Genomic DNA, 54,879 nt, shown 5'->3' with positions numbered 1-54,879 from the left:
TTGAAACTTCGTCCTAACTGTAAGTAACCCCAGTCTTCTTGACGGTTGGTGTGTAGAGAAAAAGAGATCTGATGATAACGGTTCCCCTGTTGATCTTTGATGATTTGCCATTGATTGATAACGGGAAATGAAGCATCTTCTGGAGGCATTCCCACAAAAGCTATTAAACATCCTTTCATATCCAATAAACGTAAATAGTAATTTCCTTGCCCAACAACGCTTAATATGTGACGATTTGGTGAGGCTGTTATATACATAGCAACTGGACAGTTTTTATCAGATTTTAAGAAAGAAGTGACATTCCTAAAACAAGGATTTCCTCTAGTACAAAGATCGGGTAAAAAATCGTAAATAATTGGTTCTATATGTCCGATGTTTTGTAGTTTAAGCTCTAGACTATCATGTATGGTTCCTGCAACTGAGGCGATTTCTCGATCGAGTGCCACCATGTGAGCATGAGCGATCGCTCGATACATCCCAAATCCTGATAGACTTAAAATGATACCCATAACGCTGGCATACCAGAACGCCAGACGAGATCGAGTTTTATTGAATAAGCTGTTTTGTTGCATAGGCATTTAGACGATAGCCAACTCCATGTAAAGTTTCAATTAAATCACCACAGTTGAGTGATTCTAATTTACGTCGTAACAAGCGAATTTGAGCCGCTACAACGTTACTGACGGGTTCTGCTCCAATTTCCCAAATTTGATTCCGAATCTGTTCGCTGGTTAAGATTTGATTGGGATGTTCCATCAGATATTCTAATATTTGAAACTCTTTCGTTGTCAAAGGAATAACTTGTTGTCCCCGAACAGCTTGAACACAGACAGTACGAGTGCTATAGTCGAGAATTAGTCCACCAAGTTGCAATTTTTGGGCTTGGAGTTGAGGCGATCGTCTTTGCAAAGCTCTAATTCTTGCCAGTAGTTCGGCTCTACGGAAAGGTTTAACTAAATAGTCGTCCGCACCTGCATCTAATCCTTCTACTTTATCCTCTAGTTGATCTTTTGCCGTCAGCATTAAAATTAATAGTGAACTATTTTGCTGCCTCAGTCGTCTACAAAGTTCAATCCCTGATAATCCAGGTAGCAACCAATCAAAAATAGCTAAGGTATAGTTAGTCCATTTATTCTGTAAATAAGACCAAGCTTCGTCACCATTTTGTACCCAGTCAACGATATACTTTTCCTGAATTAAAATTCGTTTAATTGCCTCACCTAAATCTGATTCATCTTCTACTAATAAAACCCTCATAAAATTTACCCATTTTGTAATTTATGGAATTATCTACACAGACTTGCTAGGAAAGTTCCCTCCTAGGAGTATACACAAGTTTAAAATATTTATTAGTTACCGTAAGTTTGAATTCTGGCTAATCCGAGAGGAATTTCTGGCTCGCTCCCAACAAACTTACCATAAAGTTTATATTGCCATGTCTTAGGGTAACCAGGGGTTAAAATACCTCTCATCTTAACTAATATTGTTGTGTTAGGAGGAACAGGCTGCGCGAAAACGATCAGAGCTTGTTCTCCATCAATAGAAACTTTAGCATCTAGCGTTTTACCTGTTTGATCTTGAATATTAATTCCTCGACTAATTTTAAGTTGCTCGGGCATCTGGATCAAAAGTTCAGACAAAGAATTTTTTTGAACTAAATATTCAAAATGGTGATTTGCACCTTGTACCCGCGCTGAGGGCTGATGAGCATCACTATGAGGATTCCTTGCTTGAACAAAAGGAGCAAAAGATGCTAGAGCTAAGGTCATTGCTAAACTGGTCAAAAATAGCTTTTTCATAATTGTTCACTTACCTAATTTGATGATTGTTTTTATTTCTTTATCTATTAATTACTTTGACAGAATAAAATTAAATTAAGATGAAATTATAATTTATTTTTTGTCTTTTTTATAAACGAGTACGGACTTCTGCTACCCCAATTGATAATTCAATATTACTATCCTCTAATTTGGCATAAACTCGATAACGCCAAATTGGATAAAACCTTGGAAGAATGACCTTATTTAGCTCAATCTCTAAAATTTCTTGAGGTACAAACCCTTCAGGAAAATCAAGGGTAACTCTTGTCTCATTTATTGAACTGTTAACTTCAAACTTTTGTCCCGATTTATTGTGTACGGTGATATCATTTTTTATAATTACGCCTGCAGGAATTTCAATTGACAATTCAGAAATACCTCTACTTTCTGGAGGGATATGAATCCGAATCGTATGTCTGGCAAACCTAGCTTTTCTTGACGGAAACTGGTTGGCATTTATAACAGAGGGAATCACCTTAGAACGACCAATACTATCGGCATAAACAGCAGATATTGATATCGTAGTGAAAATAGTTAAGACGGCGGCAATAAGTGTTTTATTCATTTTGAGTTTTTTAAAGCACAATCAAAAACTCGACTAAAATTAGGTTTTTGATGAAAGTCCTCCTATTACTAGATTGGCTAATAATTATGAAATAAAGATGAAATTTAACATCGTTATTAAATTTAATAATCTATAACTAACTTATGGATAAAATCCCACTATCTTTCCTTGTTTTGTAAAGACAGTAGGTTTTAGTTAAGTGATATTGTTGTGTTCCTCAATGCTCAATAGTACACAGGCTAAATGAAATTTTGCGGCTCTAACTTTTAATTTTTGTCTAAAATTAATTTTGCCTAATTTATAAATTTAAGAGACTCAAAAATTATCATCGCTCTCAGACTTAGAGAGATTATTTTTAAGCATAAAAAATGATTAACTTTAAATAATTTAGGATAGTTGACTATACCAAGATTGTCGCCATTGTTTCATCTTGACAATAGCATTCAGCATGATTTATCCATTTCAGCCACTATAATTCAATTTCACAGATAAAAATGAAATTAGGATGAAATTAAAACAGTTCCCATCATGCCCAAACCTTTATTGTCGAGAAGATAACAGTGACAGACGGTTTGAGAAGAAAAATCACGAAAGACATTTCAATTCGCCTTACCATTTTAGGTTCTGGCAAAACTTCAACAGAAAGCAGTTTTTGAGATAATGGCAATTGTGAAACTGAGCCTTTGTATGAGAGAGTTGCTAATACTTGTTGTTTGGTCTGAATGGGTTTCATCATAGAATTGTTGCCCATCATACATTCTCTCTTGAATTGTTCTGTGAAGCTTCAACTACAACTACTTTCAAACTAGCTTAAAGTACAGCCGACAAAGAAAGTGTCTCTAATGCCACAATAGAAAAGGTCTGAATCTATTTAAACTATTATTTTTGACAAATGACATCAACTGCATTATTAGGTAAATCTGTCAATGAATTAACTGAGTGGGTACAAGAACAAGGACAACCCGCATATCGAGGAAAACAGTTACATCAATGGCTATACGAAAAAGGAGCGCGATCGCTGTCTGATATCTCGGTATTTCCGAAGTCGTGGCGTGAAATAGTCGCAGATTATCCCATTGGTCGATCGACTATTGCTCATCGTAGCATAGCACCCGATAAAACACGAAAATATCTCCTAAAGTTAGCCGATGGAAAAGTAGTCGAAACCGTTGGTATCCCTAGTGATAAGCGTCTGACGGTGTGTGTTTCCTCTCAGGTAGGTTGTGCGATGGCGTGTGATTTTTGCGCGACGGGGAAAGATGGTTTTACTCGTAATCTTAAATCTTATGAAATTGTCGATCAAGTTCTCACGGTACAAGAAGATTTTCAACAACGAGTGAGTAATGTTGTTTATATGGGAATGGGTGAACCTTTACTCAATCTTCCTGATGTTGTTGCTTCGGTTAAGTCATTAAATCAAGATGTGGGGATCGGACAACGTAACCTGACTATTTCTACGGTAGGATTACCTGAGAAGATCTTACAATTAGCGGATTATGAGTTACAAGTGACTTTTGCAGTTAGTTTACACGCATCTAATCAAAAATTACGCGAACAACTCATACCCAGTGCAAAACACTATCCGTTAGAAAAGCTGTTAAACGACTGTCGAGAATATGTAAAAATCACGGGCAGACGGGTGACATTTGAATATATTTTACTCGCCCAAGTCAATGATTTACCCGAACAGGCTTTAGAACTGACACAAAAAATTAGAGGATTTCAGTCTCATGTAAACCTAATCCCCTATAATCCCATTCAAGAGGCAGATTATCAAAGACCGAATGAACAACGTATCCAAGCTTTTAAAAACGTTTTACAAAATCAAAATATTACCGTTAGTGTTCGTTATTCTCGCGGTTTAGAAGCCGATGCGGCCTGCGGACAATTGCGGGCCACAAAATTAGATTTGATCTAACGGCAAGCTGCACTACGTCCTGCGGATGCGTAAAATTCGATCACACGTCCTGTTTTAGAACAATTTGTCATGAAGTAATCACATACTGGACAAGCAGTCTGAGTAATTTCGTGATGGGGAAAATGTTCTCTTTCCGCAAAACTGCCACAGTTAGGACAACGTATTTTTTGTATCTTAGACATTTTTTCACCTCTATTTTTAATTTATCGTTTTTAAGTTAGGTACTAAATTGAATTAATGTATTTTTACTATTTTTTCTTTGATCCCCATTATGAATCAATCAATAGGAATCAAACATTAATTTTTTATTAAATAATATTTTTTAACATTGGCTCCTCTTGTAATAAATTTCAGATAGTCTTAACTCTTAATTCAGTTTCGCTATGTAATGTAGTCTAACAAACCTAAATTGAGTTACCCTCATCCTTAAGAATTATTGATCCCCATGCCGAAGCCCTTCAAATGAATAGGTAAACGCTAGGAGAGAAATTCAATTTTTGCAACATAAAACTACATAAAGCGAATAAGAATAAATACCTATCTAATTATAGCCTTCTCTAGAAAACATTTGCTATAGCTTGTCTATAAATATCGTAGATTTTCTCGTTAAAACAGACAAAAACAATTGTAGAGAGTGAAGAATTCTTTTCTAAAAATTTTCTGACTTCTGTGACAGCAATTTTGGCCGCATCAAGCATCGGATAATTATAAACTCCTGTACTAATAGCGGGAAAAGCGAGGGATTTTAAGTTTTTTTCGGCAGAAATTGCTAAACAACTGCGATAACAACTCGCTAATAACTCAGCCTCACCGTAATTTCCTCCATTCCAGACAGGGCCTACCGTATGAATTACCCATTTTGCGGGTAAATTGTATCCTTTAGTAATTTTCGCTTCACCCGTTTTACAACCCCCTAAACGGCAACATTCTGCTAATAATTCTGGCCCTGCTGCACGATGAATCGCCCCATCAACACCGCTACCACCGAGTAAACTAGAATTAGCCGCATTAACGATCGCATCAACATTTTGTTTAGTGATATCTCCGAGTACAATTGAAATTTTATTTTTATCCATTTTGTTTTTTTTTCTAAAAATCTGTATCAAAATTTACTTTTTAGTGTAAAATTATGTAAAGAATAACTAAGTTTGAGCGTATAAAAAGTAGTTCACAATACGTTCAAAATATACAAATAGACTCAGCAAAAAATCATCCCTAAGATTGAGCGCAAAGTCAAGAGAATTTGATAATACAAAAAAATAACTAAAAAATTTTCTAAGAAAACAATTCCCTTTGATTCTCCTTGAAAGTTAAAAGGGATAATAACAACGCTTATCGCATTTCTGTGATGGCGTGTCGTTAAAGAAAAATATTGCAACGATCGCTCTTAGGGTGACAGAATAAGGGATAACCCGATACATCACAGTAGTCAATAATGAGCGAACAACCGTTAGGATCAGTTACGCAAGGCTCTTTAAGTGAAGGTTTAGAAGTCCGTTTACATCCCGATGTTTCTGTAGAAGAAATGCGAGTCGGTAAATTTTTAGTCGTTCAAGGAATGCGATCGCGTTTCTTTTGTCTCCTCACCGATGTTTCTTTAGGCACTTCTAGCCCCCGTATTCTAGCAAATCCCCCCAGTTTTGAAGATAGTTTCATGCGAGATGTCTTAGCGGGTAGTGGAACCTTTGGCACAGTTGAACTCTCACCGATGCTCATGTTTACGCCAACATCCGACAATCCTTTTAATGGTAATGGAAACGGTGAAAAAAATGGCAACGGAAAAAGCAATTTAGCCTCATTTGAAGCCCAAAGTAGCGAAGAAGTAGAATTACTCCCCGTTAAAACCATTCCTGCCCATTTTAGCCAAGTTTTTGAAGCAAGCGAACGGGATTTTCGGATGGTATTCGGATGGGAAGATGATCCAACTCGTAAGAATTTCGCTATCGGACAACCTTTAGATATGGATGTTCCCATCTGTATCAATTTAGATCGATTTGTCGAACGCAGTAACGGGGTTTTTGGAAAATCAGGTACAGGAAAATCCTTTCTAACTCGTCTGCTGATTTCTGGTATCATCCGTAAACAAGCCGCCGTTAATCTGATGTTTGATATGCACTCAGAATATGGCTGGGAAGCGATGCAAGAAGGAAAACAAGTCTCAACCGTCAAAGGTTTAAGACAACTGTTCCCAGGACAAGTCGAAATCTATACCCTCGATCCCGATTCTACCAAAAGACGAGGCGTAAGAGATGCTCAAGAACTATATTTAAGTCATAATCAAATCGAAATTGAAGATATTCGTCTGATTGGACATGAATTAGGGATATCGGAAGCGAGTTTAGATAATGCAAATATTTTGTATGCGGAATTTGGGCCATCGTGGATTACCCAACTTTTGACGATGAATAATGAAGATATTAAAGAATTCTGCCAAGAAAAACAAGGTCATGCAGGTTCTATTATGTCTTTGCAGCGTAAATTAATGCGTTTGGATAGTTTAAAATATCTAAAAACGGTTTGCGCTCATGATTATATCGATCAGCTTCTGAAGTCACTCGATGCAGGTAAGCACGTTGTTGTCGAATTTGGTTCACAAAGTAATATGTTGTCATATATGCTGGCAACGAATATGATTACACGTCGTATTCACGGGAATTATGTCAAAAAAGCCGAATATTTCCTACAAACCAAAAAAATAGAAGATCGTCCGCGTCAGTTAGTGATTACCATTGAAGAAGCTCATCGTTTCTTAGATTCTAAGATTGTGCATCAAACCATTTTTGGCACGATCGCAAGAGAAATGAGGAAATATTTTGTTACTCTCCTAATTGTCGATCAGCGTCCCTCTGGGATCGATAATGAGGTGATGTCCCAAGTGGGAACTCGTATCACCTGTTTACTCAACGATGAAAAAGATATCGAGGCTATTTTTACTGGGGTATCGGGTGCGGGTAGTTTAAGATCAGTTTTAGCTAAACTCGATTCTAAACAACAAGCCTTAGTTTTGGGTCATGCGGTGCCGATGCCGGTAGTTATTCGGACACGAGCTTATGATCAAAAATTCTATGCTGAAATTGGCGCGATCGATTGGTCAGAATTATCCGATGAAGAAGTCTTCGCCGCCGCGATCGCCGCTAAAGCTGATTTAGGTTTCTAAAAGCCCATCAGTTCCGCCACAACCGCTAAATCAGGTATAACGGATTTAACTGCATTATTAGAAACTCTGATGGCACTGTCTGGATCTTTTAAACCGTTTCCAGTCAATACACAAACGACTGTACCATGACTGGGGACTTCATCTTTTAATTTTAAAAGTCCTGCCACCGATGCCGCACTTGCTGGCTCACAAAATATTCCCTCATGAGCCGCTAAGATTTGATAAGCGTCTAGAATATCTTCATCAGTTACAGAATTAAATGCACCAAGACTAGCTTCTTTTACGGCGATCGCTTTTTCCCAGTTAGCAGGATTTCCGATGCGAATGGCTGTGGCGAGTGTTTCAGGATGGAGAATGGGTTTACCTGCTACTAAAGGCGCACTCCCGGCGGCTTGAAAACCCATCATTTTCGGTAGGCGATCGCAATATTTTTGTTGATGATACTCACAAAAACCCATCCAATACGCAGTAATATTACCAGCATTCCCTACTGGAACACATAACCAGTCGGGGGCATTTCCGAGGGCATCGACTACCTCAAAGGCTGCTGTTTTTTGTCCTTCAAGTCGATAGGGATTAACGGAATTGACTAGAGTTACGGGATAATTTTCGGATAATTGACGAACAATTCTTAATGCTTCGTCAAAATTACCATCAATGGCGATCACTTCTGCACCATATAATAAAGCTTGAGCTAACTTTCCTAAAGCCACATAACCATCGGGAATCATCACAAATGCTCGCATTCCAGCGCGTTTGGCATAGGCGGCGGCTGAGGCTGAGGTATTCCCCGTACTAGCACAGATTACCGCTTGTGCGCCCAATTCTTTCGCTTTAGAAATCGCCATCGTCATGCCTCGATCTTTAAAGCTACCGGTTGGATTTAAGCCATCGTATTTTACAAAAACTTTAACCCCTCTTCCCACTTGTTCTGAAATATAAGGCACTGGAATTAGAGGTGTATTTCCTTCTAGAAGTGTGACAACGGGTGTTGTGTCACTAACGGGTAAATAAGAGCGATAGGTTTCGATCAAACCTTTCCACTGCGCGGCTGATTTTTGAATAATTATTTCTGGGGAGGCGGATTGAGGAATAAATGGCGAAGTTCTCATAAAGACGATTTACTAACGATTGTTGATTGCATCATATATAGAAGCAAATCAAGGCTAAATTTCTATCTAATAAATTATCTGTTATTTTAAAACCCTAGTCAATCAACTAGGGTTTGTTCATACTACCTTACCGCTTTCCTCAGTTCTTGATACAGCAGCCGGGTTTCATAAAACAGCAGCCGACAAATTCCATCTTTCCCCAATGATTTAAACGATGGTGATTGTTCTCCAGTTTGAGGATCAACTCTTATATTTTGCCAAGCATTTTTAAGTTTTTGTTGTACGACCGATAAAGCCGGTTTTTTGTCAATACATATTGTCGCTAAAGCATGAGCATACAAATGACAACGAACAAGATCGCTACCTGCCCAACTTTTTTTAATTTTATTATTTTTCGCACTGCTATCACCTGACGATTCATAATGGAAACCAAGGCCTAAAAACGATTGGAACTTCCTTAAAGATCAATCATGTTTCCCTGTACGGTAGGGAACGCCATTTAACAAGAAACGGTCTAACGGATAACAATGAATAAGTAGCAATGACTTTAAAACAATGCCAAAGCCGAACTGATTAAAAACTGTCAGATATGGTTTAAATTCTGTGTGCTGCATGGTTTCTGTTAAGCTTAATTCGGCTGTAAAGATGCGTTGATAATGAACTAAATAATCATTAATCAAGAGACGAGTATAATCACTAACACCGATACCGCTAGTTGTTTTGGGGATTCTCGGATGTTTAATTTTACTGACGAGATGTCCAAGGGTTGGGTTGATGCCTTTAACCCCAATATAGTCAAAATCTTTTTGAGCAATTTCTGGGAACTCTAAGCATAAACGTTGTCTAATTTGATTGGCTAAACTTCCCTTTAATTTGTCTTGTTGCTCGCGTTCAAAAAATAAGCGCCGAACTTGGTCAATTAACTCATGATTGTAATGCTTCAAAAACGGTTTTTCTCCAAATTCATTGCGAGCGCTGGGGTCAAACCACACTAAAGCTAATGACAAAGCATCAGATAAATCGCTTTTATTTTTAAATTTATAGTGACCGCGTGATTTAGCTAATTCTTGATGAGAAATCCAGTTAAGTTTTATGCCTAATTTCTCGGCTGCGTGTACCCAGAAACCAGAATACCAATAACCTGTAGGTTCGAGAACGATTTCTGAAATATTTAAAGATGCGAGTAAATCGATTCCAGATTTATTGCATTCAAGGCGATACATACAATCATTAATCTGTCTTGAGCCTTTAATTTTGTTCCAGTCCTTTTCAGTATTTAATTGCTTAAAAAACTGTGTAGGCGATTGTTCGGGAAAAGACGATAAAATGCAGACAATAGCCCAGTTACGGGATACATCCAAGCCACAAATATTCATAGTAAAATAGGGAGAAATTGTGATTGAAGAATAGATAGCCTTATGAAACTCCCAGAAGGAAACCATTAAGGTTGCTTTTTTCTATCTAAAAGGCAGTCTATTTAAAGAGAAAGAAGCCTTACGAAATTCAGACAAGCAATAAGCTTGATTTCTATTGAAAAGGCACTCTTTCTCTATGGTTCCTTGTGGAGGGGAACCACTACACCCCATAGAGCTAGGGATGTTTCGCTAGATCCTCCGCTTCTAGCTCATCAGGCGGTCTAAATTTCGTCGTTATAAATTTCAGCTTCGATGGCTTTTGGCAATTGGGGTACTGTCCCTGGAAATTGTTGAAATTCTGAGGCTTGTTTTAATCCCTGTGCGATTAAAAATTCTTGTCCTGACTCATAGATTTTTTTAGCTTTTATGACTTCTTCTTGTAGTTTGTAATAAGCATTTTTTGCTCTTCTAATATTTTGTTGAAGCTCTGCGAAAGTTACTGTATCGGTAATTTGACTGTTTACCCAGTTTTTTACCTCTTCGAGTTCGAGTTCTGGATTTTCAGGATTTACGATTGTTACTTCGATAATTTCATCGTTGCTGTAATGAATTTGTCCTCGGCGGCTGTAAGTAATTTGAGTAATTTTCATTGTTTTCTTCCTTGTTTAAGCGTTCATTGATAGTTGAGTTTGACTTTCCTCTGAGCAGAGATGGAATAATTCTCCTATCAAAAGATTAGTCGATTCTTTTGTAAGGGTTATTTTTTGCTGAGAGTCGATAAAAGTAATCAAGGATGTTCCGTCCTCAAATCGAATAAGATTAGAGATAGAATTTATGTTGATCAGAAAATCGACTTGAACATCTTTTGTTTTCGGCAGATAGATGAAAGTTTTGTTCATATTTTACTCTCCGTTTTTTGGGAAATAGACACAGTAAAACACACTCAAGGGTTTAGGTGACTGAGTCATAGTACAAATTATTTAAAGAGCAAGTTTTTAGAGTTTAGTCATCGGGTAACTTCCTCAGATACCTCATCAAATCGTATCCTTGTGAAAGAGTTAACGCCCCGATATAAGTAGTCTGATAACGTTCTTGGAAAATTGACCCGATGACTAAACTTTTACCAATACAAAAATCAACGATGTCATCTGTCAACTCAATGGCCTCCGCAGCATCGGGATGATTTTCATCTTCTGGATGTAGAGTTATTTCACCATCATTATCAGGTTTGGTCTGTTTTTGTATGGGTTCAGGATGCCCACCGAAAAACTGCTCTAAGAACTTGTTAGGGGACATACCCGCCTCGGCTGCTTTAGCTCGGATATTATCCCAAGCTTCACGAGAAAGCCTCAAGTTTTTCCATTGAGGCTCGCCTGGTGTAGCCATGTGGGCTTTGACATTTTCTAAAGTAATTTCGTGATCCATGTAGCGATCGCATAAATCACCCCATGTATCCTCAAGATGCCCATTTGCTTCGATTTTCGAGAGTTCCATTGCCACTGCTGCTGACATCGGAAGCCGAGTATGACCTGCGGCTATGAGTTGGGAAACAACCCGGGCCGATCGTATCCAGTTGTTAATTGTTGCTGGTGTACGTCCTAACGAGCGCTCGCAAAACTCCTTAAATGATGTATATTTTTTCTCCCATGCTTTATATAATTTAACTTTCCAGGCTTTCAAGCCAATCTCGTACCAAGATAGTACACGTGTCTTAATCTCGTGTGCTATCTCCTCTAAGTTTGTTTGAAAGTCGGATTTTTGCCCAAAGTTATCGACTTCGCGGGCTAACAAGTAAAGATCATTGGGCAACCCGTCGGCGGGCTGGACACCTAATAACGGACGGAATGGATCTAAGCAATAGCCAGACTTGATGTCAAAGCCTTCTTGAGTAATAGTTTTAGTTGTCATAGAGGAAAGAGGGGACGCACCCCTCGTGTTACTTTGCTTTGGAAAACGTTCCGGGAGACTAAAAAAATGACCAACGATGTTTCATAGGCTTATTTTCTCTTATTAGATCACATAGTGCAGTGATTTCGATCACAACACACTATTCGATAATTACAGCAGTCCTGCTCCCTAACTATTGCAGACTTAAAGCACTCTAGGGGTAGGAATGTTGTTTCTAATTAAGTCCACATTAGTGGTTTATTACTGTTTTGTCAAGCCACAGTGGTGGACTTTTGATCTAAAATGAATGAAAGATTGATTCAGGATGAAAAGCCATTGAAAGTCCTCATAGAACAAGCTGGGTATACACAAAAAGACTTTGCGAGTCGAATGGGGATGGCTTATTCAGCTATTAAATATTATGTTGCTGGTCAACGAATGCCTAGCGCGTCAGTCCTTGCCGATATGTGTCGAGTATTAAACAAATCTCCTAAAACAGTCATGAAAGCATTAGGCATCGACATCACCGGAATACCCGACGATGAATAAATAACTTTAATCCCCTAACAATTTTACGCGTTGCTAGGGGATTACTAAAACTACAACTTTATATACAGATCATATGACATACCCCTTATCGCCTGGAAACCGCGTCGTTTGGTATAACGAATTTGAAGAAATTCGGGGCACGATCAAACGGCTTTATAAAAACAAAGCCTTGATCAAAACAACCGACTTTGAGGAAATTAAAGTACCACTTGACGAATTAGAGCTAGTGCCTGTTGTTACCCCGGTCCGTGCCGCGTGTCCAATGAAAGTAGGCGATCGCGTTTCTCATAGGTATTTTCTTCATTATGGAATCGGCACAATCAAGCAAATTTTTGATCTCCCGATATCAGGGTGGCGGCTGCTGATCTTCTGGGAAGGAATAAACGCAGAGTCCCAAGAGGACTTTGACCGAATCGAACTTGTTAGGGAGCAGAATACTTGCACCCTAACAACCTCTAAAAACGACTGCACCCTAAAAGATGATGAGTGCCGATGGAACCCCGATGACTTTGGAGAATGCGATCGTTTAACCGAACCGGATGGACAAAAATTAATATTCTTCGATACAAACGAACCGCCCGACCCCGATGACTTTATTTCGCTAGAAGAATATGAGAAAGCTTATCGGAACTGGAAGGAGGCACGATCACACGACTGCACCCTAACAACCGATACAGAAATAAATTTTAATCCTAAAGACTACCCAACTACTCAAGACTGGCTTGACGACTCGATCAATCAATTCTTTTATGAAGAAGGAGAATATGAGCTAATAGTCCCAACTTTTCCCGATGAACCTGTTAGGGAGCAAGAAAGTGTTAGGGAGCAGGAAAATAACTGCACCCTAACACCTGATGAAAACGACTGCACCCTAACAACTAAGCTGCACCCTAACAGATGGATTGAAGAAAAGATGATTAAACGATCTGGCAAATTACACGGTCCATATCGTTATGAGCGCTGGCGAGATGAGTCTGGGAAAATGAAAAGTAAATATTTAGGAAAAAAACCAGTTTAGTAGGACAACCATTAAAAAGAGGTTCACTCGCCGAACCTTTTTTTAATAGATGCTTCCCTCTCAATCATCTTAACGCGCAATCAGCGATCGCAATGGTGTCATTTAAGCCAACGAATAATAAAGCGATCGTTAACCCAACGCAGAAAAATAGCCAAAACCAGTAATCGTCATAAATCATTAAAAAATCCCCTCTAAAGCATTTAAAGTGCGTTCTGGATCAGTCTCTATATATCTAGCCAAGTTTGCTAGGCTGCTATGACCGCTAACGGCTTGAATCGTTTTAAGGTCAGTACCATGTCTTGCGAGTTCCGTTATGCAGCTTCGACGGCCGCTATGGGTCGTTATGCGTAAATGTCCTAAACCTGCTTCTTCTGATTTTCGTTTGAGGAAAAATAACACCGCCTCATAACTAATCGGCTTCATTGGATCGATGGGGCTTGGGAACATCCATTCAGATTCGCTCGCTTGAAAATATCCTCTTAACAAAAGCTTCAATTGAGCGCAAATTGGAACAACGTGGTGTTTATCTTTTCCCTTGCGGTTTTCTTTTCGATAAGTAATCGCATCGTAAATAAGGCGATTATCGTAATCGGCGTAAACATCCTTAACTTTGAGTAGAATTACCTCCCCAATTCTTGCCCCCGTATAACGAAGTAAAGACCAGATCATTTTGTGATAATCAACGTCACAAACTGATTCCAATTTGCTCCATTCTTTTTGACTTAAAACACTAGCTTGACCAAACTTTCTCATCTGTTTTTCAAGAAAATGTTAATTATTTATTTCTGCCAATTATAAATAATTAACATTAGCCCTCTAACCAATTATTCATACTCTGTAAAGATACTCTCCATAAGGGTTTTAGTCTTCCGTAGTAATACAGAAAATATCTATTTTCTGCACAACAATAAGGCAATCGATTGTTAGGCAGTTAGGAATAATCAGAGTAAAATCGGAATAATGTTATTGAAAAAGAAAAATGACTTTGATCAATTTGTCCACCGACTTACCTTCAGAATTAGTCACTCTTGAAAAACTCACATATCATAACTGTCTTGCCTTAAACCTTCTTTATTCTAATTTGCAAATTCCTTTAAACAAGGAAAATATGCAATTTCCTAAATCAGACGTTAAAACAGGTCGGGCTTTAGATGGAAAACTTTACTCTGTCATCACTTTAGCGTTTGAAGTTGACGAATCGATCGTCATCAGCAATCCATCAAACAAAAAACCTTGGATGGCTGCCTATGACTGGGGAAACGTTGCATATCCAACCGCTTTCAAACAAAATAGCCCAGCTTAATTAAAAATATGCTTGCATTTATTGGACCCAATTCGTTCGCACCGCCTGTAGCCCCACCTCTAGCCCCACCTCTAGCCCCCCCAATAGCACCGCCTAAACCTCCATTTGGGTTTAAACCAGGCTCTTTCGGTGGTTTGCTTGGGCCTTTATTATTTGATTTAGTTTTTCCTCCTCCTGTCGGTCCAACTGACGCTCAAGAGCAACAAGCGATCAAAAACAATCCTCAAAATCCTGGACAAGATAAAGGAATTGAGCCACCCATAGGACCTGACTTTTTAGGCGGTCAGGTCCCAGGTCAAGTTTATTTAATTAAATTTAGTTATGAATATGTATCTGATCTCGCATGGGGAACCATATATTATCAGACTGAAAAAAATGCCTCAATGTATGGAATTGGTCCTATAGTTGGGTTTGTCCATAAAGATACCAACGTTGGACATTGCTGGCATTTGAGGCATAAAGGCGGAGCAGAGGATCTAATGCTGCTTCAAGGAAGTCCCCAAATTGCCTGGTTCAATGCAAAAGAGTACAGAAGAAACCCCTTTCCTCAAGTAACGACGATCAATCTTTTAGAAGTCATTCCCTACAACCCCCCTCCAGGATTTAAAGACAAAGATAAAGATCCTAAAAATCCTGGAATCACGTCCCCTGGCAGCAACCCCCCCCTACCTGGGCTTACTCCCCTGGGTCCTGGACTGAACCCGCTAGGTCCTGGAATTAATCCCCCCTTACCAGGATTTACTCCATCAGGTCCAGGAACGAATACAAACCCTGGAACAAATCCAGGCACTAATACAAGTCCTGGGCAAAACCCTGGAACAAATAACAATCCTGGTTTTGATCCGTTAGGCAATACCAAGCCTAATCCTGGACCGGCTGGATTTGTAGGGCCAGGGACTAGCCCAAACCCTGGAACAAATCCAGGCACTAATACAAGTCCTGGAAAAAGCCCAAGTACAACCCCTGGCACTAACACGAGTCCTGGAACAAAGCAAAACCCAGGACCTATAACATTATTGCCGCCGCTATTTTTACCCCCTGGAATTGATCAAAAAACAGGAAAAAATACAGGTTTTTCGCCCGTGCCTGAACCTAATGCACCGAGCGTTAACACCCAACCTGGTCCTAAAGAATGCTGTATCCCTGTAATGGGGAAATTAGGCGATCAAGATAAAAAACTGGACAACATAGGGGACAAACTGGATAAGTTTAACGCGGGAGCCAACGCGGGTCAACTTGCCCAGTTACAAGAAATTTTGGAGCGATTAGGTCCCAAAGTAAACGGCGGTTTGTCAACTTTTTTAACGGATAAATTTACAAAGCTTTGGCAATCAAGTGCGGTGGATCGAGCGTTGTCTTTGATGAATTTAGCTGCATCAATCCACAATGCTGTAATGCTTTCAAGGAATATCGGAGAAACATTAGTCGCGGCTTTTACGAATATTCTTGCTCTAATTGGAATTAAAGATCCAGATGGTGTGTCAAAAAGTTTTTCTGAGGCAATTGGTAACACAATTGAAAGTTTTATCAAGGGAGTCATCGGAGCGGAAAATTACACAGAATTAGTCACTACATGGAAAAAAGCGAACCGCATTTATCAGGCGGCTATTAATACTTATCAGCTATTGACTGACTCACTTTTTGCTGTAGCGGAAGGGTTGGAACTGGTTGGAAAGTACACAGGTAAGATGGGAAATGCTTTGAAGAAATCTGGAACCATCTTAGAAAGTTCTTATGATTGGTTTGGAGAAACGTTTAACTTTAAATCTAAGCGAAATCGAGCAATACAAAAGGTAATCGAAGGATTACAGGGAGCGCAAGAGGTATCAAGCGATTTATTAGAAATTACCGAAAACTTTAGAGAAGCACAGGAAAACATTAACGAAATGGGAGAACAGATTAATACAATCAAAGCCGAAACCCAAGAACAAGTAACCGAGAAAACAACTAAGGAAACTACTGGAAAAACTAACTCACAAACTCCTGATATTCCTAAATCTTCAATGAATAAACCATCACTAGTATCATAACTTTAAATATTATGGCTTTACCTGCTGATTTTAATGAATGGGAACATTTACAATCAATAATTGTTAATACTTTCAGTAAAATTGTTAGAGAAGAATTTAAAGATTTAGGAGACAATTGGCAACCCGATATAAATACTCCTAGAAGTAGTCTTAGAACTGCTTGTACCCCTAAAGATAACGATACAGCTTCAATTTTAGTTTTAAGAATACTATTCTTTTATTTTATTATGCAAAGAATAGAAACTTTAATTGAGCCTTGGTATGGTATACCAGTTGATGATTATCAGCAAAAAGTCGAGTTTAAGCCTTTAGTTCATCTTTATTTTAGAGAAGATAATTCTGATGTAGATGTCAATTATAGACCGCTTAGAATGCAAATTTCTTTTCGTTTAATGAATGAAACGTCAACAACCATAACTAAAACTGAACTAACTACACTAGCCACAAAAATCAAGACTAATTTTTGTACTAATCATGGAAGAACTTTCAAAAAAGGAAAAGAACTTTATACTTATTTTGACCTTGAGAAAGGATACCAATTAAAAGTCTATGCTTTCTCAGAAACTGAAGCAAAAACTTTAATTGATCAAGTATTAGATCTTCAGTCTCATACTTTTGACGACAAAAAATTTACTTCTCATTTAGCTAAAAACGCATCTAGTAAGTATCCGACTATTCCACCATCAGCCTTGATTCTTGGTGAAACAAAAAGAGAGCCGCGTAAACGTCCTGTTGGTACAGTTAGATTTCAATACGCGATCGCTCAGATTTGGGGGCGTACAAAACCTGTTGTTTTGGTTGATCGATCCTTTAGATATCTTGATCCGCTTGTTGAAGTTATTCCATAAAAATTGAGCTTATACGCCAACATCTATAGATGTTGCTAGAGATTATTGTCCTCAAAAGCAGGCTAGAAAAGGGATACGACTACAAAAACATTTGACTATAACAAATTATGGCTAGAGATAGGTTTTCCGATTTAGAACGAGTTTACGACGCGCTGAAAGTAGCCAAAGTAGATATAGATTCATTACCGCAAAAACTGGACTTTGTAAAATACGGACAGTGGAAAGAGGGTAACGGTCCTGCCTTTAGTGTGACTATGCCAGATTTGAACGGGGAAAAAGAAGTCGGTATCATTGCCTTTGGGCTAGTTGCCACAAACGCTGCTGCTAAAAAATTAGTGACGATGAGCGGAAGATCTCACACTTTTTGGACGGGTTTAGCCCAGAAAGCTAAATTTGGTGTGGAGGAAACTGTAACAGACTATTTTAAAGATGGCAGTTTTGTTTCAGCTAAAGCACACGTTGGCGTTAAAGCAACTGGAGTTGAAAAAACCTCGCATATTACTGGGCGCAAATACAAAAAAACTGTTAATGCAGCTTATACAATTCCTGTTGGTCAAACAGCTTCTGACAAATATTTTCAAGAGTTGGTCAATAGTTTGTTAGAAGAGACTACCTTACAGCAATATGTAATCAGTATTTCGCCTGAGCAGTTTAGACGTGACTAATACTATTAGCAAAGGGGATTTAAGAGAATCTTTGATGCTATGGCTTCCGACAGGAAATGAAAAAATGGATGAGCAAACAATCAATAATTTTCTCATTTCCCGTCAAGCTTTAGAAGATTTTCTTGATTTAAAAATAACTCCTCAAGAATATATCGATACGCTTGATGGTTGTGACCTTAAAATTGATGATTATTTAGATGATGTTTCCTTTAATTTACAGAACTTGTAATGACTAATCTTAGTTACAACACGGGAAACTCTGATAATTGGGGGCAAGTTTGGCAAGGCACTTTTAATGCACCGCAAACCCCAGCCCCAATTAACGAAATTTATAAATATTATCCAATGCCACCGATTAATATTCCACTTCTTTTAGAAAGTGAATTAGTCGCTTTTTATGCCACCAGTAGTGATGCGAAAGAAACTTGGCATTATGCAGGGAGTGTTAATCAAAGAATTCAAACTGGCATTGTTACAGGTGGGGGATCGGATGCTGTTGTTAGCAAGAAAAGAATTTGGCTCAATCAAGTTTCTGTCCTTCGATATCCCATTAAATATCAGTCAACTTATGCGTTAACTGTAAATGTTCCCTATTGGATTAGGAATATTACTTTATATTTATGGGAATATATCGGACCTGTAAACGATGCTTACGAAGAAAAATTAGATTTAATTATTTCAGAAATTTAGGAGAATAATCAAATGGAAATTTTTTTTATCGCTTTAGTGGCTTTACTATTTGATTTTTTCATTGCTCAAGTTATTAAAGGATGGAAATAATCATGAGTAAATATGAATGGTATGGGCTATGCTTTACTCTGTTATTTCGAGCAATACGATTATCAATTGAGGTTTTTTCCCTAGAGAAAAGAGTGAGGGCTTTAGAGAATAGATGAATCAGAATGAACGCTTTAGCTTATCTTTAATTGTCGTTGGTTGCTTGTTTGGAATAGCTATCGTTTTTATTCCAGAAAATAAAGCCTCTCTTTTTGCTTCTATCCCATCTTCTTTGATTATGTCGGCAACTACCTATTTAGGAATTAAAAATGATCGCAACTCAAACGGCTCTAATTAATTTAGATAATTCGGCTTTAAAAGATATTCAACTCCTTCTATCTCGATTAGGTCTTTATCCTGAAAATGAAATAGATGGAATTTACGGACCGAAAACAAAACGAGCTTGGGCCTCATTTAAACAACATTATTATTTAAGTGACCCTGATTTAATTGGACCGGCTTCTTATCAAAAGCTTAAGGATGAATCTAGCAAATCTGATCTTTTAATCTCGCGGAAAAATTTTGATGAAGTTTTCCGTTACGCGAAAGATCGAGATCGAGATACTTATTTTCTTCCTATTAATCGCACTCTTAGAGAGTTTCAGATTAATACTCCAAAAAGGATCGCGGCTTTTTTAGCTCAAATTGGACATGAATCAGCGAGTCTGCGATATTCAGAGGAAATAGCATCGGGCTTCGCGTATGAAGGTCGAAAGGATTTAGGAAATATTTATAAAGGCGACGGCGTTCGTTATAAAGGGCGGGGGTTAATTCAATTAACTGGAAGGGCTAATTACAGAACCGTTGGAAAAGCTTTGGGCGTTGACCTTGAGTTTGAGCCGACATTGGTCAAGGTTCCTATCATCTCAGCTAGAGTCGCTGGCTACTTTTGGCAATCGAACGGCTTAAACGAATTAGCGGATCACAACGCTTTCCGACGAATCACAAAAAAGATTAACGGTGGCTACAACGGTATTGACGATCGCGTTAGACGCTGGGAACGGGCTAAGGAGATCTTAAAATGCTGAAATTTATTTTAGTTTTACTGCTGCTTTCAGGTTGTGGGCCTGATCGGCGCTCGCCACTAAACCATAAAGATTATTTTTCCCCGCCGCCAAAAACAGCCATAAAAATATCTGAAAAATCTTTCGGGCTTGAATTGTTTCTCGCTTCATTTATCGGAGCATTTATCTTAGGGAGAAAACATAATGATTGATGTAGCGATCGATAATGTTCAATTTTTGCTTAACCCTTCTGGGGAAAAATCAGAGATCAGCTTTGATCTTGACAATTTAGGAGATCTTCCAGTCAAAGGGATACAGACTCAGATTTATCAATCAAAGGATCTGAATATTGATGAGAGCGATCGTTTAATTCGTTCTAACAGAAACAATTTAGCGGCCGCAGAGACTAAGTCGATCTCAAAAATTTTTCGCTTAAATCCCAATGAGGGAAATTATCTTTTAATTCAAACGGACGCGTTTGACCAGTTCGACGAAATTGACGAGGGGAATAATTTCGCCTCAATTCCCTGTGGGCTTGATTTGTCGATTCAACCGATGAATTATACGTTAAGCCAAAATTATTTAACAGTTTCCTACAACGTCCACAATCAAGGAATGCGATCGGACCTGACGACGGCTCAAGTTTGGCTTGATGGGCAAAAAATTTCTACAGTTCCGATTGTCCAGATTGATGACGAGCGCTCTCATGGCGTACTACATATTTTCAAGCTGGGTACTCCGTTAGTTGGCCCGCATGAAATTAAAGTTATTGTTGACCCCGATAACTTAATCCATGAATCGAACGAGAATAACAATACTTGGCTTTTTCCGATTCAAGGTTAGTCGCTTATTTATCTTGGGGTTTCTATTGTACAAAATTAAGGACGGTTCAAGGTTGTTTTATCTAATTACTTCACGTGATGTCGCCATTCACGCCCTAGTAATAAAACTACCGCCACAATAAGGGGTAAAAAGTGATAAATTCCTCGATAAGCGATGAGTGCGGCTCCTAATTCTGGTTTGGGTACAAATGGAGCGAGTAGATGAGCGATCGCATAATCAAATACGCCTAAACCACCAGGCACAGTACTCACGACTCCCGCCGTCAAAGCAAATACATAAATACCAAAAAAGCCTAAAAAAGATATTTTCATCTCTGGCAACAATAAGTACAGTACCGTTGCGGCTAAAACCCAGTCAATCAAAGAAGCGACAATTAAACCTAACGATAAACCAAATGAGGGGAACTTTAATTCTTCGCCTTTGATTTTTAATGTTTTACTAGCACAAAATATGCTAAATGTAAAGTAGATAATAACAATTAATAAAAAAAGAATTCCAATCGCTTTGACTGAACCAAGGGGAAATTTTAAAAAATCCGATAGATTTAGCGGATCAAGGAGAAAAATAAACCCACCTATTGTGAGCATTCCTAACCAGAACTCTAAATGAGTAAAAGCAACAATTTTGGCAATATCGAAGGGAGGAACACCGAAAGCCGAATAAAACCGATAACGAATTGCTGTACCAGATAGTAAGGTGAATCCAACTGTATTACCTACAGCATAACTAATAAAAGAAGTTTCGATAATATGTCTGAGTTTCAGCATCCGATTAACGTAGCAAAAACCAAGCCAATCATAACCCGTCATGGAAAGATAGCCGATAAAAGTTACAACAATTGAACCTAATTTTTGTTGTGGGGGAATTTGAGCAAGACTGTCGAGGAAATCCTGAAAAGTATAATTTTTAAACTCTTGAGCAACCGCCCAAGTTGCTAACCCTAGAATAACTAGAGTAAATAAAATCGGTAATAATTGGCGCAGACGTATCATAATTAGAAAGGAGTTTTAAAGCGAAATTTTTCCATAAACTCGAATAAATTCTAAAGGTAAATTATCCGTATCGGCAATAAAAGCCACCTCATAAATAGAATCACCGATCATTTGTTGTCTAGGTTCTAATAAAACTTTAAGCGGCGTATACTGATTATGATCTTGCTGTGATGCTTCAATAAAAGTCTTTTTGAGATCATTTAACCAATTTGATAAATCGGTCACTGTATCGGTTAAATCAAATGATAAATGATAGTAACCGACATAATGTTCGTCATTAAACGCATCGGGGGCGGGTTTGGGTTCAGGAATTTGTATTAATTCAATTCTTCCCCCTAAACCTTTCATCCAACAAGCGAGGGTATAACCAGCCGTAAAACGTTCGGTTACAGTAAAACCTAGGGTTTCATAAAAAGCGATCGCTCGGTGAATATTCGCGGTTCGGATCGAAGCATGGTGCATGAAGTTAAATTAGAGTTAAAACAAGTTTTTTATATTTTTAAAAAACATTATTCAAAAAGACGAAAATAGGGATACCGTTTAGGGACACCTGGTTCTTTTTCTAAATCAAAATTAATCACTTCCCAGCAAGGTTCTTCGATTTCTTCTGAACTAAATTCTACTGGAAGACCATACAGCCTAGGCATTTGGGCATCATTATTATTATTACGCCAAGGTGTATTACGTTCTAGATAGGCACTTACTAACTCTTTATAGCGACTGGCAATAATTACCTTAGTAGCTCTAAAACCTTGAGTATAAAGCCTATCGAGTGCTTCGTGTATTTCAAATCGAATGCCATCTGGATGAGTATGTTGACGATACCACTCCCCATTCCAAAACCGCCAATGTCGCCCCGACTGAAGATGAACTAATTCTTCTGTATTAGGATCAGCTTCAAATGCACCATGACGCGGACATAAATAAGTATCAGTCAACGTTAGGGCTGGAATAGTTTGACGGCAGTGAGGACAATAGATTTCAGGCCCAAAAATAGGATATTGTAAACCTGGATTCATTATGATCAACCTTAATTATTAAAAAAATTCGCGCAAAGGTCGCCTTAAATATATTATATCGACTCTCCCTGATCGACTCTGGATCGAATACTTTAGTTTAAACTAACTATGCAAGATTATCCTTTTTCTTTTCCGACATTTTGGTCGCCCCCAGATTTATCTCAAACGGCTTTTGTTGCTCCTAATGCTGTTATTATTGGTCATGTTTCCCTTGCGACGGGTTCGAGTATTTGGTATGGTGCGGTTTTGCGGGGTGATGTGGAAAAAATTACGATCGGCGCTTATACTAATATTCAAGATGGGGCAATTTTACACGGTGATCCAGGATTAATCACGACACTCGAAGATTATGTGACTGTTGGACATCGGGCTGTGATTCATTCAGCACATATTGAACAAGGATGTTTAATTGGAATTGGTGCAGTTATTTTAGATGGAGTTCGTGTTGGTGCGGGTAGTATCATTGGGGCTGGCTCGATTGTAACGAAAGATGTACCAGCGCGATCGCTTGTTGTGGGTATTCCAGCTAAAAAAGCGCGAGATGTTTCTGAGTCTGAAGCCGTAGGATTAATCGAACACGCCAAAAAATACACTCAACTCGCTTTGGTTCATGCAGGAAAAGGAACTAATTTGGGATTCACAACTTAGACATATTAAGATATAAATATATAAAATGAGAATCCTTTAATTATCTTAACTGTTGAACAAGGAATGGACGACCTATGGACTGGCGTATTTTGATCGTATTAACTCCTCTGCTCATTGCTGGTGGTTGGGCTGTGTTCAATATTGGTGCTGCTGCACTCCGACAAGTTCAACTCTTCTTAAGCAAAGAAAGCTAATTAAACGCTTTACAATTCTTAAACTAATAAAGGCATAGTCACGGCTATGTCTTTGTTAATTGTGTGTGAAAAAGTCATATTACGTGTTATTCTAGATAATGACTCGGACTTATGCGATTACAACGCTCAAATCTTGTCAGGGCCGGAAGGCAGCAGCAATACGGGATGCTTGTAGTAGGCGTAATCTCCGGGTCTTTGAGTTTTTGGTGGTCTAGTCTTGGCTTAAGTCTTTATATTTGTTTCCGTTTAAGTAAGTTGTTTGATGGGCGTTTTAACTGAAGCGTTGGAAAGAATTATCGAATGGCTACGACAGCACCAGCCAGAGTATGCTAATTCCTTTAAGCCTGGTCTTAAATCTGACGAAATTAAAGCAGCAGAAGAAGAATTAGGCTTTACGCTACCCGAAGAAATTTACGAGCTTTACCAGTGGCGCAATGGTAGTACACTTGCTACGGAAGCTTTGTTTTTTCCTAACATCCATTTTTTACCTTTAGATCAAGCCAGAAACACTACGAGAGAGGTCATTTCTTATCCTGACGATTGGTTTTGGTATGAAGGCTACCCCCTATTTGTATTTCTGATGTATGAATCTGATGTATTTGCTATTCCATTAAAAAGTAATCAACAAAAAAATTTACCAGTTGTCTATATTCCTGAAGGAGGAGAACAAATTGTTTATTATACAAGTCTTACTGATATGATGTTGACCTTAGCAGAATGCTATGAAACAGGAACCCACTACATAGATGAACAAGGCTACATCTGTGATGATGAGTATAAAGCGGCTCAAATCTCCTGTAAATACAATGCTGATCTCAATGAAAAAGCGTTATCAACTTTTCAATCTTTATTTTTACAACCACTAGAGTCTTTAGACAATAAGTTAATTGGGCAAGTGGCCGACGCTACAATAGTCATCAGTAGATTTAAAGATCCAAGAGGTGTGGATTTGTTACTCGAAGCCTTACAGGTTTGGCGTAAAATCAAGGGAAACTCTAGAGATATGGTTTGTTGTTGGGTAATTGAAGCTTTAGGCGAAATGTACGCTCAAAGAGCAATACAACCATTAACAGATGCTTTACAAGATAGTTCTTTATTTGTTAAACAAGAAGCTCAAAAAGCTTTGTCAAAATTGAGAGGCAGTTGAAAAAGATGATTAAATTTACTTGCTGTGATGCAAAAATAAAACCTTGTCTTGTAAATAGGACTTTTTTAAGTAAACGTAGGGGTTTGGTCTCCAAACCCTCTTATTAACTGGATTTGATCTGCTCACTCAAAAAGCTTCATTTTAGAGATTAGTCAGACATTTAAAAATTATGAATGCGATTTGTTAAAATCCAAGTAATCGGAGCAAAAAAGATATCTGTTAGAAATAAAGAAATTCACTGAGTCTTTTTTTGAGATTGCCTGATAAGAGAAATTTTGCAATATAACCAATATTTCCCCATGAAAACCGAAAAAGAAAAAATGATCGCGGGTGAATTATACAATGCTTTTGATCCAGAACTGATATCCGATCGCTGCAATTGTCGTTTTTTATTAAAAGAATTTAATGATTCAAAACCCGACGAAACCGAATTACGCCAAAATACCCTAAAAAAACTGATTGGGACTCAAGGCAATAATCTTTTAATCGAACCACCTTTTTACTGTGATTATGGCAGTAATATCACCGTTGGCAACAATGTTTATTTTAATTTCAATTGCGTTGTTTTAGACGTTGCGCCTGTAATTATTGGTGATTCTGTCTTATTTGCTCCTAATGTCCAAATCTATACAGCTACTCATCCTCTAGATTGGGAACAACGATCGCAAGGATTAGAATACGCCAAAATGATTATTATTGGATCACACGTTTGGGTCGGTGGTGGTGCTATTATTTGTCCTGGGGTGCAAATTGGCGATCGCACTGTAATCGGTGCAGGTAGCGTCGTCACGAAGGATATTCCAACCGATGTCGTAGCGGCTGGAAATCCTTGTAAAATTATTCGTACACTAACTCACTAACTGGCAAAAGCTTCCTTGACTTTTTCTACTATTTGTGCTATTGGTTTTTGATTAGATAAAAAGACATTAGCGCAGTTACGCCCAGGCAGTCCAGAAATCGAGCCACCAGGATGAGTTCCCGCACCTGTGAGATACAATCCTTTGATCGGTGTTTGATAGTTGGCGATTTCAGGTAAAGGACGGAACAGGATCATTTGTTCTAAAGTCATATCCATGTGATAATAATTTCCGTTATAAGCCCCTAAACGTTCGCCAAGTTCTGCGGGACTTTCAACCTGACGCGCTATTAAAGCTTTTTTGAGGTTAGGTGCGTAATCTGCTAATTTATCTAAAACGCGATCGGCTACTTTATTTTTTAGCTCATCTGTCCAACCCGTGCCATTTTTCCCAGTTCCTTCAAGATTTTCTACCTTGTATGGGGCGAAAAATTCGATCCAAAGAGTATGTTTTCCATCAGGTGCCATCGTCGGATCGAGCGTTGTCGGCTGCACCACATAAAATGAAGGATCAGAATCAGGAATTTTGCCGATATTGGGATCATGATGCGCGATTTCAACCTGTTTCACCGAATCTGCAATCAAAACAGAACCAATTAGATATTCATCTCGATGTTGATGATGCTCAAAGCGTAATGGTTCAGAAAGGGCGCAATCTATTTTAAGAATTGTTTCGTTATTATTGACAATTCTACGATCTAGTCTTTCTCTTAAATTGGGATCTGCGGAATCCACATCAGCCGCATCGATACATTGTAAAAACAAGCGTTTTGCATCAATATTAGAGATAACGCCGTGTTTTGCTCGATATTCTTGGCCATTCGCCACTTTTACGCCAACAGCACGACCATCATCCACTAGAATTTGTTTGACGCTTTGATCGGTGAGAACAACACCACCATGAGCTTTAACGAGTCTAAGCAGTGCGGCTACCAGTGCGCCTGTACCACCTTGGGGACGAGCCATACCAGGATGATGACGCATAGACATCATCATCGCACCGATCGCCATATTTTTTTGAGAAGGGGGTGCACCCAACTCAGAAGCTAATCTAGATAGAGGGGCTTTTAAAAATTCGCTATCAAACCATTCATTGAGCATATCTTCCGCACTGGTGAGCATGGTACGGAAAAGATCTAAAGTTCCATTGGGGCTACCGAGTACAGAAAAGAGATCTTTGATTTGTTTAATATCGTAATTTCCCGCAATATCGAGCAAAGATTTAGGAGGAGCATTAAAAATCGGAATAATACCACTAATGAGACGTTGCCAAAAGTCCATAAATTCGGCGTATTTTTTGGCATCTCTAGGGTTGAATTGCTCAATTTCAGCGCAGGTTTGTTCAATGGAACGATGGGCTAAAAAGTATTTACCATCAGGATGAGGACAGAAAACAACGGGATCACAGAATAAATATTTTAGTCCGTATTTCTCTAATTCTAATTCTTGAACTACTGGCCCTAAATGAATAAATTCATGATCGATCGCACAACGATTAAAGTAAAATCCTGGGGCTTCTTCTGGCATTAATTCTTCTGTGGTTGCGGCACCACCAGGAATAGAACGCTTTTCTAATAATAAAACACTGTAGCCAGCTTTGAGAAGATAAGCCGCGCAGGTAAGTCCATTATGTCCCGCACCAATAATAATAATGTCGTAGTTTTCCATAGGAGTTAATCACTTTGAGAAGCTTAAGTTAGAATTCGTTTGCTTTTTCGACATGAATAGAAGAGAATCGATTTAACACAAGAGTTAAGGCCTAAGTAATAACTCAAGCCTTAATCCCTCTGACTCTATATTGATCGGACTACCTAACGTTATTTACCTCAGACCGCTCTGATAAAGGGTTTCGCCTTCCCTCGGTAAACTTTAAGTGGAGGACGCGACAAAAACTCCACAACCGTTTATCGTCTTCTCTGGCACTGTCTGTAATCCTGTCGTCGCTCTCCTTCGGATTACAGTACTGGATCACTGCGGCATAACCTCCATACAGTACCTGTTCGTCATGTTTATACTTTACTCGTCTTTACATTACTTCGTAACCTATCTGTTGTTAGAGTCTTCCCTATACCAAAAGATGAATTCTTTCTTATCTTAAGAATAATAAAATTTTAAGTTGGACTCGAAATCTGTCGCATCTGTCCCAATAATTGATCATAGCTGGTAGCCGGTTCTAAACAAGATAAACCCTGACAAATGATTCCTGTATAGTTTTCGCTTAATGTTGGATCGACTCGATAAACCGTTGTGGGGAAATATTGCGGTATAAGATGTTTTAGGGTTTCTTCGGTTGTTCGGACACACTGTCCATAACGATACCAGTCTAAGGCAACAAACAAACTAGGGCAAGCTTGGGGTGATTGGGCTAAAATTGCACCAAAAGCCTTTAAAGCTTGTTCAGCGCGTTCTAAATACTCTAAATTATCGGTTAATCTCGCTAATCGTACTAAATTCGCCACCGCTACCCCATTCGCCGACGGTGTGGCATTATCAATATAACTTCTTTCCCTAACGATTAGATCTTGACTATTATCAGAAGATGTGTTATAGTAACCGCCGAGTTCTAAAGACCAAAATAAATCATCAAACTCTTGCTGTATTCGGATCGCGTGTTCTAACCACTGGGTTTGTGAAGGATTGGCGGTTTGTAAATCGAGTAATGCTTTAATAAAAAAGGCGTAATCTTCCGACTGTGCTAAAATCGATGCCTCACCTTCATAATTGAGACGCATGAAACGACCTGCAACCCATTGATGATCTAATATAAATTGTGCGGCATTCGTGGCATAAGTCCAGTATAAAACATCGCTCCACACCCCATAAGCTCTTGCTAAACCCGAAATCATCAGGCTATTCCAAGCTACAATCATTTTAGTATCGGTTACTGCGGGAATTCGTCCTGGCCATTGCACCGTTTTTGCTTCTTCATTATTTCTTGCAGGTGGAAAATGAGCGGTTTTCTTCCCTGAAACTCCATAACGAACCGTAAATAATTTATCTAACGCACTTTCAACCGCTTCTGATAGTTCCCCTTCCTGACGACGCTGTAAGACATTGTTTCCGTCAAAATTTCCTTTCTCAGTGATGGTAAAGCTTTCTTTAAGTAACGCAAATTCGGAATCATTTAAAATCTTTTCTAACTCTTCTTCTGACCAAATATAAAACGAGCCTTCATCGGGTTCTAGAGCGTTAGGATTAATAAAACTATCCGCGTCTTGTGCTGCATAGAAATAGCCTTCAGGTGAGGTCATTTCTCGCTGTAACCATTGTATCGTGAGTGCGATCGCTCTTTTATACGCTGGTTCTTGTTTTCCCCGACTCCATAAATTCGCCAAATACTCAACAATTTGACCATTATCGTACAACATCTTCTCAAAATGGGGAACTGTCCACGTTGCATCTACGGTATAACGATGAAAACCACCTCCAACATGATCATAGATCCCCCCTAATGCTAAATCTTCTCCTCTTTGCTCGGCTATTTGGGTGCTATCATAGGTCGATTGAAACTGTAAACGACTTCCTTGTAGCGTCAAGTTTGCATAAGGAATCATCGGAAAACTCGGACTATTAAAATTGTTCGCACTCGTATTAATCACACCCGTATTAATTTCAATTCCCCGATATAATAATTCATCCGCCCGTAAATTAGCTTCATTTAAGGGTAAAATCGTCGATTGTTGCAAAATACCGAGAATATCTTGTTTAAACTGGTTAAGCTTATCTTTTTCTTCATCATAAAAGCGACGCACCGATTGTAACACTTGTAAGAAACCAGGACGACCGAAACGCGGTTCAACAGGAAAATAAGTTCCACCATAAAACGGTACTAAATCATCTGGAGTGAGAAAAATATTAAGCGGCCAACCCCCTTGAGAGATCATCGTCTGTAATGCTTGCATATAAATACTATCGATGTCGGGTCGTTCTTCTCGATCTACCTTAATGGGGAGAAAATGACCATTTAAGTATGTGGCGATCGCACTATCCGAAAATGCCTCACCTTCCATCACCGTACACCAATGACAGCTAGAATAACCAATCGAGAGAAAAACTGGTTTATTGTCTCGTTTAGCGGTATTAAGTGCTTCAGGACACCAATACCACCAATCGATCGGGTTATTTGCGTGTTTTCGGAGATATAGACTTTGAGATTGGGCAAGACGATTAGACATAATCTTAAATATAATCTTCTCTGTCTGTCAGTGTACCTTGTCGCTCAACCAAAATAACCCATCGCAAAGTAGAAAAAAACAACGCTATGATGATTAAGGACTATTAAGCTGTGTACTCATGTCTAACAGCAACTCGATTCGGATTCGCGGCGCAAGACAACACAATCTCAAAAATATTGATCTAGAATTACCTAGAGATCGACTGATCGTATTTACTGGGGTATCTGGTTCGGGTAAATCTTCTCTTGCATTTGATACCATTTTTGCTGAGGGACAAAGACGCTATGTTGAGTCTCTGAGTGCTTATGCGAGACAGTTTTTAGGACAGTTGGATAAACCCGATGTGGATGCAATAGAGGGGTTAAGTCCAGCTATTTCGATCGATCAAAAATCTACCTCACATAACCCCCGTTCAACAGTAGGGACGGTTACAGAAATTTACGACTATTTTCGCTTATTATTTGGTCGAGCGGGAGAACCTCATTGCCCCATCTGCGATCGCAATATTGCCCCCCAAACCATTGATGAAATGTGCGATCGTATTTTAGAACTTCCTGATCGAACTCGTTTTCAAATTCTTTCACCCGTTGTCAGGGGAAAAAAAGGAACCCATAAACAATTACTATCTAGTTTAGCGTCCCAAGGTTTCGCTAGAGTCCGAATTAATGGAGAAGTCCGAGAATTAACTGATTCTATTGAACTGGAAAAAAAACAAAATCATCATATTGAAATTGTCATCGATCGACTGATTAAAAAAGAAGGCATTCAAGAAAGATTAGTCGATTCACTTAGCACCTGTTTAAAACAGTCCAACGGATTAGCGATTATTGATATTTTACCCGAAGAACATAGCACAGAAGGCGAAAAAAGTCAAGCTAAAGAAATTGTTTTTTCAGAAAACTTTGCTTGTCCCGAACATGGCGCAGTGATGGAAGAATTATCACCTCGTTTATTTTCCTTTAACTCGCCCTATGGTGCTTGTCCAAATTGTCACGGTTTAGGAACATTTAAAGCGTTTTCAGCCGAATTAGTTGTCCCCGATCCATCACAACCGGTTTATGCAGCGATCGCACCTTGGTCAGATAAAGACAATTCTTATTATTTATCACTGTTGTATAGTGTGAGTCAAGCCTATGGATTTGAATTACAAACCCCTTGGAAAATCTTAACCAAAGAGCAACAACATATCTTACTTTATGGGAGTGATGAACCGATTTACTTTGAGGATGACTCTCGCTATAATTCAGGCAAAGGCTATCATAAAAAATTTGTTGGCATTTTAAACATTTTAGATAGAAGTTATCAGGAAAGTAATTCAGAAATAATTAAACAAAAACTGGAAAAATATATCGTCAATCAACCCTGTGAAGTTTGCCAAGGAAAACGACTAAAACCCGAATCTTTAGCCGTTCGTTTAGGACAATATAGAATTACAGACTTATCGAGTGTTCCAATTCGAGATTGTTTAGAAAAAAGTAATCATTTAAACCTAACACCTAGACAAGCTGTAATCGGTGAATTAGCCATCAAAGAAATTAAAGCAAGATTACAATTTCTTATTGATGTTGGCTTAGATTATCTTACTTTAGATCGTGCCGCCATGACCTTATCTGGAGGAGAATCACAGCGAATACGCCTTGCTACCCAGATTGGAGCAGGTTTAACGGGTGTTCTTTATGTATTAGATGAACCGAGTATCGGACTACATCAAAGAGATAATGGCAAGCTATTAGAAACACTGAAAAAACTTCGGGATATAGGAAATACTTTAATCGTTGTCGAACACGACGAAGAAACGATTCGCGCTGCTGATTATTTAGTCGATATTGGACCAAAAGCGGGAATACATGGCGGTGAAATTATCTGTCAAGGAAACTTGGCAACTTTACTCAAAGCAGAAGCATCATTAACGGGAGCTTATTTATCGGGTAGACAACTTATTGAAACCCCTAGTCAAAGAAGAGATGGGAATGGGTCTTCATTAATTTTAGAAAATTGCCACGAGAATAATTTAAAAAATATTAATGTTGAAATTCCTCTAGGAAAACTCGTCAGTATTACTGGTGTTTCTGGTTCAGGAAAATCTACATTAATCAATGAATTACTTTATCCTTCATTACAACATCATTTAACGCGACAAGTTCCCTTTCCAAAAAAATTGGCTAAAATTAAAGGATTAGATGCCATTGATAAAGTTATTATTATCGATCAATCTCCTATTGGAAGAACACCTCGTTCTAACCCCGCAACTTATACAGGAGTATTCGATATTATACGAGAAATATTCACACAAACCGTTGAAGCAAAAGCAAGAGGATATCAAGCGGGGCGTTTTTCTTTTAATGTAAAAGGGGGACGATGCGAAGCGTGTAGCGGACAAGGTGTTAATGTTATTGAAATGAATTTTTTACCAGATGTTTATGTACAATGCGAAGTTTGTAAAGGTGCAAGATATAACCGAGAAACCTTACAAGTTAAGTATAAAAATTACTCTATTGCAGATGTTTTAGACATGACAGTAGAGGAAGCTTTAGACGTTTTTCAGAATATTCCTAAAGCAGTTAATCGCTTACAAACTTTGTTTGATGTTGGTTTAGGTTATTGTAAATTAGGACAAAGTGCGCCAACATTATCAGGAGGAGAAGCACAACGGGTTAAACTCGCTGCGGAGTTATCGCGTCGTCCAACTGGAAAAACATTATATTTAATCGATGAACCAACAACGGGATTATCTTTTTATGATGTGCATCATTTATTAAATGTCTTACAGCGTCTCGTCGATAAAGGAAATTCAATTATTGTTATTGAACATAACTTAGATGTGATTCGCTGTTCAGATTGGGTGATTGACTTAGGGCCAGAAGGAGGCGATAAAGGAGGAGAACTGGTAGCAGTTGGTACACCCGAAACCGTCGCTAAAAATTCTAAATCTTATACAGGAAAATATCTTAAAGAAGTTTTAAAACAGTATTCATCACAAGCAAAATTAGACGGATGAAACATTCACAGGATTGATTATTGTAAACTCTTCAGGAGTTAGAATAACGTTTTCGTAATCAAATCCTCCTACCCATCGCTCATCAGGAATAGCTAAATCTACTGAGTAACCTTCTGGATTATGATAACATTCTACGATCGCTCCTTTGGTTCCTTGGGGAATAATCTGTTGATTTGTGTGAACATAGATATCGACAAGAGTGACTATACCATCATATAAGTTTGCTTTCATTTATTTAGCCTCTGATTGTGCAACTTTTAGCCAGTTAGTTGTAAGTTTGGGAATATCTGTATTATTATCTATTTGCCATTTGGTAACTAGAATTCCTCGACGACCATTCGCCCCAATAATTACAACTTGTACTTCAAAACGAATACCGTAGATACTCGATTCATCGAGAATAGCTGGTATGTTACTAAGTTGAAAACGTAATTGATTAATTATATCCTGTGCGGCTGAATAACGACCATTAGCATTCCTTACCTCATAACCAATCGTAGCAAAAGCTATCCATTTTCCTTGATTATTTGGATTATTAGGATTCATGGAGTATTGCTCAAATTTACGAGCGTCAATTATAGCTTTTTCTGCATTGGGTAAAGGATTATTAGGTTGCCACTCTTGAATCATATTGTTTAATAGAGCGATTTAGATCTTAAAATAATTTTAAGATCAATCTCTTATTTCAGGAAAATTTAAAGAATTACAGAAAAAAATATTAAATTAGTATCATTTTATAGAAAATAGATTACTATTGCTTTGAGAGTCACTACGAGCTATAAGGATTTAAAGTATGATTCGAGCCTACGCAGCCTCTGAACCTGGGGGCGAGTTAACCCCTTATGAGTATGATCCTGGACAGTTAGGAGATGAAGACGTAGAAATTCAAGTCGAATACTGCGGCATCTGTCATAGCGATCTGAGTATGCTAGATAATGAATGGGGCATGACTCAGTATCCTTTTATACCAGGACATGAAGTGGTAGGAACGATCGCAGCTATTGGCGATCACGTCAAAGACCGACAAATCGGACAGCGCGTCGGTTTAGGTTGGTATTCTCGTTCCTGTATGGGTTGTGAATGGTGTATGTCTGGAGATCATAACCTTTGTTTGACCGCAGAAGGTACAATTGTTGGTCGTCATGGGGGTTTTGCGGATCGAGTTCGCGCCCATCACAGTTGGACAACGCCTCTAAATGATGGTGTTGATCCTGCTAAAGCTGGCCCCTTATTTTGTGGTGGAATTACGGTTTTTAATCCGATCGTACAATTTAATATTAAACCGACCGATCATGTGGGTGTCATTGGAATTGGTGGTTTAGGTCACATGGCGTTACGCTTCCTCAAAGCTTGGGGATGTGAAGTCACGGCCTTCTCTGGTAGCCCTGATAAAGAAGCTGAAGCAAAAGAATTAGGCGCGACTCATTTTGTCAATTCCCGTGATCCCGAAGCCCTCAAAGCGATCGCAAATTCTTTAGATATGATTCTTTCTACGGTTAGCGCGGATCTTCCCTGGGCTGATTATTTGGCTACACTGCGCCCTAAAGGTCGTTTGCATATTGTTGGTGTTGCCCCAAACCCCCTATCATTTCATGTGTTCCCAATGATTGCAGGTCAAAAATCGATTTCAGGGAGTCCGTTAGGTAGTCCCGCAACCGTCAGTAAAATGCTGGAATTTGCCGCCCGTCATGGTGTAGAACCGATTACAGAACTGTTTCCCATTTCTCAGGTGAACGAAGCGATCGATAAACTCCGTCATGGTAGTCCCCGCTATCGCCTCGTTTTAAAAGTTTCCTAAGACTAACGACTTTTGGCCACTTCCTTCGCTCTTGTGGCCGAACGTCCTCCTAATGTGCGAGAATAAAGACCCCAAGCACCTGCTAGAAAAGCTATATAAGATACAGCCTGAACGAGATACAAACGATCGGTATATCCTAATAAACTACTCAAAAGAAACCCAGGAAATCGATCTGCTGGTAAGACTTTTTCTAAATTCCAGACCATCGGACCCAATACACAAGAATGCACTTTTGTAAAGCGTTCATAGAAAAAACAAATACTTTCAGAGTTGCGATCAATCTGCGATAGTGTGGTCATTGCCGAGTCAAATAAGCCCAAAGCAGTCACCACTAAACCCGCTACGATAAAGAGCAAGATAATCCCCATAATTTGGAAAAAACGGCGCAAATCGATGCGAATTCCCCATTTAAAGAGAGCTACACCAACACCTGTAGCGGTGATGAGTCCACCCAATGCACCTAATGCACTAGGGATACTTTCGCTTAATTTAGCTGTAATAAAGAGAACCGTTTCAAATCCTTCTCTAAGTACCGCAATAAAAATTAGACTGAAAATCCCCCATTTAGAACGATTTCTATCTTGTAAAGATTGATTAACTGCCCCTTCAATTTGCCCTTTTAGATGCCGACTTTGTTTTGTCATCCAAATAAGCATCCAACTCAGTAAAATAATCGCTAAAACGCTAAAAATAGCCTCTAAAAGAGGTTCAACGACGGGGGCATAGGTTTGGTTAGCAGCTTGCAGGGCATACATTAACTGTGTTAAAAGTACACCAATCATCGCACTCGCAGCTATTGCAGTTCCTACCGCCGTCCAAACCCAGATATTAAGCTGACTACGACCAGATTTCTTGAGATAAGCGAGAACAATTCCCACAACGAGGGCAGCTTCTACGCCTTCTCGTAAGGTAATGACAAAAGTGGGTAACGCGGAACTCCAATTCATGTTTTTAAAAGGTTTAGGAATTAAAATGACGTAGAGACGCGCTATAGCACGTCTGTACAAGCAGTTGAGAGGATTCTAAGACGGAGGCATAATCACACTTTGGCTGGTTTGCTCAATTTTCTTAACTAATTGTGATACTTCATCGGGAGTTTTGACGGGGGCTGCGGGTGGAACAACTTCTGGCCAAGCTTTACTAAGTTCTGTCATGGTTGCTGTAATTGCTTGATTGGCTTCGGCGTGTTCTTTTTCCATTTGGGGCGCGATCGCTTTATACAAGTCTTGGGCGTACATAACAAAACCCCGCGAGTCTTGATATTCAATGATTTGAGAAATTTTACCATCGGCAATAGCGGCGGTATATTCGGCGTTAGCGGTTTCCAAAAGACCGTTAATGACTTGTAAAACAAAAGTCGGTGACTGACGCTGAGATTCGGGTAATGCTGCGATCGCGGTTTGAATGCTGGCGATCGATCCTTTAAATTCGGTATTGACTTTTGTCGCGTCTTTTGCACCTGCTTTCACCAAATCTTGTAGCGCGATCAAGCTTCCTTTAAATTCGGGTACGTTGCGTTCGCTTAATTGATCTTCCACATCAGCATAAATTTCTTCTACTGGGTGTCCGATATGAGGTTCCGCTTGATCAGGTTTCTTTAAATCTAAAAGTTCTTTCGCTACGATCATATGACCTTTCATTAAACCCAGTTTGGTCATAAAATCAACATCTTTAGCTTCCCCAGTTAGCACAATATCTTCGATCGTTACCATGTCTTTGACTTGATCGTACTGCTCTTGGGTAATCACATTTTTAGAAACCAGTTCCTCTGTATTACCATAAGGGCGACTGGCTTGGATTTTATTTGATAGTGCGGGAACTCCTAGTTTAGCCTCTAGCTTATCTAGCTCAGATAAAATCGCGCTATTAATATTAATCTTTTTGTCACCGTGCATCGAATGATCCATACTTGTTGGAGAACTCGTCGCCGTTGGTGATGCTGTATTCGGTGATGCTGAAGTCGTGGGGGTAGAATTGTTACTACAACCAGCGAGGGTCATCATACTGGTTACAGTAATCATTGCACACATAGAAGGTAAAGATTTTAGATAAATCATGGCATTCAAAGTTATAAATTTTTTCAATAAGACAAATAGTATATCCTAAAATATACCCTAAGCTTTTGACAATAATTTTCAACAAACTAAAGTTTTATTTTTTCTTTAACTTGTTGTTTTTTCTCGAACGTCAAAATATCCCATACATCCTTCCTCGGCAATAAGATCTTGATGCGGGTGGAACATAAACTTACCAGTATAGGGATAGCTCAATTCTAAAATATGTCGTTCGGCTGTCCCCATCGTAATCACATCGGTTTCTTCTGTAGGGTTTAAAGTGCGTCCTGTGCGGTAAACTTGAAACATATTGGCGTGAACATGGAACGTCGCTACGGGGTCGAATTCAATCATATTTAAAACATACAGCCGGATTAGTTCATTTTTCCAAACGGGGATCGGATGGTGCATATAATAATCTGGCAACCCATTAAACGCATAGAGTTCATTTTTATAATCATCATTCACGTCATATCCTGCCATGATTAAAACCATCTCATCAGCAGGGGGTCTAGGTTCTTTTGGATCGATAATAAACATTCCATAAAGACCCTTACTAATATGGCGTGTGACGGGTGCAATATGACAGTGATACAAATGAACGCCAAAGGGAATTGCATCAAATTCGTAGATAAAAACCGCGCCATTGCGTACAGGACGTACTCCATCCATATTTGCCTCATGGATGCCATGAAAATGCAAAGAGTGAGAGTGTCCGCCCGCTTTATTATAGAAAATTACACGGATGCGATCGCCTTCTGTCGCCCTAAAAGTTGGCCCCGGAACTTGTCCGTTAAGGTTCCAAGTAATAAAAGTGACAGCTTCATTCAGTTTCACGGGGGTTGTTCGTGCTTCAACCCTAAATTCTCGGATTTTACGCCCATTTTCCTCGATAATCTTACCGTAATCGAAATGACGCGCAAAAGCGAGAGGATTAATTCCAATAGATTCAATTTTGGTCGTGTCGGGAATTTCGGGAATAGGTACTATCTTGCGTTGAGTCGGTTGTAAAGCCTTAAGTCCGACTGCTGTACCAGCTATCCCTACCCCTGTAACAAGTCCCCATTTGAAAAATTGGCGACGATTTCCATTGATTAGCTTGGCGATACTTAACGAATTAAACATTTTTTGGACGTGATCACTAATTGAGCGTTGTGTCAATTAGCCTTAAAAGTAGCAATATGTTTTTGAAAATGTTACATTGTTTCTAGAATAACGTTTTTTTTACTTATTACAAACTTTTCTCAAGAATTTTTTTAATCTTAAAAACACTACCCGCAGGTTAAGGCTTGATTAAGCAAAGCAAACCATTATAACCTTTTGTTGGCTTTTGGTAAAATAACATATTTTTATATTTGATTAATTGGAATAACGATACCTTCATAATAAGGTAAGTTAGTTTGTGAACCTTTGGCCAGCCATATTGATTCAGAAACCGTAATGATTGAACCATCAGCACGATAAATCTGGGATTCTAAATTAGAAATTTTTTCTTGAGTTTTTAAAAGCTTTAAGATTTCATCCCAACGATTTGATTTAACATAAAGATTATTTTCAGGGCTAATTAAAACCGTCATCATTTTTTCAGGAGAATCATAACCATAGAGTTTAGCTAAATATGAATTAATACTTTGATAGACACCCTGAGATGAAACTACAAAAATTCCAACATCAGAATATTGAAAAAAACGATGATATTTTTCTTCCGTAGAAATTGCTTTTTGGGTTTGTTCTTCTAATTGTTGTTGCAAAAAACGGATTGTCAATTGATTTTCGACTCTAGCGATCACTTCTTCAAACTGAAACGGCTTAGTAATATAATCAATTCCACCTACCGCAAACGCTTTCACCTTATCTAATACTTCATCTAAAGCACTAATAAAAATCACTGGAATATCAACCGTCAACGCATTAGCTTTAAGTTGTTGACACACCTCATAGCCATTAATTTGAGGCATATTAATATCTAGTAAAATTAGATCGGGTGGTGCTGATTGAGCAGCCGTTAAAGCCATTTGACCATTTAATACTTTACGAACATTATAACCTTGTTCGGTAAGCATATTCGCAATCAGACGAAGACTATCGATCGTATCATCGACAACCAAAATTTTAAAACTAGATTTATCAATTGGTTGAGTTAGTAACATTTTATTTAAAAAAACAACCCATATGAGAAACATTGTAATATTTTATCCCAAAGTAGCTTGTACTTTCTCCATAATTTGTTCAAACTGAAGATTTTCGACAAGTGTAGTCAGAGTTTGATAAAGAGTGACTTCAGAGGGAGGAATTTGTTGTAAAAGCATTAAAATTTTATTTTCATCCGCTTGACTTGCGACATGATAGAGTTGTTCAAGCCATTCTGACGGCATTGAATTAAGATATTGTATTGTTAAATCACTATTTGAAATAGAATCAGATAGAATAGTCGTGGAATTTTGAGCAAAAATATATTCAATTCCAAGATATTTAGCCATCTTTTCAAAAATTTCTGCTGTTTGAAAAGGTTTACTCACAAAATCATCACAACCGGCGGATAAAACAAGCGATCGCTTTTCTTCAAATGCACTAGCCGTTAATGCAATAATAACAGTAGCCTGACCCATCGTTGTTTGTTTAATGCGTTGAGTCGCTTCATAACCATCCATCACAGGCATTCTCATATCCATCCATATTAAATGAGGCTGCCAATTTTTCCATATTTCTATACCCTGTTGTCCATTTTCTGCTTCTTGAATTTCAAAGCCAAGGGGTTCTAAAATACGCCGTAAAAGTTGCCTATTTTCCCATTTATCCTCAACAATTAGAATACGATATTGAGGCTGATTTGGTGCTAAACCCATCACTTTTTGATAAATTTTTTGCTGATTATTATTAATACTATCAGCTACTTTTAAAGGAATATCAAAGCGAAATACACTACCTTTACCTAACACACTATGAACGGTTATTTCGCCACCCATCAAATTAACAAACTGACGACTAATCGGTAATCCTAAGCCTGTCCCTTGATTAGAATGTTGTTCATTTTCAGTTTGAATAAAAGCTTCAAAAATACTTTCTATATCTTTAGCGGCAATACCAGTCCCCGTATCTTCTACCTCAAAAATAAGTCTTTCTTCTTGGTTAGAATTAACTCTTAAAATAACTTGTCCTACAAAAGTGAATTTAATTGCATTTCCCAACAAATTAATTAAAACTTGACGCAGCTTACTTTCATCCGTATAAATATATTGTGGAATATTTGAATTTATCTCAAATCGAAGTTGTAATCCTTTAGAAATCGCTTTAAGATGTAACATTTCTTCTAGAGTTTTTAGCAAATAGTGAAAATCAAAACTACTTTCTTGAAGCGTAATTTTTCCCGATTCTATTTTTGCCATCGATAAAACATCATTAATTAAAGCTAAAAGATGTTCACCACTCCGCCCAATAATTTCTAAAGTTTCCTCATGACTTTGTAATAATAATAAAGGATTGCGAACCAAATCACGATTCATCACTTGTGTAAAACCAAGAATTGCATTAAGAGGCGTTCTCAATTCATGACTCATATTAGCCAGAAATTCACTTTTAGCTAGGTTGGCTTTTTCGGCTGTTTTGAGCGCTTGTTGCATCGCTTCTTCGACTTGTTTTCGTTTTGTAATATCTCGAACCACAGCCATAACCGAGTAAATAGAAATTGGTGAAATACTACAATCAAACCAAGTCTGTTGACGATTCAGTGATAAACTATATTCAAAATGAGTAGTTTGTTTAGTCTCTAAAGCCGTTTGAATATAACTTAAAAAAAGATTAGCCTGTTCAGGTGAAAAAACTTCATGTAGCGTTTTTCCTAAAATTAAATCAGTTGATTGAATGAGAGTTTGATTATTTGTTGGTGCAATTTTGAGATATTTTCCTTGAGCATCCAAAACAAAAATCAATTCTGTCATCGCTGAAAATAAAGCCCGTAACTCCGCTTCTGACTTAGCTTGAGCAGATTCAGCCGCAATGCGATCTTCTATTTCTTGTTGCAAAACTTGTGCTTGTGCTTCAAGTTCATGGCTATAATTTTCGAGTTGTTCACGAGACAAAGTTAACTGACGCGATAACCAGTAAACCCCCATCATCAGAGTTGCTACAGACACCAAACCGACTAAAACGATAGTTGTAGCGAGACGACGTGCAGGTGCAAAAGCTTCATTTTGTTCCATTTCTACCAACAACGCCAAATCTTGATATTTTAGCCATCGATACACCCCCAAAACTGGAATATCTGCATAATTGCGATACAAACCCGAACCATTGATCCCTTGTATGGCTGCATCGATCCCAAGACTACTTACACCATTAGGAAACCCATCCATATTGTTTAATTGATCCATTGAAATCAACGTATTTTTTGTCACAATAGATCCAACTAAATAGGTTTCGCCACTTTGCCCTAAACCTGTGCTTTCTCGGACTATTTGATCAATGCGATCTAAGCTAAGATTAGCCAGTATTAGACCAATACGAAGACCTTTTTTATTACGAATTGGAGTCGATAAAGTAACTGAGGGTTTCCCCGTAACTGAAGAAACATGAAAAATAGGAGTAAAAGGCTCATTCGCCTTAATTTGATCAATATAAGTCACATTAGCTAAAATTTCATAATTTCCTTCTCGTTGTGAGTTGGTAGAAAGAATAATACGGTTACTGCGATCTAAAATACATACTTCTTTAAAAGGTAATTTGATGGCGACAACATCTTTAATGTATTTTTCTAGTAATTGATCTGCTTTTTGGTAAACGGGATCTGATGGAGAATGACTCAATATTATTTGAAAATTATTTTGTATATCAGGAAACTTAGTCAGCAATAAAAAATCTTCTTTTTGATCTTCAAACCATCGGGTAATTTCTTCTTCTTTTAGAGTAGCAGTTACTCGCAAACGATCAAATGCAGCTTGTTTTAAGGCTTCTCTAGCTCGTAAAAAAGCCACACCACCAACTACACCAAGGGTTAACAATGATAAAAATAAAAATGCTCCTGCTACCTTTGTGGTTAAATTCTGTTGCCAGAAGTTCATTGCCATTCTTCAAATATTTCTTTAATTCTCACAATTGCTTCATCGGCTGCCTGTTCAGGTGGAACTTTTTCGACAATTACTCTAGAAAGAGCTTTGCCCCAGACATTTTCTTTTAGTACCATACTATAAGCTGGATTATCAAATGTATAAAATAATCGAGTCGGTTGAGTTTTAAAAGTATGGCTGGCACGGGAAACATGGGGATCTTTCGGGTTTGTCCAAAAGGGATCTTTCCAAACTGATTTTAACACTGGAGAATGACGACCGCCCGATGCTTTTAGATAAGTGTCGATCGTTTCTGGTTCAATTAAATAAGATAGAAAATTTTTGGCTTCTTTTTGATGTTCAGAATCAGCAAATAAAATGACTTGTTGTACTGTAGCTAAATAACGCATTGGTTGTCCATTCGGTTTATTAGGTAGTTCTAAAAGTCCTAATTTATTTTGATATGTTTCTTGATCGGTTCTAACTGCTGTGGCAATAGAAAGAGTATCATTAGTGGTCATTAAAACTTCTCTATTGAGCATACTTCGGTTATTATCAGGATTAAGCCAGTGTAATGCTTGAGGGGAAAAATAACCTTTTTGATAGGTTTGACTATACCAAGTTAGTATTTTAATTATCCCTTGACGAACTTGAGGATTATCAATTTGTAACTGTCCTTTGTCGTCTAAAATTTTAATATCATAGGCTTCTAATAATTGTTCAAAAGTTTGGTATGTGTCCCCCGCTTCTACAGATAAAGGTAAACCTAGTCCGTAAATATTGATATTTTCCTTGGTTTTTAACTCATTTTGTGCTTTTCCCCAAAAATTCCAGAAATTCTCCCAATCTTTGGGGATATCTTTTTCTTTATAGCCAATTTTGTTTAAAACACCTTTCCAGTAATAAACGTGTATTGTTGCTTGATGAATTGGCAGCGCATAATAACTTCTTTTTTTCTCGACATTGTTATAAAAATTAACTGATTTTAGGGCTAATTCTTCATAATTTTTTTGATTAGGTAGAATAACATCGGAGACATCTGCTAGTTTTCCATCCCACGCTAAACGGGAAGTTAATGATTTTTCGCTTTTAAACATAGCGATAATATCGGGAAGCTCCCCCGCTTTTAACTCTCGTTCTACTTTTTGAGACAGTTCATCTGTTGTATAAAAAGACAGTTTAATTGTTTTACCGCTTTGCTTTTCCCAATCTTTGACGAGTTTTTGTAAGGCTTCGTCTTCTTCGAGAGTAAAACCCTTATCCCACCAAATTTCTAACGTGTCTGTATCGGCGGTAACATTTTGCTCATAAATACGTTTTTCTGTTCCTGAACAACTCACTAGAGTTAATAAAAACGGTAAAACGATCGCTGTTAAACGGTTTTTGCTCTTATTTCGCTCACTCCCAAGGGTTTTCTTAGAACGCACGCAAGACATATTATATTTACACGATTCACAAATGATCTCTATTGAAATACTACACACAGTCATAGAAGTATTTCTTCTAAAAAATATCAAGATTTGTGAAGTTTTTTTTAAGTTTGGCTATTTTTTTTCATTTCCTAAACCTAACTCACGTCTGAGTAATTCTAGTGATTTTTCTCCGATATAATTTTTACTACAAATAATTTCAGGTGTGCGAATGATCTCGTCTCTATTATCGATGAGTAAACGTTTAATAATAATATAACTCGCTTGATCGCTAATAATTAGTTGTGAAGTGCGAATTAAGGTTTTAAGTTTTTCAGTATCACTAATATGGGCTGTAACCACTAAAATATCATCGCCTCGCAAACTATGAATAAGAATTTCTGCAACACTTAAAATGCCTCGACTTAAACTCACTACTCCTAAACGACTCTCTTTCGGAAGTTTTTTGACGACGCTTAATTCTTTTTCGTAATCATAAATATCCACAGCGATCACTCGACTTGCATAAGGGGCGGCGATCGCTTCAGCCGGAATGACAAAATAACGACTCGTAACGACAGTTGCAGAGTTAGTTTGTGCTAACACTTTAGCTAAATCTTCCATTGGCACGAGTTCGACTGAAATACCTAATGTTTGCTCTAATTCTTTAACCATCAATTGACCCGCGCCTAAATCAACTGTGGGAATCGTTACTAATACTTTAGCACTACAACGTAATCGCCAATCTATTTCAGAGATGAGTAATTCTTTGACTTGAGAAAGAGTTAAACCTTGAGTTAAAAGATGATCTAAACTTTGTTGGATAAATTGACTCGCTTCGGGAAATTGTTGTAATAAAGGTGAGCCGAATTGAGAGTTACTTTTATTTGCTTGAGCCTTGACATAAATACCAGAACCTGCAACAGACTCGACGAGTCCATCATCTTCGAGTTGTTGATAGACTTTACTAATCGTATTACGATGTAATCCCGTAATCATCGCCAGTTGTCGGGTGCTGGGTAAACGATGTCCTGGTGGATATTGGCATGAGGCGATCGCAAAACGAATTTGGTCAAAAAGTTGTTTTGACGCGGGTATATCACTATCAGCCTGTATATGAAACTGAATCATGGTCAATCATCAATGATCATTAATGCCATTTTATGCTAGTGAACGGTATCAAAGCAGGAAAAGGGCAATCGTATGAACATTTACTTAAGTCGGTATGTACTAAATGTCTATAGTTATTAAGCTTTTGTTCCTGTGTTCACTTTAAGCCTAATTTGGCTAAGATTTTTTGTTTTAAGGTAGGAGTTTGAGCAGGTTTGGCAATTGATTTAAACTGGGGACGGTTTTCAGGTTCCGATAGATAACGATAGTGTAAAAAAATATCTCTGTATGTAAAATCAATATTTTCACCCGCACAAACTCGGTTAAATAAACTCGAAGATAGACCGATATAGTGAAGATAAGTTAAACGATTTCCCTTATCGTATAAAATCTGGTCTTTAGCTGTGAAATGAGGTGAAGTCACACAACAACCTGTCCGTTGCTCAGAAGATAGATGATGAGCAAAGTTATAAATTGAAAAACCTGATTTCATCATCATGTAATTGATGAGTGTTTGATCTGGTGCCATCGGATAAAGAATTTCTGCTTCACCATTTTTGAGTTGTTCAATTAACCAATTGCGTTTTTCTTCAGTAAATAAATCTTTTTTCGACCCATAAAAGCCAGAACAAAAAATCTCAGATTGTATGCGTTCTTGAGAAAAAACTTTTAATAATTTTGGTGAAGCTAGATCATAAACATGAGTCGGATCTTTATACTGAAAATCATAAGTAATACAATCATATTGATCTAATAACTTAAAAATATCATTCATTGGCCCCATTGCTACGGTATCGCCATCCATATAGATAAACCGCTCAAAAGGCCCATCAAAAGCACAATAACGCCGATGTGTGCCAAAGCGATGATAACCCTCACTTCCGGCTTTTTTCCAAATTTGGCGGGCGGTTGGATGAGTATCCCAAGCACAGAGAGCAAAATTATCCCATCGTTCTATTGATTCTTGGTCATCATAGAGTTGTACGTTGGGACGTTTCGCTATTTCTGCGGTAAGAAGTTCAGTATTATCATCGTAAGGATAGACGCAAACGGGAGTATCTTTTCCTAAAATTACTTCAATACTATTTAGTAAAGCAATGAGTTGATTAAGAACCCGATCATTAGCCAGTGTGCAGATTCCATCCATGAGATTTAAAAGGCTTTTTCGATAAAATTAGATAACCATGCCAGTAAGTTTAACTTGTGTAGGATAATTTGTCTTGCTTCAGCGATCGCATTTCTCGCTTGATGCCAAGCGTCTAAATTAGAAGTAACTTCTTTAAGATAAGCAAATCCTTTTTCATCAAGACTCGGTAATTTTAGATAACTTCCAGGCGGTAATAATTTTTCGGCGGCTCCTCCACCATAATAAATCGGTAAACACCAAGATAACAAAGAATCCCACAGCTTTTCGCTAACATATAAATCGTTTTCGGCGTAGTTTTCGATCGCAATGTTGTAATAATAGGGAGCCATGCCACACCATTTATTATTTAATGTACCGTATCCGTTTGCCCAATCGGGTAAACCGCGTCCATAGAGGTCAAAATCAAAATGATTGTCTCGTAATAGTTTCAGGAAGGCTAACCGTTGACGATGACTTTCGGTGCGAGAAATACCCGATGTGATCCAACTACAATTTTTAGTTTTCTCTGGGGGTGGCATTTCATTTAATTCTCTAAAAGAAGCATTAACGTACCAAATAGCGGGCATATAGTCAGGAATGGGCGCATATTGATCGGGACCTGAAATATATCCACAATATTGTTTAGCGGCTTCGTAGTTGGCTTTATTGATGGGGAGAACTTCTTCTAAAGGGGGTTCTCTAAGGAGATATATAATTCTTTCAGTAGGAACACCGCGCAATAGAGAGGATACGTCGGGTGGTTTAGCTGGCGGCTTTCGCAATTGGCGTAACTGTTGCCAAAAGGATTGTTTTTTTTTCGGCTTGCCAATCGGAAAATCAAATTGATACATCAAGAGAAAATCGGGTTTAGATGCAGAGGCGATGACTTGAGTATTGTTCCAAATGCCAAAAGAGTTAGGAGTCTGTCGCCACAGCCAATCTCGCTGTTCACTAATCCCTTGATAACTACTGAGCATACCGACAATTTTTTGAGTCATAGTTAATATACAGTTTAGTGGGTTCGACTAATAAGCGGTAGAATGGTGTGTTGTACAGTTTTTACTATTGATTGATGAGTATGATTGGAGGGGGAATTGGAGTCTAAGTTTATTTTAAAGGTACTTTGGTTAGATGAAAATGTAGCGATCGCTGTCGATCAAGTTGTGGGCAAGGGAACTAGCCCGCTAACGGCTTACTTTTTCTGGCCTCGTAATGATGCGTGGCAACAGCTAAAAGATGAATTGGAAGCCAAGCACTGGATCAATGAAAATGATCGCATTGAGGTTTTAAATCAAGCGACAGAAGTGATTAACTTTTGGCAGGATCTCCGTAATCAAAGTAAGAGTATCCCGATGGCTGAAGCTCAATCCAAATTCCCAGAAGTCAATTTTAGCGGCAGTAACTAAAGACGCAAGCTTATAACAGCCAAAGGGCAGATCAATCTCTGCCCTAAGTTTCGTGTCTATTGTGACTGGGGATGACTTTTAGACTAGACCGCCGGCTGCTTGATAACGCGCTCTAGCTTTTCTCCAGGCTTGTTGAGCTTGGAGGACTTTACGGCGATCGCCAGCTTTATTGGCTTCGTCAAGTTCGGTTTGTGCTTGGTTGTATATTTGTTGGGCTGTTTCTTTGTTAATTTTGTTCCCCATTTCGGCACCATTAACGAGGACTTTTACCTCGTTATTTTCGACTTCAGCAAAACCACCCATTATGGCGATCGACTGCCAGTCTTTGCCTGGGCGAACTCGGAGAACACCGATATTGAGAGCAGTTAACAAAGGAGCATGACCCGTTAAAATACCGAGTTGTCCGGTGCTGCTAGGCAGAATAATTTCTTCTGCTTCGGCATCCCAGACGATTTTATCTGGCGTAATTACTCGTACTGTTAGCGTCATTGCTTTGAATTGATTTGATGAATAAAAAAATTTGTACCAGACGCGATAGATCACGTCTGTACATCAGTAATAATTACCTATCTAGGCTTTAGCTTTGAGTTTTTCAGCTTTGGCTTTTACTTCGTCGATATTACCAACCATGTAGAAAGCTTGTTCAGGTAAATCATCGAGTTCACCACCCAAGATCATATTAAAACCGCGAATGGTGTCGTCTAGGGTGACGTATTTACCTGGAGAACCTGTAAAGACTTCTGCCACGAAGAAGGGCTGAGATAGAAAACGTTCGATTTTACGAGCGCGATCGACAGTACGACGGTCTTCTTCTGATAATTCATCTAAACCGAGAATGGCGATGATGTCTTGAAGTTCTTTGTAACGTTGTAGAGTAGACTGAACTGCACGAGCCGTACCGTAGTGGTCATCACCGACGATACTTGGTTGTAACATGGTGCTAGTCGAATCTAATGGATCTACTGCTGGATAAATCCCTTTAGAAGCCAAACCACGAGACAATACAGTTGTTCCGTCGAGGTGAGCGAAGGTGGTTGCGGGAGCGGGGTCAGTTAAGTCATCCGCAGGTACATAAACCGCTTGAACCGAGGTTATAGAGCCTTCTTTGGTTGAGGTAATGCGTTCTTGTAAATCCCCTACATCAGTTCCGAGTGTGGGCTGATATCCTACCGCAGAGGGCATCCGTCCGAGTAGTGCGGATACTTCAGAACCCGCTTGAACGAAACGGAAAATATTATCAATAAATAAAAGTACGTCTTGTTTGTTGACATCACGGAAGTATTCCGCCATCGTCAAAGCTGATAAACCAACCCGCATTCTGGCTCCTGGGGGTTCATTCATTTGACCATAAACCAGAGCAATTTTAGATTCTTCTGGGTTTTCGGCGTTAATTACACCCGATTCGATCATTTCATTATAAAGGTCGTTTCCTTCGCGGGTGCGTTCGCCCACACCACCGAATACAGATACACCACCATGATTAATAGCGATGTTGTTGATTAATTCCATCATAATAACGGTTTTACCAACACCTGCACCGCCAAACAGACCAATTTTTCCACCCTGACGATAGGGAGTTAATAAGTCAATAACTTTAATTCCAGTTTCAAATACTTTGGGCTTGGTTTCTAAGTCAACCAGCTTGGGAGCCGCCCGGTGAATGGGAGAGGTTTCAGAAGTATTAGCGGGGCCTTTTTCGTCTACAGGCTCACCTAGTACGTTGAAAATACGTCCTAATGTAGCTTTGCCAACGGGAACGCTTATGGGTGCGCCTGTGTCCACAACATCCATGCCACGAACTAATCCATCTGTACTACTCATAGCGACGGCGCGGACTTGGTTATCACCTAGAAGTTGTTGAACTTCGCAGGTGTTTGTTACTTCTTGTCCGGCGGCATTGGTTCCCCGAACTTTTAGTGCATTATAGATCCGGGGCAAACTTCCGCTAGGGAATTCCGCATCAACCACAGGGCCGATGACTTGAATAATTTTACCGACGTTTGTTTCTGTTGTAGCTACCATGCTTGTGTCTTTTTAGGGGATTTGCGTACTATTTTCCTGATATGGGAAAATCTTAAGTTATTGTAAAAATTGCCACCTAACAGCTTATCATCGATTTGGATCGCGGTAGTAAAGAAAATTTAGAAAAGCTAAAGACGCTCTCTTGCTTATCCCGACTTAACCCGTTCTCAATCGTTACAATAGATTCAGGGCTAAGATTGATCTTTGGTGATGTGTTGAGACAACCGCGATCGTTTAACTTCCTTGCTCCTGTTATCATGACAAATGATGCTAAAACGCTCTCACAATGAAAAAGCCTGAATATTAGGCTAAATAAAGCTCTATAATTTTAATCCTGATTTATTATTAATTATGCCTCCTCGTCAACAGCCTCGACGGATTTCACGTGAATTAGCTCTTTTAGGCTTGAGTCAAATAAAAAGCCAACCTGAAAAACTAGAACAAACTGACCTAAATGAATTAGTCTTAGCAGCAGTTCGCACTCTAACCACAGAAATTCGAGAAACACTAGAAACCGCTTCTGGTGAAGTCCACAACGCCGATGAACGATTAATTAGTAGTGATACTCGCGCTACTAACCTAAAAAGCGCTCAAACAATGGTTAGAGAAGCGTTAGAATTGACTCAAAGTGCGATTAATCGTCTGGCTATTGTGATTGATTTTCCAGAACGCTTACAACTTTCGAGTCAATATGAAGTTAGAGGATATGCCCTAGAACTCATCGGAACGGTTTATCGCCGACAAAAAGAAATTGAACAAATCATCGAATCAGCTTTAGTCGATTGGCAATTAAACCGACTTGCTAAAATCGATCGAGATATTCTGAGAATTGCCGTTTCAGAAATGATGTTTTTAGATATCCCTCATAAAGTCGCTATTAACGAAGCTGTAGAACTCGCTAAACGTTATTCTGATGAAGAAGGTTATCGATTTGTTAATGGTGTCCTTAGACGAGTTACCGATAAATTAACCGTAAATAGTTGATTTTTGATGTTTTTCTGTAGGGGTTTGGTTTTCAAACCCACTAACTATAATACCCAGTTTTCAAACTGGATCACTATTAAAAGCTTTTTGAAAAGCCTCGCTCTTACTCAACTGCTCAAGATATGACACGATCGCAGGATAAGCACTTAGATCCAGTGTCGCCATTTGTCGCCCATAGTGCAAATAGGAGCCAACAGCAATATCGGCTACGGTGAGCCTATCCTCACATAAAAATGATTTTTGTTGTAGGATTTTATCGAGAGCGGGTAAGAGTTTTGGCAGTTCTCTTTCGCGGCGATCTTCTAAAAAAATACTTAATGCTAAAGTTGCATTAGCAAATATGACCCATTGTGCCAAAGTAGAACTAATTTCGGCATTACTTGGTATTTTACTATATTTTTCGGCTAAATACAACAAAATCGCGCCAGATTCCCAAATTTTATAGTCACCATCCTCTAAAGCGGGAACTTTTCCCATCGGATTAATGGCTAAAAATTCAGGTTTTCTATGCTCTTCTGCTTGCAAATCAAGAGATATATACTCGTAGGGCAATCCTAATTCTTCGAGATACCATCGAACGATCGTTGCCCTTGTGCGAGTTCCTCCGTAAAATTTGATCATTTGTGATAAAAATTCCTTTAATGGGGCATCAGAGAAGGAAAAACACTCATTTGTTGTCCTAAAAAGCGTTTATGTACAAGTTCTCTGAAAGTATCTAGATCATTATCCCATTGATTGAGGGCTGATTTAAGTTGTAAGAGTCTTTCTGCTTCGTTTTCGGTTTCAATGCTATAGTTAAAGCTGCCTGCAAACAGAACCGCAGGAATAGCACGTCGATCGGGTAATTGTACCTTAGCTTCATTAATATTAATATTCAACTGACAGCGATCTAGTTGATACAAATAGTTTACACCCGCTTGTACAGGGGAAAGTCCAAAATCCTGCCAAAGTCCAGGAGCAAGCAAAGTTCTAGTGATATACTGTCTAGCAGCATCAGGGCTACTGGGAAAAGGTACGATACTTCTTGTGGTGATCCCGACTCCTTGATATTCTGCATGGGGCAATTTGTCAATAAAATTGCTCACCAGTTCAGGTAATTTGAGATCTTTTAGATTAGGATGATTTAAAATCGCCGTAAAGGTGATAGTTCTAGGTTGCGCGACAATACTTACCCCATTTTGAAAGTTAATTTGAGCAAAATTGGGGTTCATGACAGGTTGTGCGCTTAATTCCCAATCATTCGGAATAATTCCGCTAAATTTGAGGAATTCTACACTAAGAATCGTCGGATTGAGGTTTTTTGCGGCTAAACCGATCGCTACATCTTGAATTTCTCTTACTTGTGCTTCCGATCGGGTTTCTGGATTAATATCTAAGGGAGCTACCATTATTCGTCCTGTCTATTATGAATGGATACAGTATAATTTAATACTCTTTTGCTTTTTCTAGTTTAATCCCTAAAATCTAAATTGTCAGGATTTTTAAGATATTTCTTAATTAAGATACGCTAAATGAGTTTAATATCTATTATTGAGCATAATTACTAATTATGTTCATTTGTAAAACTATAAGCTATTTTGGATTAATCTGAAAAGTAACGCTTAAAGCGTGGATCGAGATAGTGTTTTTTCTTGGAATTACAATTTACACATAATGTTTGTAGATTACTAATATCGTTACTTCCCCCAAGAGCAAGAGGAATAATATGATCTATATTCATAATGACCTCTTTTTGAGTTTTGCCACAGCTTTTACATTGATAGTTATCTCGTTGATAAACATATTCTCTCACTGAATAGGGTATAGGAATACGCGGTGTTTTCTGCATATAGTTTAGCTAATCGTTTGACGAATATCATCTAAAATAGATTCTGGTTCTTCGGGAATAAATTCTAAGGTTATTCTGATTTTCCCTTTCTTCCATCCTGTATTCGGGCTAAGTATTTCGCATTCTACGCCTTTTTGTCCCCATTTTTCTCGTCTTTCCTCACTTTTGTCTATTTGTTTCATTAAATCTTCGACAAATTCTTTAACTTGAAAAGTCACATGAGAAAGAATTATTTTATCTTCATAGTTATTAATTGAAACCACATCATCACGGTTAAGCAAAATTTTCTTTTCAGACATAATTGATTTTCCTATTGTTACAGTACGCCAGGGAATTAATTCCCTGTCTAATATAGAAAGTCCGTTAAAACGGACTAATTAGTTTTCTGTTTAGTTAGTAGTCGGTTTTAACCGACTTAAGCTTTGAGACAGTGGTTTAAACCACTGTTAGAATATTATTACAGTACTGTCTAATATAGAAAGTCCGTTAAAACGGACTGATTAGTTTTTTGTTTAGTTAGTCGGTTTTAACCGACTTAAGCTTTGAGACAGTGGTTTAAACCACTGTTAGAATATCATCATTTAATTAATCGTCTGACGAAGATCATCTAATATTGACGGTGACTCAAGCGAAGAATTTTTTATCGTTTCATCTGGATAAAAATCTACAGTTATCTTTATTTTGATTTTACCCTTAACCCATTTTTGACTACCCAATTGTAAAATACTACATTCGACACCTTGAGCAAACCAATAATTATAACATTCAATTTCTTGAGCATTAGAATTTTGGATTGTAAATTTTTCTTTAATGTTTATACTATTTCTTTCTAAATGTTCTCTCAATCTTTGTTCTGCCCATTCCTTTTTTTCAAAAAAATGTTTTAGTAATAATTTTATATTCCCTAATTTGCGAATGTTATTTTCTTCAAACTCCACTACATCATCATCAGAAAAATTTGATAGATACTGATTATTTTCCATTGTTTAATAGACCTAATTGATTTACATAAGTATTGTTTGAGGAGGGTTTGGCAACCAAACCCCTAGGAAAAAATTAATTAAGATAATCTATTTCATCATCATCACCTTGATCTAATTTTTCCTCTTTAACTTCAACTGATGAAGGAAGAATGCTAAAATCTGAAGTGACAATTAAAGGTAATTGGTGTTCATACAATTTCATCACTTGTAAACAAGCATTAATTCCTGATACAGCTTGATTGAATTGCTCGATTTTTTGCTTAATATCACCTTGTTGACGAACATTTTTTGCTATCTTTTCGGCTGCTTCTTGTTCTAAATTTTGCTCAAGATATGCTCTAGCTTTATCGTATTGCTGTAAAATATCATCAGATTGTTTTTCCGTCATCGGTAATAACTGAGTTTTTAGGGTTTGATTAATCGTTTGTCGGAAGTTCTTACGGATAGTTGTTGATACTTTTGGTTCAAAATCTAACTTTAGTAATTGACGGATTGCGGGTTCAGCTTGTATCATACTCTCATAGTCATATCCTTGAGATGTTTGTTGTAAAGTTTGACGAAATTGATAGATAGAAAATGTTCCCTCATCATAAAATCTCGGACTTTCTCTAACATAACGATCGCATTCTGTTTTAGCTTCAGAAACAAGCGCATGACTTAGCTTTTCTTCCATTTGTTGAAGTTGGGTTTCTATGCCTCCATCATTACCGAGTAAACGATATAATTTTCGATAATAATCTGACTGACGCACTCGATCTAATAATCTCTGACAGAAGCGGTTTACTAATGCTTTTGACTCTTCTACTAAAACATCTTCTAACTCATTAGCGAGATAATATAATGCTTCGACTAAAACGGCTAAAAGTGGTGCGGTAGAATTACGAGGATGAGTGAAAGTCGCACGACTATAAGCATTTTTTACAGAAAAAGTTTGTAACAATTCATCTAAGCGACTCACCATTTTTGCTTTGAGTTTTTGGAAGTCTTCTTCAAAAAGTGAATCAGCATTGACGGTTATTTTATTAATTTCCTCTGCAATATGCTTACTAAATTCTTGCCCAACTTCTTGTAAATCATGACTTAGTTTAATCAACTCCTGTAACTTCATTGCTTCTATTTCACGGGGTTGACTATCTATTTCTCGATATTTGTCTAGATAATATTTTTTGAGAGTAATACAAAGCGGTTGTAAATCATCTGCTAAATTAGAAAAAAGTTGTGGGCGTTTTTCTTCGGTAAGATAACGAGTAATAGCAGTGCGAAAATCTTCGATACCACTATCGGTAATTAATTGATCAATTAGAGGTGTTCCCCACTCACTTAAAATTCGCGTATAATTTTCGTTGGGTGTGTCATATCCATTCACTGTAACTAGAAAATTAGTTCGCGTTAATTTCTTAGAATTGGCACAATAATTATTAAATTCACTGACAAATTGTGGTGTTTCTTCTTCTCCTCCTAAACTTTTGACACTCTCGGCAAATAATGAATCTAAACCATATCGATCGCGTCCTGATGTATGATGTTTGATCTGACTACCATAAAATCCGAGTAACCCACTGGTTTTATAAATACGGTTACTGTCTCTAAATTGTGTTTGTATAAGATTATCTAAGCGTTGACGCAGTTGAGCATTGTACCAAGTTTGATCGATGCGATTAAAGACATAAAAAACCCGATCTCGTATACTTGGATTAGCCCGCATTTTCTCCATCAATTCGGTTTCTTCTGTCGTCATATCTCCGGCTGAAGCAGGTTTCAAGACACAAACTACAGCCGATGTTTCTGCATCTTCGATTTTTCGATAGGTTAATTCTGCATCTTTTTTCACCGGTGCATCAATCCCAGGCATATCGACTAATACGTTACCATCTTGTAATAAGGGATGAGAGCAATGGTATTCTAACCGTTTGAGAACTGCACTATTACTTCCCCGTCTAGCATAACTTGCGGCTTCTGTCAAGTTAGAAAAGTTAAATTGTTCCATCGAATACGTCGCATTATTGTTAGGGTGAATGCGATCGCCATTTTGAAGATATCCTTCGATTAATAATTTTAAACCTTGTGCTTGTTTAGCGCGATCGGACTTACTCTCGCCCCCTTCTTGTTCTAAAATTTTGTCACAGACTTGTTGTAGCAGTGTGGTGACTTCTTTTGATACCAAATCCGTAAAAGAGAACCCATTTATCTGATAGACTGTGGGAATGGGAAGAAAAGCACATTTAGAAAATTATCTA

57 protein-coding genes, 1 other RNA gene and 3 pseudogenes are annotated in these 54,879 nt (G+C 38.2%); 22 read left to right on the top strand and 39 right to left on the bottom strand.

Going from position 1 to position 54,879, the window contains the following annotated elements:
* From C7H19_RS19905 to C7H19_RS19885, 5 genes and pseudogenes are all read right to left on the bottom strand, one after another.
* Nucleotides 1–572, bottom strand: a pseudogene (locus C7H19_RS19905) (two-component system sensor histidine kinase RppB); the annotation flags it as partial.
* Nucleotides 547–1,257, bottom strand: a complete 711-nt coding sequence (gene rppA, locus C7H19_RS19900; protein ID WP_106458669.1) for a two-component system response regulator RppA — start codon at nt 1,255–1,257, stop codon at nt 547–549. The gene rppA and the pseudogene C7H19_RS19905, both read right to left, overlap by 26 nt.
* Nucleotides 1,258–1,349: 92 nt before the next feature.
* Complete coding sequence (locus tag C7H19_RS19895) at nt 1,350–1,799, bottom strand: DUF2808 domain-containing protein (protein WP_106458668.1); 450 nt, start codon at nt 1,797–1,799, stop codon at nt 1,350–1,352.
* 109 nt (nt 1,800–1,908) lie between these two features.
* The gene (locus tag C7H19_RS19890) at nt 1,909–2,385 is read right to left on the bottom strand and encodes a hypothetical protein (protein ID WP_106458667.1); all 477 of its coding nucleotides are present in this window, start codon (nt 2,383–2,385) and stop codon (nt 1,909–1,911) included.
* Nucleotides 2,386–2,911: 526 nt separating this feature from the next.
* Nucleotides 2,912–3,121 carry a hypothetical protein gene (locus C7H19_RS19885; protein ID WP_146136559.1) on the bottom strand — a complete coding sequence of 70 codons (210 nt, stop codon included), beginning with the start codon at nt 3,119–3,121 and terminating at the stop codon, nt 2,912–2,914.
* Nucleotides 3,122–3,277: 156 nt separating this feature from the next.
* On the opposite strand from C7H19_RS19885, the gene rlmN reads away from it, so the two are divergent.
* Complete coding sequence (rlmN, locus tag C7H19_RS19880; RefSeq protein ID WP_106458665.1) at nt 3,278–4,303, top strand: dual-specificity RNA methyltransferase RlmN; 1,026 nt, start codon at nt 3,278–3,280, stop codon at nt 4,301–4,303.
* Here the strand turns inward: rlmN and C7H19_RS19875 are convergent.
* Together C7H19_RS19875 and C7H19_RS19870 are read right to left on the bottom strand one after the other, a co-directional pair.
* A complete protein-coding gene (locus C7H19_RS19875; protein WP_106458664.1) occupies nt 4,300–4,485 on the bottom strand; it encodes a replication restart DNA helicase PriA in 186 nt (61 codons plus the stop codon). The two genes, rlmN and C7H19_RS19875, sit on opposite strands and share 4 nt — an antisense overlap.
* Before the next feature lie 375 nt (nt 4,486–4,860).
* Nucleotides 4,861–5,379, bottom strand: a complete 519-nt coding sequence (locus C7H19_RS19870) for an O-acetyl-ADP-ribose deacetylase (protein ID WP_106458663.1) — start codon at nt 5,377–5,379, stop codon at nt 4,861–4,863.
* Nucleotides 5,380–5,738: 359 nt separating this feature from the next.
* Here C7H19_RS19870 and C7H19_RS19865 point away from each other — a divergent pair, with 359 nt between their 5' ends.
* A complete protein-coding gene (locus C7H19_RS19865; protein WP_106458662.1) occupies nt 5,739–7,460 on the top strand; it encodes a helicase HerA domain-containing protein in 1,722 nt (573 codons plus the stop codon).
* On the opposite strand, the gene thrC is transcribed toward C7H19_RS19865, so the two are convergent.
* From thrC to C7H19_RS19840, 5 genes are all read right to left on the bottom strand, one after another.
* A complete protein-coding gene (gene thrC / locus C7H19_RS19860) occupies nt 7,457–8,572 on the bottom strand; it encodes a threonine synthase (protein ID WP_106458661.1) in 1,116 nt (371 codons plus the stop codon). The genes C7H19_RS19865 and thrC overlap by 4 nt on opposite strands.
* Nucleotides 8,573–9,036: 464 nt before the next feature.
* A complete protein-coding gene (locus C7H19_RS19855) occupies nt 9,037–10,014 on the bottom strand; it encodes an IS110 family transposase (protein ID WP_245927657.1) in 978 nt (325 codons plus the stop codon).
* Between the two features lie 194 nt (nt 10,015–10,208).
* Nucleotides 10,209–10,577 (bottom strand): hypothetical protein, encoded by a 369-nt coding sequence (locus C7H19_RS19850; protein WP_106458660.1) that lies wholly within the window; start codon nt 10,575–10,577, stop codon nt 10,209–10,211.
* Nucleotides 10,578–10,592: 15 nt separating this feature from the next.
* Complete coding sequence (locus C7H19_RS19845; protein WP_106458659.1) at nt 10,593–10,826, bottom strand: hypothetical protein; 234 nt, start codon at nt 10,824–10,826, stop codon at nt 10,593–10,595.
* A 103-nt stretch (nt 10,827–10,929) separates the two neighbouring features.
* Nucleotides 10,930–11,835, bottom strand: a complete 906-nt coding sequence (locus C7H19_RS19840; RefSeq protein ID WP_106458658.1) for a hypothetical protein — start codon at nt 11,833–11,835, stop codon at nt 10,930–10,932.
* Nucleotides 11,836–12,117: 282 nt separating this feature from the next.
* On the opposite strand from C7H19_RS19840, the gene C7H19_RS19835 reads away from it, so the two are divergent.
* Nucleotides 12,118–12,363, top strand: coding sequence for a helix-turn-helix domain-containing protein (locus C7H19_RS19835; protein ID WP_106458657.1), 246 nt, complete (start codon nt 12,118–12,120; stop codon nt 12,361–12,363).
* A 73-nt stretch (nt 12,364–12,436) separates the two neighbouring features.
* Nucleotides 12,437–13,381 (top strand): hypothetical protein, encoded by a 945-nt coding sequence (locus C7H19_RS19830; RefSeq protein ID WP_106458656.1) that lies wholly within the window; start codon nt 12,437–12,439, stop codon nt 13,379–13,381.
* A 177-nt stretch (nt 13,382–13,558) separates the two neighbouring features.
* On the opposite strand, the gene C7H19_RS19825 is transcribed toward C7H19_RS19830, so the two are convergent.
* Entirely contained in the window at nt 13,559–14,134 is a 576-nt protein-coding gene (locus C7H19_RS19825) for a tyrosine-type recombinase/integrase (RefSeq protein WP_106458655.1), read from the bottom strand.
* 226 nt (nt 14,135–14,360) lie between these two features.
* On the opposite strand from C7H19_RS19825, the gene C7H19_RS19820 reads away from it, so the two are divergent.
* The 8 genes from C7H19_RS19820 (at nt 14,361) to C7H19_RS19785 (ending at nt 20,032) form a co-directional block, all read left to right on the top strand.
* The gene (locus C7H19_RS19820) at nt 14,361–14,684 is read left to right on the top strand and encodes a hypothetical protein (protein WP_106458654.1); all 324 of its coding nucleotides are present in this window, start codon (nt 14,361–14,363) and stop codon (nt 14,682–14,684) included.
* An 8-nt stretch (nt 14,685–14,692) separates the two neighbouring features.
* The gene (locus tag C7H19_RS25895; protein WP_181280682.1) at nt 14,693–16,714 is read left to right on the top strand and encodes a hypothetical protein; all 2,022 of its coding nucleotides are present in this window, start codon (nt 14,693–14,695) and stop codon (nt 16,712–16,714) included.
* Between the two features lie 11 nt (nt 16,715–16,725).
* The gene (locus C7H19_RS19810) at nt 16,726–17,562 is read left to right on the top strand and encodes a hypothetical protein (protein ID WP_106458653.1); all 837 of its coding nucleotides are present in this window, start codon (nt 16,726–16,728) and stop codon (nt 17,560–17,562) included.
* A 107-nt stretch (nt 17,563–17,669) separates the two neighbouring features.
* The gene (locus C7H19_RS19805) at nt 17,670–18,227 is read left to right on the top strand and encodes a hypothetical protein (protein ID WP_106458652.1); all 558 of its coding nucleotides are present in this window, start codon (nt 17,670–17,672) and stop codon (nt 18,225–18,227) included.
* Complete coding sequence (locus C7H19_RS19800) at nt 18,220–18,456, top strand: hypothetical protein (RefSeq protein WP_106458651.1); 237 nt, start codon at nt 18,220–18,222, stop codon at nt 18,454–18,456. Before C7H19_RS19805 ends, C7H19_RS19800 begins: the two co-directional genes overlap by 8 nt.
* Nucleotides 18,456–18,917 carry a hypothetical protein gene (locus C7H19_RS19795; RefSeq protein ID WP_106458650.1) on the top strand — a complete coding sequence of 154 codons (462 nt, stop codon included), beginning with the start codon at nt 18,456–18,458 and terminating at the stop codon, nt 18,915–18,917. The genes C7H19_RS19800 and C7H19_RS19795 overlap by 1 nt, the downstream gene beginning before the upstream one ends.
* A 202-nt stretch (nt 18,918–19,119) precedes the next feature.
* Complete coding sequence (locus tag C7H19_RS19790) at nt 19,120–19,302, top strand: hypothetical protein (RefSeq protein WP_106458649.1); 183 nt, start codon at nt 19,120–19,122, stop codon at nt 19,300–19,302.
* Nucleotides 19,274–20,032: a glycoside hydrolase family 19 protein gene (locus tag C7H19_RS19785; RefSeq protein WP_106458648.1), complete on the top strand. Its 759-nt coding sequence runs from the start codon at nt 19,274–19,276 to the stop codon at nt 20,030–20,032. The genes C7H19_RS19790 and C7H19_RS19785 overlap by 29 nt, the downstream gene beginning before the upstream one ends.
* Nucleotides 20,033–20,035: 3 nt before the next feature.
* Here C7H19_RS19785 and C7H19_RS25890 read toward each other — a convergent pair whose 3' ends face one another.
* Complete coding sequence (locus C7H19_RS25890; RefSeq protein WP_181280681.1) at nt 20,036–20,179, bottom strand: hypothetical protein; 144 nt, start codon at nt 20,177–20,179, stop codon at nt 20,036–20,038.
* 33 nt (nt 20,180–20,212) lie between these two features.
* Between C7H19_RS25890 and C7H19_RS19775 the strand changes: the two genes are divergently transcribed.
* Entirely contained in the window at nt 20,213–20,851 is a 639-nt protein-coding gene (locus C7H19_RS19775) for a CARDB domain-containing protein (RefSeq protein ID WP_106458646.1), read from the top strand.
* 65 nt (nt 20,852–20,916) lie between these two features.
* Here C7H19_RS19775 and C7H19_RS19770 read toward each other — a convergent pair whose 3' ends face one another.
* From C7H19_RS19770 to C7H19_RS19760, 3 genes are read right to left on the bottom strand one after another with little or no spacing between them, the layout of a single operon-like run.
* On the bottom strand, nt 20,917–21,843 hold the full coding sequence (locus C7H19_RS19770; RefSeq protein WP_245927656.1) for a lysylphosphatidylglycerol synthase domain-containing protein: 927 nt from the start codon (nt 21,841–21,843) through the stop codon (nt 20,917–20,919).
* Between the two features lie 15 nt (nt 21,844–21,858).
* Nucleotides 21,859–22,305, bottom strand: a complete 447-nt coding sequence (locus tag C7H19_RS19765; protein WP_106458644.1) for a VOC family protein — start codon at nt 22,303–22,305, stop codon at nt 21,859–21,861.
* Between the two features lie 47 nt (nt 22,306–22,352).
* Nucleotides 22,353–22,862, bottom strand: a complete 510-nt coding sequence (locus C7H19_RS19760) for a TIGR02652 family protein (protein ID WP_106458643.1) — start codon at nt 22,860–22,862, stop codon at nt 22,353–22,355.
* A 108-nt stretch (nt 22,863–22,970) separates the two neighbouring features.
* On the opposite strand from C7H19_RS19760, the gene C7H19_RS19755 reads away from it, so the two are divergent.
* The 5 genes from C7H19_RS19755 to C7H19_RS19735 all read left to right on the top strand — a co-directional run bounded on the left by C7H19_RS19755 (nt 22,971) and on the right by C7H19_RS19735 (nt 25,711).
* Entirely contained in the window at nt 22,971–23,510 is a 540-nt protein-coding gene (locus C7H19_RS19755) for a gamma carbonic anhydrase family protein (protein ID WP_106458642.1), read from the top strand.
* 74 nt (nt 23,511–23,584) lie between these two features.
* Entirely contained in the window at nt 23,585–23,704 is a 120-nt protein-coding gene (locus tag C7H19_RS19750; RefSeq protein WP_106458641.1) for a photosystem II protein Y, read from the top strand.
* A 100-nt stretch (nt 23,705–23,804) separates the two neighbouring features.
* Nucleotides 23,805–23,901, top strand: an RNA gene (ffs, locus tag C7H19_RS19745) — signal recognition particle sRNA small type.
* Nucleotides 23,902–23,966: 65 nt separating this feature from the next.
* Nucleotides 23,967–24,851, top strand: a complete 885-nt coding sequence (locus C7H19_RS19740; protein ID WP_106458640.1) for an SMI1/KNR4 family protein — start codon at nt 23,967–23,969, stop codon at nt 24,849–24,851.
* A 299-nt stretch (nt 24,852–25,150) separates the two neighbouring features.
* Entirely contained in the window at nt 25,151–25,711 is a 561-nt protein-coding gene (locus C7H19_RS19735) for a sugar O-acetyltransferase (RefSeq protein ID WP_106458639.1), read from the top strand.
* Here C7H19_RS19735 and crtO read toward each other — a convergent pair.
* Together crtO and C7H19_RS19725 are read right to left on the bottom strand one after the other, a co-directional pair.
* Complete coding sequence (gene crtO / locus C7H19_RS19730) at nt 25,708–27,375, bottom strand: beta-carotene ketolase CrtO (protein ID WP_106458638.1); 1,668 nt, start codon at nt 27,373–27,375, stop codon at nt 25,708–25,710. The genes C7H19_RS19735 and crtO overlap by 4 nt on opposite strands.
* 443 nt (nt 27,376–27,818) lie before the next feature.
* A complete protein-coding gene (locus C7H19_RS19725; RefSeq protein WP_106458637.1) occupies nt 27,819–29,882 on the bottom strand; it encodes a thioredoxin domain-containing protein in 2,064 nt (687 codons plus the stop codon).
* 118 nt (nt 29,883–30,000) lie between these two features.
* Here C7H19_RS19725 and uvrA point away from each other — a divergent pair, with 118 nt between their 5' ends.
* Entirely contained in the window at nt 30,001–32,880 is a 2,880-nt protein-coding gene (gene uvrA / locus C7H19_RS19720) for an excinuclease ABC subunit UvrA (protein WP_106458636.1), read from the top strand.
* Here uvrA and C7H19_RS19715 read toward each other — a convergent pair.
* Together C7H19_RS19715 and C7H19_RS19710 are read right to left on the bottom strand one after the other, a co-directional pair.
* Nucleotides 32,869–33,111, bottom strand: coding sequence for a hypothetical protein (locus tag C7H19_RS19715; RefSeq protein WP_106458635.1), 243 nt, complete (start codon nt 33,109–33,111; stop codon nt 32,869–32,871). The two genes, uvrA and C7H19_RS19715, sit on opposite strands and share 12 nt — an antisense overlap.
* Nucleotides 33,112–33,510 (bottom strand): DUF6883 domain-containing protein, encoded by a 399-nt coding sequence (locus C7H19_RS19710; protein ID WP_106458634.1) that lies wholly within the window; start codon nt 33,508–33,510, stop codon nt 33,112–33,114. It lies immediately after the preceding gene.
* 163 nt (nt 33,511–33,673) lie between these two features.
* Between C7H19_RS19710 and ahr the strand changes: the two genes are divergently transcribed.
* Nucleotides 33,674–34,678: an NADPH-dependent aldehyde reductase Ahr gene (gene ahr / locus C7H19_RS19705; RefSeq protein ID WP_106458633.1), complete on the top strand. Its 1,005-nt coding sequence runs from the start codon at nt 33,674–33,676 to the stop codon at nt 34,676–34,678.
* A gap of 2 nt (nt 34,679–34,680) precedes the next feature.
* Here ahr and C7H19_RS19700 read toward each other — a convergent pair whose 3' ends face one another.
* The 10 genes and pseudogenes from C7H19_RS19700 to C7H19_RS19660 all read right to left on the bottom strand — a co-directional run bounded on the left by C7H19_RS19700 (nt 34,681) and on the right by C7H19_RS19660 (nt 46,417).
* Entirely contained in the window at nt 34,681–35,625 is a 945-nt protein-coding gene (locus tag C7H19_RS19700; RefSeq protein ID WP_106458632.1) for an FTR1 family iron permease, read from the bottom strand.
* 75 nt (nt 35,626–35,700) lie between these two features.
* Nucleotides 35,701–36,735, bottom strand: coding sequence for a ComEA family DNA-binding protein (locus C7H19_RS19695; RefSeq protein WP_219907693.1), 1,035 nt, complete (start codon nt 36,733–36,735; stop codon nt 35,701–35,703).
* A gap of 105 nt (nt 36,736–36,840) precedes the next feature.
* On the bottom strand, nt 36,841–37,857 hold the full coding sequence (locus C7H19_RS19690; protein WP_106458631.1) for a multicopper oxidase domain-containing protein: 1,017 nt from the start codon (nt 37,855–37,857) through the stop codon (nt 36,841–36,843).
* A 224-nt stretch (nt 37,858–38,081) separates the two neighbouring features.
* Nucleotides 38,082–38,429: pseudogene (locus C7H19_RS26900) on the bottom strand (PAS domain S-box protein); the annotation flags it as partial.
* Between the two features lie 3 nt (nt 38,430–38,432).
* Nucleotides 38,433–38,882: pseudogene (locus C7H19_RS26895) on the bottom strand (response regulator); the annotation flags it as partial.
* A 42-nt stretch (nt 38,883–38,924) separates the two neighbouring features.
* Entirely contained in the window at nt 38,925–41,789 is a 2,865-nt protein-coding gene (locus C7H19_RS25885) for an ATP-binding protein (RefSeq protein WP_181280680.1), read from the bottom strand.
* Nucleotides 41,786–43,210 carry an ABC transporter substrate-binding protein gene (locus tag C7H19_RS19675; RefSeq protein WP_106458630.1) on the bottom strand — a complete coding sequence of 475 codons (1,425 nt, stop codon included), beginning with the start codon at nt 43,208–43,210 and terminating at the stop codon, nt 41,786–41,788. The genes C7H19_RS25885 and C7H19_RS19675 overlap by 4 nt, the downstream gene beginning before the upstream one ends.
* A 108-nt stretch (nt 43,211–43,318) precedes the next feature.
* Entirely contained in the window at nt 43,319–44,314 is a 996-nt protein-coding gene (locus C7H19_RS19670; RefSeq protein ID WP_106458629.1) for a GntR family transcriptional regulator, read from the bottom strand.
* A 136-nt stretch (nt 44,315–44,450) separates the two neighbouring features.
* Complete coding sequence (locus tag C7H19_RS19665) at nt 44,451–45,440, bottom strand: Npun_R2821/Npun_R2822 family protein (RefSeq protein WP_106458628.1); 990 nt, start codon at nt 45,438–45,440, stop codon at nt 44,451–44,453.
* A 5-nt stretch (nt 45,441–45,445) separates the two neighbouring features.
* A complete protein-coding gene (locus C7H19_RS19660; protein WP_106458627.1) occupies nt 45,446–46,417 on the bottom strand; it encodes a glycosyltransferase family 10 domain-containing protein in 972 nt (323 codons plus the stop codon).
* A gap of 96 nt (nt 46,418–46,513) precedes the next feature.
* Here C7H19_RS19660 and C7H19_RS19655 point away from each other — a divergent pair, with 96 nt between their 5' ends.
* Nucleotides 46,514–46,825, top strand: coding sequence for a 30S ribosomal protein PSRP-3 (locus C7H19_RS19655; protein WP_106458671.1), 312 nt, complete (start codon nt 46,514–46,516; stop codon nt 46,823–46,825).
* Nucleotides 46,826–46,903: 78 nt separating this feature from the next.
* Here the strand turns inward: C7H19_RS19655 and atpC are convergent, their stop codons facing one another.
* Together atpC and atpD are read right to left on the bottom strand one after the other, a co-directional pair.
* Nucleotides 46,904–47,314 (bottom strand): ATP synthase F1 subunit epsilon, encoded by a 411-nt coding sequence (gene atpC / locus C7H19_RS19650; protein WP_106458670.1) that lies wholly within the window; start codon nt 47,312–47,314, stop codon nt 46,904–46,906.
* Between the two features lie 81 nt (nt 47,315–47,395).
* Nucleotides 47,396–48,847 (bottom strand): F0F1 ATP synthase subunit beta, encoded by a 1,452-nt coding sequence (atpD, locus tag C7H19_RS19645; protein WP_106458626.1) that lies wholly within the window; start codon nt 48,845–48,847, stop codon nt 47,396–47,398.
* A 351-nt stretch (nt 48,848–49,198) separates the two neighbouring features.
* Here atpD and nusB point away from each other — a divergent pair, with 351 nt between their 5' ends.
* The gene (nusB, locus tag C7H19_RS19640; protein ID WP_106458625.1) at nt 49,199–49,831 is read left to right on the top strand and encodes a transcription antitermination factor NusB; all 633 of its coding nucleotides are present in this window, start codon (nt 49,199–49,201) and stop codon (nt 49,829–49,831) included.
* Between the two features lie 60 nt (nt 49,832–49,891).
* Here the strand turns inward: nusB and C7H19_RS19635 are convergent, their stop codons facing one another.
* The 6 genes from C7H19_RS19635 to C7H19_RS19610 all read right to left on the bottom strand — a co-directional run bounded on the left by C7H19_RS19635 (nt 49,892) and on the right by C7H19_RS19610 (nt 54,806).
* A complete protein-coding gene (locus C7H19_RS19635) occupies nt 49,892–50,452 on the bottom strand; it encodes a glutathione S-transferase family protein (protein ID WP_106458624.1) in 561 nt (186 codons plus the stop codon).
* Between the two features lie 17 nt (nt 50,453–50,469).
* Nucleotides 50,470–51,219, bottom strand: a complete 750-nt coding sequence (locus tag C7H19_RS19630) for a hypothetical protein (protein WP_106458623.1) — start codon at nt 51,217–51,219, stop codon at nt 50,470–50,472.
* A gap of 194 nt (nt 51,220–51,413) precedes the next feature.
* Nucleotides 51,414–51,659 (bottom strand): HNH endonuclease, encoded by a 246-nt coding sequence (locus tag C7H19_RS19625; protein ID WP_106458622.1) that lies wholly within the window; start codon nt 51,657–51,659, stop codon nt 51,414–51,416.
* Between the two features lie 5 nt (nt 51,660–51,664).
* The gene (locus C7H19_RS19620) at nt 51,665–51,958 is read right to left on the bottom strand and encodes a KGK domain-containing protein (protein WP_106458621.1); all 294 of its coding nucleotides are present in this window, start codon (nt 51,956–51,958) and stop codon (nt 51,665–51,667) included.
* A 282-nt stretch (nt 51,959–52,240) separates the two neighbouring features.
* Nucleotides 52,241–52,642 carry a KGK domain-containing protein gene (locus tag C7H19_RS19615; protein ID WP_106458620.1) on the bottom strand — a complete coding sequence of 134 codons (402 nt, stop codon included), beginning with the start codon at nt 52,640–52,642 and terminating at the stop codon, nt 52,241–52,243.
* Between the two features lie 73 nt (nt 52,643–52,715).
* Entirely contained in the window at nt 52,716–54,806 is a 2,091-nt protein-coding gene (locus tag C7H19_RS19610) for a dynamin-like GTPase family protein (RefSeq protein WP_245927655.1), read from the bottom strand.
* Between the last annotated feature and the right edge of the window lie 73 nt (nt 54,807–54,879).

It is taken from the genome of Aphanothece hegewaldii CCALA 016 (genome assembly GCF_003007785.1).
Lineage (GTDB): Bacteria > Cyanobacteriota > Cyanobacteriia > Cyanobacteriales > Microcystaceae > Chroococcus > Chroococcus hegewaldii.
This window is presented reverse-complemented; position numbering and strand designations above follow the sequence as displayed.

Bases quoted from the DNA above. Each gene is read 5' to 3' on its own strand.
- C7H19_RS19850 (WP_106458660.1), bottom strand. From the start codon at position 10,577: ATGAAAATTACTCAAATTACTTACAGCCGCCGAGGACAAATTCATTAC.
- C7H19_RS19715 (WP_106458635.1), bottom strand. From the start codon at position 33,111: ATGAAAGCAAACTTATATGATGGTATAGTCACTCTTGTCGATATCTAT.
- C7H19_RS19735 (WP_106458639.1), top strand. From the start codon at position 25,151: ATGAAAACCGAAAAAGAAAAAATGATCGCGGGTGAATTATACAATGCT.
- C7H19_RS19835 (WP_106458657.1), top strand. From the start codon at position 12,118: ATGAATGAAAGATTGATTCAGGATGAAAAGCCATTGAAAGTCCTCATA.
- C7H19_RS19690 (WP_106458631.1), bottom strand. From the start codon at position 37,857: ATGTTTAATTCGTTAAGTATCGCCAAGCTAATCAATGGAAATCGTCGC.
- ahr (WP_106458633.1), top strand. From the start codon at position 33,674: ATGATTCGAGCCTACGCAGCCTCTGAACCTGGGGGCGAGTTAACCCCT.
- C7H19_RS19890 (WP_106458667.1), bottom strand. From the start codon at position 2,385: ATGAATAAAACACTTATTGCCGCCGTCTTAACTATTTTCACTACGATA.
- nusB (WP_106458625.1), top strand. From the start codon at position 49,199: ATGCCTCCTCGTCAACAGCCTCGACGGATTTCACGTGAATTAGCTCTT.
- C7H19_RS19670 (WP_106458629.1), bottom strand. From the start codon at position 44,314: ATGATTCAGTTTCATATACAGGCTGATAGTGATATACCCGCGTCAAAA.
- C7H19_RS19725 (WP_106458637.1), bottom strand. From the start codon at position 29,882: ATGTCTAATCGTCTTGCCCAATCTCAAAGTCTATATCTCCGAAAACAC.
- C7H19_RS19700 (WP_106458632.1), bottom strand. From the start codon at position 35,625: ATGAATTGGAGTTCCGCGTTACCCACTTTTGTCATTACCTTACGAGAA.
- C7H19_RS19765 (WP_106458644.1), bottom strand. From the start codon at position 22,305: ATGCACCATGCTTCGATCCGAACCGCGAATATTCACCGAGCGATCGCT.
- uvrA (WP_106458636.1), top strand. From the start codon at position 30,001: ATGTCTAACAGCAACTCGATTCGGATTCGCGGCGCAAGACAACACAAT.
- C7H19_RS19840 (WP_106458658.1), bottom strand. From the start codon at position 11,835: ATGACAACTAAAACTATTACTCAAGAAGGCTTTGACATCAAGTCTGGC.
- atpC (WP_106458670.1), bottom strand. From the start codon at position 47,314: ATGACGCTAACAGTACGAGTAATTACGCCAGATAAAATCGTCTGGGAT.
- C7H19_RS19740 (WP_106458640.1), top strand. From the start codon at position 23,967: ATGGGCGTTTTAACTGAAGCGTTGGAAAGAATTATCGAATGGCTACGA.
- C7H19_RS19805 (WP_106458652.1), top strand. From the start codon at position 17,670: ATGGCTAGAGATAGGTTTTCCGATTTAGAACGAGTTTACGACGCGCTG.
- C7H19_RS19755 (WP_106458642.1), top strand. From the start codon at position 22,971: ATGCAAGATTATCCTTTTTCTTTTCCGACATTTTGGTCGCCCCCAGAT.
- C7H19_RS19810 (WP_106458653.1), top strand. From the start codon at position 16,726: ATGGCTTTACCTGCTGATTTTAATGAATGGGAACATTTACAATCAATA.
- C7H19_RS25890 (WP_181280681.1), bottom strand. From the start codon at position 20,179: ATGAAGCGAGAAACAATTCAAGCCCGAAAGATTTTTCAGATATTTTTA.
- C7H19_RS19845 (WP_106458659.1), bottom strand. From the start codon at position 10,826: ATGAACAAAACTTTCATCTATCTGCCGAAAACAAAAGATGTTCAAGTC.
- thrC (WP_106458661.1), bottom strand. From the start codon at position 8,572: ATGAGAACTTCGCCATTTATTCCTCAATCCGCCTCCCCAGAAATAATT.
- atpD (WP_106458626.1), bottom strand. From the start codon at position 48,847: ATGGTAGCTACAACAGAAACAAACGTCGGTAAAATTATTCAAGTCATC.
- C7H19_RS25895 (WP_181280682.1), top strand. From the start codon at position 14,693: ATGCTTGCATTTATTGGACCCAATTCGTTCGCACCGCCTGTAGCCCCA.
- C7H19_RS19770 (WP_245927656.1), bottom strand. From the start codon at position 21,843: ATGATACGTCTGCGCCAATTATTACCGATTTTATTTACTCTAGTTATT.
- C7H19_RS19830 (WP_106458656.1), top strand. From the start codon at position 12,437: ATGACATACCCCTTATCGCCTGGAAACCGCGTCGTTTGGTATAACGAA.
- C7H19_RS19785 (WP_106458648.1), top strand. From the start codon at position 19,274: ATGATCGCAACTCAAACGGCTCTAATTAATTTAGATAATTCGGCTTTA.
- C7H19_RS19750 (WP_106458641.1), top strand. From the start codon at position 23,585: ATGGACTGGCGTATTTTGATCGTATTAACTCCTCTGCTCATTGCTGGT.
- C7H19_RS19760 (WP_106458643.1), bottom strand. From the start codon at position 22,862: ATGAATCCAGGTTTACAATATCCTATTTTTGGGCCTGAAATCTATTGT.
- rppA (WP_106458669.1), bottom strand. From the start codon at position 1,257: ATGAGGGTTTTATTAGTAGAAGATGAATCAGATTTAGGTGAGGCAATT.
- C7H19_RS19885 (WP_146136559.1), bottom strand. From the start codon at position 3,121: ATGATGAAACCCATTCAGACCAAACAACAAGTATTAGCAACTCTCTCA.
- C7H19_RS19795 (WP_106458650.1), top strand. From the start codon at position 18,456: ATGACTAATCTTAGTTACAACACGGGAAACTCTGATAATTGGGGGCAA.
- C7H19_RS19855 (WP_245927657.1), bottom strand. From the start codon at position 10,014: ATGGTTTCCTTCTGGGAGTTTCATAAGGCTATCTATTCTTCAATCACA.
- C7H19_RS19620 (WP_106458621.1), bottom strand. From the start codon at position 51,958: ATGTCTGAAAAGAAAATTTTGCTTAACCGTGATGATGTGGTTTCAATT.
- C7H19_RS19710 (WP_106458634.1), bottom strand. From the start codon at position 33,510: ATGATTCAAGAGTGGCAACCTAATAATCCTTTACCCAATGCAGAAAAA.
- C7H19_RS19695 (WP_219907693.1), bottom strand. From the start codon at position 36,735: ATGATTTATCTAAAATCTTTACCTTCTATGTGTGCAATGATTACTGTA.
- C7H19_RS19790 (WP_106458649.1), top strand. From the start codon at position 19,120: ATGAATCAGAATGAACGCTTTAGCTTATCTTTAATTGTCGTTGGTTGC.
- crtO (WP_106458638.1), bottom strand. From the start codon at position 27,375: ATGGAAAACTACGACATTATTATTATTGGTGCGGGACATAATGGACTT.
- C7H19_RS19615 (WP_106458620.1), bottom strand. From the start codon at position 52,642: ATGGAAAATAATCAGTATCTATCAAATTTTTCTGATGATGATGTAGTG.
- C7H19_RS19665 (WP_106458628.1), bottom strand. From the start codon at position 45,440: ATGGATGGAATCTGCACACTGGCTAATGATCGGGTTCTTAATCAACTC.
- C7H19_RS19875 (WP_106458664.1), bottom strand. From the start codon at position 4,485: ATGTCTAAGATACAAAAAATACGTTGTCCTAACTGTGGCAGTTTTGCG.
- C7H19_RS19865 (WP_106458662.1), top strand. From the start codon at position 5,739: ATGAGCGAACAACCGTTAGGATCAGTTACGCAAGGCTCTTTAAGTGAA.
- C7H19_RS19660 (WP_106458627.1), bottom strand. From the start codon at position 46,417: ATGACTCAAAAAATTGTCGGTATGCTCAGTAGTTATCAAGGGATTAGT.
- rlmN (WP_106458665.1), top strand. From the start codon at position 3,278: ATGACATCAACTGCATTATTAGGTAAATCTGTCAATGAATTAACTGAG.
- C7H19_RS19675 (WP_106458630.1), bottom strand. From the start codon at position 43,210: ATGTCTTGCGTGCGTTCTAAGAAAACCCTTGGGAGTGAGCGAAATAAG.
- C7H19_RS19870 (WP_106458663.1), bottom strand. From the start codon at position 5,379: ATGGATAAAAATAAAATTTCAATTGTACTCGGAGATATCACTAAACAA.
- C7H19_RS25885 (WP_181280680.1), bottom strand. From the start codon at position 41,789: ATGAACTTCTGGCAACAGAATTTAACCACAAAGGTAGCAGGAGCATTT.
- C7H19_RS19775 (WP_106458646.1), top strand. From the start codon at position 20,213: ATGATTGATGTAGCGATCGATAATGTTCAATTTTTGCTTAACCCTTCT.
- C7H19_RS19630 (WP_106458623.1), bottom strand. From the start codon at position 51,219: ATGGTAGCTCCCTTAGATATTAATCCAGAAACCCGATCGGAAGCACAA.
- C7H19_RS19895 (WP_106458668.1), bottom strand. From the start codon at position 1,799: ATGAAAAAGCTATTTTTGACCAGTTTAGCAATGACCTTAGCTCTAGCA.
- C7H19_RS19635 (WP_106458624.1), bottom strand. From the start codon at position 50,452: ATGATCAAATTTTACGGAGGAACTCGCACAAGGGCAACGATCGTTCGA.
- C7H19_RS19625 (WP_106458622.1), bottom strand. From the start codon at position 51,659: ATGCAGAAAACACCGCGTATTCCTATACCCTATTCAGTGAGAGAATAT.
- C7H19_RS19820 (WP_106458654.1), top strand. From the start codon at position 14,361: ATGACTTTGATCAATTTGTCCACCGACTTACCTTCAGAATTAGTCACT.
- C7H19_RS19825 (WP_106458655.1), bottom strand. From the start codon at position 14,134: ATGAGAAAGTTTGGTCAAGCTAGTGTTTTAAGTCAAAAAGAATGGAGC.